This is a genomic window from Sorangiineae bacterium MSr12523 (assembly GCA_037157775.1).
GTDB classification, from domain to species: domain Bacteria; phylum Myxococcota_A; class Polyangia; order Polyangiales; family Polyangiaceae; genus Pendulispora; species Pendulispora brunnea.
The window spans coordinates 6342185-6399855 of record CP089982.1; the positions used below are offsets into that span (position 1 = coordinate 6342185).

General features: G+C 65.9%; 53 protein-coding genes and 1 pseudogene (2 of these 54 running past the window's edge). 22 read left to right on the forward strand and 32 right to left on the reverse strand.

From position 1 onward, the window contains the following. The 4 genes in view from LZC95_24485 to LZC95_24500 are tightly spaced (at most 31 nt apart) and all read left to right on the forward strand, a layout consistent with a single transcriptional unit that may run on beyond the window. On the forward strand, positions 1–884 hold the 3' portion of the coding sequence (locus tag LZC95_24485) for a protein kinase (protein ID WXA99960.1). 664 nt of this gene lie to the left of the window's left edge; only the last 884 of its 1548 coding nucleotides appear in the window; its start codon lies off the left edge, out of view; the stop codon is at positions 882–884. After that, positions 884–1951, forward strand: coding sequence for a PEGA domain-containing protein (locus tag LZC95_24490; GenBank protein WXA99961.1), 1068 nt, complete (start codon positions 884–886; stop codon positions 1949–1951). Before LZC95_24485 ends, LZC95_24490 begins: the two co-directional genes overlap by 1 nt. A 6-nt stretch (positions 1952–1957) precedes the next feature. Next, positions 1958–3535, forward strand: coding sequence for an ABC transporter substrate-binding protein (locus LZC95_24495; protein WXA99962.1), 1578 nt, complete (start codon positions 1958–1960; stop codon positions 3533–3535). Positions 3536–3566: 31 nt separating this feature from the next. After that, positions 3567–5423: a hypothetical protein gene (locus LZC95_24500; protein WXA99963.1), complete on the forward strand. Its 1857-nt coding sequence runs from the start codon at positions 3567–3569 to the stop codon at positions 5421–5423. A gap of 22 nt (positions 5424–5445) precedes the next feature. Here the strand turns inward: LZC95_24500 and LZC95_24505 are convergent, their stop codons facing one another. Continuing rightward, on the reverse strand, positions 5446–5754 hold the full coding sequence (locus LZC95_24505; GenBank protein ID WXA99964.1) for an SEC-C domain-containing protein: 309 nt from the start codon (positions 5752–5754) through the stop codon (positions 5446–5448). A 201-nt stretch (positions 5755–5955) separates the two neighbouring features. Between LZC95_24505 and LZC95_24510 the strand changes: the two genes are divergently transcribed. Next, a complete protein-coding gene (locus LZC95_24510) occupies positions 5956–6423 on the forward strand; it encodes a DoxX family protein (protein WXA99965.1) in 468 nt (155 codons plus the stop codon). Positions 6424–6429: 6 nt separating this feature from the next. Here the strand turns inward: LZC95_24510 and LZC95_24515 are convergent, their stop codons facing one another. Both LZC95_24515 and LZC95_24520 read right to left on the reverse strand, forming a co-directional pair. Further along, a complete protein-coding gene (locus LZC95_24515) occupies positions 6430–9936 on the reverse strand; it encodes a UvrD-helicase domain-containing protein (protein WXA99966.1) in 3507 nt (1168 codons plus the stop codon). Further along, positions 9933–13247, reverse strand: coding sequence for a PD-(D/E)XK nuclease family protein (locus tag LZC95_24520; GenBank protein ID WXA99967.1), 3315 nt, complete (start codon positions 13245–13247; stop codon positions 9933–9935). The genes LZC95_24515 and LZC95_24520 overlap by 4 nt, the downstream gene beginning before the upstream one ends. A gap of 77 nt (positions 13248–13324) precedes the next feature. On the opposite strand from LZC95_24520, the gene LZC95_24525 reads away from it, so the two are divergent. Beyond that, positions 13325–13864, forward strand: a complete 540-nt coding sequence (locus LZC95_24525) for a GNAT family N-acetyltransferase (GenBank protein WXA99968.1) — start codon at positions 13325–13327, stop codon at positions 13862–13864. A gap of 14 nt (positions 13865–13878) precedes the next feature. Here the strand turns inward: LZC95_24525 and LZC95_24530 are convergent, their stop codons facing one another. Both LZC95_24530 and LZC95_24535 read right to left on the reverse strand, forming a co-directional pair. Further along, a complete protein-coding gene (locus LZC95_24530; GenBank protein ID WXA99969.1) occupies positions 13879–15588 on the reverse strand; it encodes a M20/M25/M40 family metallo-hydrolase in 1710 nt (569 codons plus the stop codon). Between the two features lie 51 nt (positions 15589–15639). Then, entirely contained in the window at positions 15640–16266 is a 627-nt protein-coding gene (locus LZC95_24535; GenBank protein ID WXA99970.1) for a hypothetical protein, read from the reverse strand. Positions 16267–16351: 85 nt separating this feature from the next. On the opposite strand from LZC95_24535, the gene LZC95_24540 reads away from it, so the two are divergent. Beyond that, positions 16352–17551, forward strand: a complete 1200-nt coding sequence (locus LZC95_24540; protein WXA99971.1) for an NAD(P)-binding domain-containing protein — start codon at positions 16352–16354, stop codon at positions 17549–17551. Positions 17552–17673: 122 nt separating this feature from the next. Here the strand turns inward: LZC95_24540 and kbl are convergent, their stop codons facing one another. Both kbl and LZC95_24550 read right to left on the reverse strand, forming a co-directional pair. Beyond that, positions 17674–18870 carry a glycine C-acetyltransferase gene (gene kbl / locus LZC95_24545; protein ID WXA99972.1) on the reverse strand — a complete coding sequence of 399 codons (1197 nt, stop codon included), beginning with the start codon at positions 18868–18870 and terminating at the stop codon, positions 17674–17676. A gap of 95 nt (positions 18871–18965) precedes the next feature. Next, positions 18966–19868 (reverse strand): Ku protein, encoded by a 903-nt coding sequence (locus LZC95_24550; GenBank protein ID WXA99973.1) that lies wholly within the window; start codon positions 19866–19868, stop codon positions 18966–18968. A 74-nt stretch (positions 19869–19942) separates the two neighbouring features. On the opposite strand from LZC95_24550, the gene ligD reads away from it, so the two are divergent. Together ligD and LZC95_24560 are read left to right on the forward strand one after the other, a co-directional pair. Then, positions 19943–22600, forward strand: a complete 2658-nt coding sequence (ligD, locus tag LZC95_24555; protein ID WXA99974.1) for a DNA ligase D — start codon at positions 19943–19945, stop codon at positions 22598–22600. A gap of 31 nt (positions 22601–22631) precedes the next feature. Further along, on the forward strand, positions 22632–23249 hold the full coding sequence (locus tag LZC95_24560) for a Uma2 family endonuclease (GenBank protein WXA99975.1): 618 nt from the start codon (positions 22632–22634) through the stop codon (positions 23247–23249). Here LZC95_24560 and LZC95_24565 read toward each other — a convergent pair. The 8 genes and pseudogenes from LZC95_24565 to LZC95_24600 form a co-directional block, all read right to left on the reverse strand. Continuing rightward, positions 23246–23971, reverse strand: a complete 726-nt coding sequence (locus LZC95_24565; protein WXA99976.1) for a DUF72 domain-containing protein — start codon at positions 23969–23971, stop codon at positions 23246–23248. The two genes, LZC95_24560 and LZC95_24565, sit on opposite strands and share 4 nt — an antisense overlap. Positions 23972–23982: 11 nt before the next feature. Further along, positions 23983–24468, reverse strand: a complete 486-nt coding sequence (locus LZC95_24570) for a dihydrofolate reductase (GenBank protein WXA99977.1) — start codon at positions 24466–24468, stop codon at positions 23983–23985. Continuing rightward, positions 24468–25310, reverse strand: coding sequence for a thymidylate synthase (locus tag LZC95_24575; GenBank protein ID WXA99978.1), 843 nt, complete (start codon positions 25308–25310; stop codon positions 24468–24470). Before LZC95_24575 ends, LZC95_24570 begins: the two co-directional genes overlap by 1 nt. A gap of 183 nt (positions 25311–25493) precedes the next feature. Next, positions 25494–26183 (reverse strand): annotated as a pseudogene (locus LZC95_24580) (serine/threonine protein kinase). A 60-nt stretch (positions 26184–26243) separates the two neighbouring features. Continuing rightward, a complete protein-coding gene (locus tag LZC95_24585; GenBank protein WXA99979.1) occupies positions 26244–26573 on the reverse strand; it encodes a BolA family transcriptional regulator in 330 nt (109 codons plus the stop codon). A 22-nt stretch (positions 26574–26595) separates the two neighbouring features. Next, positions 26596–27690 (reverse strand): serine/threonine protein kinase, encoded by a 1095-nt coding sequence (locus LZC95_24590; GenBank protein WXA99980.1) that lies wholly within the window; start codon positions 27688–27690, stop codon positions 26596–26598. A 33-nt stretch (positions 27691–27723) separates the two neighbouring features. Next, positions 27724–28782, reverse strand: a complete 1059-nt coding sequence (locus LZC95_24595; GenBank protein WXA99981.1) for an alpha-ketoacid dehydrogenase subunit beta — start codon at positions 28780–28782, stop codon at positions 27724–27726. Continuing rightward, positions 28783–29871, reverse strand: coding sequence for a thiamine pyrophosphate-dependent dehydrogenase E1 component subunit alpha (locus LZC95_24600; GenBank protein ID WXA99982.1), 1089 nt, complete (start codon positions 29869–29871; stop codon positions 28783–28785). A gap of 216 nt (positions 29872–30087) precedes the next feature. On the opposite strand from LZC95_24600, the gene pheA reads away from it, so the two are divergent. Then, positions 30088–31206 carry a prephenate dehydratase gene (pheA, locus tag LZC95_24605; protein WXA99983.1) on the forward strand — a complete coding sequence of 373 codons (1119 nt, stop codon included), beginning with the start codon at positions 30088–30090 and terminating at the stop codon, positions 31204–31206. A gap of 12 nt (positions 31207–31218) precedes the next feature. Next, the gene (locus LZC95_24610) at positions 31219–31779 is read left to right on the forward strand and encodes a hypothetical protein (protein ID WXA99984.1); all 561 of its coding nucleotides are present in this window, start codon (positions 31219–31221) and stop codon (positions 31777–31779) included. 186 nt (positions 31780–31965) lie between these two features. On the opposite strand, the gene LZC95_24615 is transcribed toward LZC95_24610, so the two are convergent. The 3 genes from LZC95_24615 to LZC95_24625 all read right to left on the reverse strand — a co-directional run bounded on the left by LZC95_24615 (position 31966) and on the right by LZC95_24625 (position 35439). Continuing rightward, a complete protein-coding gene (locus tag LZC95_24615; GenBank protein WXB00219.1) occupies positions 31966–34452 on the reverse strand; it encodes a sodium-translocating pyrophosphatase in 2487 nt (828 codons plus the stop codon). Between the two features lie 380 nt (positions 34453–34832). Next, positions 34833–35099: a GlsB/YeaQ/YmgE family stress response membrane protein gene (locus LZC95_24620; GenBank protein WXA99985.1), complete on the reverse strand. Its 267-nt coding sequence runs from the start codon at positions 35097–35099 to the stop codon at positions 34833–34835. Positions 35100–35145: 46 nt separating this feature from the next. Then, complete coding sequence (locus tag LZC95_24625; protein ID WXA99986.1) at positions 35146–35439, reverse strand: hypothetical protein; 294 nt, start codon at positions 35437–35439, stop codon at positions 35146–35148. Between the two features lie 563 nt (positions 35440–36002). Between LZC95_24625 and obgE the strand changes: the two genes are divergently transcribed. After that, on the forward strand, positions 36003–37013 hold the full coding sequence (gene obgE, locus LZC95_24630; protein WXA99987.1) for a GTPase ObgE: 1011 nt from the start codon (positions 36003–36005) through the stop codon (positions 37011–37013). 7 nt (positions 37014–37020) lie between these two features. Next, positions 37021–38031: an EscU/YscU/HrcU family type III secretion system export apparatus switch protein gene (locus LZC95_24635; protein ID WXA99988.1), complete on the forward strand. Its 1011-nt coding sequence runs from the start codon at positions 37021–37023 to the stop codon at positions 38029–38031. Here the strand turns inward: LZC95_24635 and LZC95_24640 are convergent. Then, positions 38028–39092 carry a hypothetical protein gene (locus LZC95_24640; GenBank protein WXA99989.1) on the reverse strand — a complete coding sequence of 355 codons (1065 nt, stop codon included), beginning with the start codon at positions 39090–39092 and terminating at the stop codon, positions 38028–38030. The two genes, LZC95_24635 and LZC95_24640, sit on opposite strands and share 4 nt — an antisense overlap. After that, positions 39092–39805, reverse strand: a complete 714-nt coding sequence (locus tag LZC95_24645; protein WXA99990.1) for a PspA/IM30 family protein — start codon at positions 39803–39805, stop codon at positions 39092–39094. Before LZC95_24645 ends, LZC95_24640 begins: the two co-directional genes overlap by 1 nt. A 179-nt stretch (positions 39806–39984) precedes the next feature. Here LZC95_24645 and LZC95_24650 point away from each other — a divergent pair, with 179 nt between their 5' ends. Next, complete coding sequence (locus tag LZC95_24650) at positions 39985–40161, forward strand: hypothetical protein (protein ID WXA99991.1); 177 nt, start codon at positions 39985–39987, stop codon at positions 40159–40161. A 112-nt stretch (positions 40162–40273) separates the two neighbouring features. Here LZC95_24650 and lpdA read toward each other — a convergent pair whose 3' ends face one another. Genes lpdA through LZC95_24670 form a run of 4 tightly spaced genes read right to left on the reverse strand, consistent with a single transcriptional unit; the run spans position 40274 to position 44526 of the window. After that, positions 40274–41689, reverse strand: coding sequence for a dihydrolipoyl dehydrogenase (gene lpdA, locus LZC95_24655; protein ID WXA99992.1), 1416 nt, complete (start codon positions 41687–41689; stop codon positions 40274–40276). A 46-nt stretch (positions 41690–41735) separates the two neighbouring features. Further along, positions 41736–42839 (reverse strand): thiamine pyrophosphate-dependent dehydrogenase E1 component subunit alpha, encoded by a 1104-nt coding sequence (locus LZC95_24660; protein ID WXA99993.1) that lies wholly within the window; start codon positions 42837–42839, stop codon positions 41736–41738. 18 nt (positions 42840–42857) lie between these two features. Beyond that, on the reverse strand, positions 42858–43745 hold the full coding sequence (locus LZC95_24665; GenBank protein ID WXA99994.1) for a hypothetical protein: 888 nt from the start codon (positions 43743–43745) through the stop codon (positions 42858–42860). 4 nt (positions 43746–43749) lie between these two features. Next, positions 43750–44526, reverse strand: coding sequence for a hypothetical protein (locus tag LZC95_24670; protein ID WXA99995.1), 777 nt, complete (start codon positions 44524–44526; stop codon positions 43750–43752). A gap of 32 nt (positions 44527–44558) precedes the next feature. Here LZC95_24670 and LZC95_24675 point away from each other — a divergent pair, with 32 nt between their 5' ends. After that, the gene (locus tag LZC95_24675; protein ID WXA99996.1) at positions 44559–46352 is read left to right on the forward strand and encodes a PDZ domain-containing protein; all 1794 of its coding nucleotides are present in this window, start codon (positions 44559–44561) and stop codon (positions 46350–46352) included. 135 nt (positions 46353–46487) lie between these two features. On the opposite strand, the gene LZC95_24680 is transcribed toward LZC95_24675, so the two are convergent. Genes LZC95_24680 through LZC95_24710 form a run of 7 tightly spaced genes read right to left on the reverse strand, consistent with a single transcriptional unit; the run spans position 46488 to position 52154 of the window. Continuing rightward, positions 46488–47210, reverse strand: a complete 723-nt coding sequence (locus LZC95_24680; GenBank protein WXA99997.1) for a hypothetical protein — start codon at positions 47208–47210, stop codon at positions 46488–46490. Between the two features lie 20 nt (positions 47211–47230). After that, a complete protein-coding gene (locus LZC95_24685) occupies positions 47231–47731 on the reverse strand; it encodes a DUF4149 domain-containing protein (protein ID WXA99998.1) in 501 nt (166 codons plus the stop codon). Further along, entirely contained in the window at positions 47728–48714 is a 987-nt protein-coding gene (locus LZC95_24690) for a hypothetical protein (GenBank protein ID WXA99999.1), read from the reverse strand. The genes LZC95_24685 and LZC95_24690 overlap by 4 nt, the downstream gene beginning before the upstream one ends. A gap of 33 nt (positions 48715–48747) precedes the next feature. After that, positions 48748–49827, reverse strand: a complete 1080-nt coding sequence (locus LZC95_24695) for a HEAT repeat domain-containing protein (GenBank protein ID WXB00001.1) — start codon at positions 49825–49827, stop codon at positions 48748–48750. A gap of 26 nt (positions 49828–49853) precedes the next feature. Then, positions 49854–50615: an ABC transporter permease subunit gene (locus LZC95_24700; protein WXB00002.1), complete on the reverse strand. Its 762-nt coding sequence runs from the start codon at positions 50613–50615 to the stop codon at positions 49854–49856. After that, the gene (locus LZC95_24705) at positions 50612–51526 is read right to left on the reverse strand and encodes an ABC transporter permease (protein ID WXB00003.1); all 915 of its coding nucleotides are present in this window, start codon (positions 51524–51526) and stop codon (positions 50612–50614) included. The genes LZC95_24700 and LZC95_24705 overlap by 4 nt, the downstream gene beginning before the upstream one ends. A gap of 46 nt (positions 51527–51572) precedes the next feature. Beyond that, positions 51573–52154, reverse strand: coding sequence for a hypothetical protein (locus tag LZC95_24710; GenBank protein ID WXB00004.1), 582 nt, complete (start codon positions 52152–52154; stop codon positions 51573–51575). Positions 52155–52248: 94 nt separating this feature from the next. Between LZC95_24710 and LZC95_24715 the strand changes: the two genes are divergently transcribed. The 4 genes from LZC95_24715 (at position 52249) to LZC95_24730 (ending at position 54698) form a co-directional block, all read left to right on the forward strand. Further along, on the forward strand, positions 52249–52554 hold the full coding sequence (locus LZC95_24715; GenBank protein WXB00005.1) for a YfhL family 4Fe-4S dicluster ferredoxin: 306 nt from the start codon (positions 52249–52251) through the stop codon (positions 52552–52554). A gap of 143 nt (positions 52555–52697) precedes the next feature. Beyond that, the gene (locus tag LZC95_24720) at positions 52698–53384 is read left to right on the forward strand and encodes a hypothetical protein (protein ID WXB00006.1); all 687 of its coding nucleotides are present in this window, start codon (positions 52698–52700) and stop codon (positions 53382–53384) included. A gap of 71 nt (positions 53385–53455) precedes the next feature. Further along, the gene (locus LZC95_24725) at positions 53456–54127 is read left to right on the forward strand and encodes an L-2-amino-thiazoline-4-carboxylic acid hydrolase (protein ID WXB00007.1); all 672 of its coding nucleotides are present in this window, start codon (positions 53456–53458) and stop codon (positions 54125–54127) included. Further along, positions 54108–54698, forward strand: a complete 591-nt coding sequence (locus LZC95_24730; GenBank protein ID WXB00008.1) for a TetR family transcriptional regulator — start codon at positions 54108–54110, stop codon at positions 54696–54698. The genes LZC95_24725 and LZC95_24730 overlap by 20 nt, the downstream gene beginning before the upstream one ends. Here the strand turns inward: LZC95_24730 and LZC95_24735 are convergent. Next, on the reverse strand, positions 54695–55312 hold the full coding sequence (locus LZC95_24735) for a hypothetical protein (protein ID WXB00009.1): 618 nt from the start codon (positions 55310–55312) through the stop codon (positions 54695–54697). The two genes, LZC95_24730 and LZC95_24735, sit on opposite strands and share 4 nt — an antisense overlap. A 150-nt stretch (positions 55313–55462) precedes the next feature. On the opposite strand from LZC95_24735, the gene LZC95_24740 reads away from it, so the two are divergent. The 3 genes from LZC95_24740 to LZC95_24750 form a co-directional block, all read left to right on the forward strand. Further along, the gene (locus tag LZC95_24740) at positions 55463–56275 is read left to right on the forward strand and encodes a hypothetical protein (GenBank protein ID WXB00010.1); all 813 of its coding nucleotides are present in this window, start codon (positions 55463–55465) and stop codon (positions 56273–56275) included. 65 nt (positions 56276–56340) lie between these two features. Beyond that, a complete protein-coding gene (locus LZC95_24745; GenBank protein ID WXB00011.1) occupies positions 56341–57141 on the forward strand; it encodes a DUF882 domain-containing protein in 801 nt (266 codons plus the stop codon). An 11-nt stretch (positions 57142–57152) separates the two neighbouring features. Next, on the forward strand, positions 57153–57671 hold the 5' end (the start) of the coding sequence (locus tag LZC95_24750) for a protein kinase (GenBank protein ID WXB00012.1). Its footprint extends 1449 nt past the window's final position; the window shows 519 of its 1968 coding nt (coding positions 1–519); the start codon lies at positions 57153–57155; the stop codon falls past the right edge of the window.

A 57671-nucleotide genomic window follows, 5' to 3' on the forward strand; every position in this document is an offset into this window, starting at 1 on the left:
CCGAGCAGATGCAGCAGCTCGAGACCATCGACGGTCGATCGGACATCTGGTCGCTCGGTGTGGTCCTCTACGAGCTGCTCACCGCGCATTACGCCTGGGACGGGGCCACGGTGCGCGAAGTCACGCAGGCCATTCTCAAAGGCAAGGCGCCGCTGCTCGAAGAAGTGCGGCGCGATGCACCTCCCGGGCTCTCGCACGTGATCGAGCGCTGCCTGGAGAAGGATCCCGAGCTGCGCTACGCCAATGTGGCGGAGTTGGCCATTGCGCTTTTGCCCTTTGCACCGCGCCGGGCGCGCATCTCGGCGGAGCGCTCGGTGTCGGTGATCCGCGCCGCCGGGCTCTCGCGGGCCGACTTCAAGGTGCCCACGTCGATTCATCCGCCTTCGTCGCTCGCCTCGACGGGGCCGGCGATTTCGTCGGCATCGTTCCCCGCGGTGATCTCGCGCGAGGCGCCGACGATGCCCGACGTGAGCGCGGAGCTGGCCAAGCGCGCTGCGGTGGAGAAGCGCACGCGCACCCTGCTCACCGTGGCGGCGGGCGCAGGCATCGTGGCCTCGGGCCTGGCGATTGGGCTTTTGACGATGCAGCCGCGCCCGGGACATGACGCGCGCACCCCGGCGCCTTCCAGTGTGGGGGGTGCTGCACTCGCACCGGCCACGCAGCTTTTGAGCGCCGCGGCCGAAGCACCGAAGGCGATGCCCGCCGCGGCCGTAGCCTCCGTCGAGGCTCCCGTGGCATCGGCCGCATCGAGTGCATCGGCCGCATTGGCTGCATCGACGCCGGCCACGTCGGCAAGTGGCAAACGCCGCGTGCGGCCTCGTTTGAACGAACCCCCGGTAGGAGCGGCACCCGCCGATGGAGGCGAGCCCGATCTCGGTTACTGATGCGCACGCACGTCCACTTCGCCTTGGCGCCGCTCGTAGCGTTCTCGTTGGTCGCATCTTCGGCGTGGGCCCAGCAATCTGACGATCCCTCGGCCATCGCCGCCGCGCGCAGCCTCGGCGTCGAGGGCGTGAAGCTCGCCGACGCGGGCAACTGCTCCGAGGCCATTCCCAAGTTGGAACGCGCCGAGGTGCTTCACCATGCGCCCACGACGTTGGGACGCCTCGGCGAGTGCCAGATCGCGCTCGGCAAACTCGTGCTCGGCAGCGAGATTCTGCAAAAGGTCGTGCGCGAGCAGCTCCCGCAAAGCGCCCCCTCGGCGTTCGTCCACGCGAAGCACCGCGCCAAGCGCGCGCTGGAGGAGGTGCTGCCGCGCATCGCAAAGCTGCACCTCCGCGTCGAGGCGCCCCCCAATGTCACGCCCGCCGCGGTGCGCGTCGCGCTGGATGGCGATGCACTCGGTGCGGAGTGGATGGACATCGATCGGCCCATCGATCCGGGTGTGCACACGCTCACGGCCACGTCGGAAGGGCACGCGGACGCGAGCAGCACGGTCACCTTGGCCGACGGCGAGCGCGCCGAGGTGACGCTCACGTTGACGGCGAACCCGGAGCCCGTACCGGAGCCGCCGCCTCCCGTGACCGCCGAACCGCCCCCTGCCCCGCGGCCTGCCGAGGCTTCGCCCAAGCCCACGCCTCACCCCGCCCTCGCGCCCGCGAGCGAGCCGTCCAACGTGCGCCACACGGCGGGGTTGGTCCTGCTGGGCGCATCGGGCGCGGCGTTCGTGTTCGGCGGCGTTTTCGGCCTGATGGCCCTCGACACGAAACGCCAGCTCGACGATGCGTGCGGCCCCACCAAAGCGTGCCCGGCGAACCAGCAGAACGACATCTCGGCGTTGAAGACCCAGAGTACGCTGGCCACCATCGGCTTCGCCACCGCCGGGGTCACCCTCGCGGCGGGCGGCGTCCTTCTCTTGACGGAGCCCTCGTCGTCCACCGCGTCCTCGTCGAACCGCGCGAGCGGGCTCTGTATTGGCCCGACGTCGGTCTCTTGGCAGGGACGCTTCTGAGCGACCATGCGATTCGCGCCCGTCGCGTGTGTCTCGTTTCTCGCCTGCGCCGTCGGGTGCAATGTATTGCTCGACGCCTCGAAGTACCACGTGGGCTCCGAGGACGAAGACAGCAGCCTCGCGTGCACCAAGAACGACGACTGCCGGCGCGCGATGGGCGACGACGGCATCTGCCCCGCGTCCACCTTGCGATGCGCGCGAATTCGATCCGCCGAGTGCACGCGCGTCCTCGGTGATGCCACGAGCGACGACGCCGTCATCATCGGCTCGCTGTTTCCGTTGGAGCAGACCTCGGGTGCGCCCATCGAAAACGGCGTGGAGGTCGCCTTCGAAGACTTTCGCAGCGTAGGCCTTCCTCCGGTTCCGGGAGGCACGCGACGGCGACCGCTGGTGCTCGTCGCATGCAACGACCAGGCAGATGGCCCCACCGCGGTGCGCGCGGCGAAGCACCTCACCGACGACCTTGGCGTCCCCGCGATCATCGGCTCGGGCTTCAGCAACATCACGCTGCAAGTGGCCAATCAGGTCACCATCCCGAAAAACGTGCTGCTCATCTCACCGTCGTCGACGAGCCCCACGCTCACGCACCTTACCGACAATGGCTTGGTCTGGCGCACGTGCCCGTCGGATCTGATCCAAGCCGAGGCGCATCTTGCGCTGATGCCGCACATCGAACACGACGTGAAGCTCGCCACCGGCGCGGAGAAGATCAAGGTCGCCGTCCTCCACAAGGGCGATCCCTACGGGCGCGGGCTCGTGGAGGCCCTGAGCCCGAAGCTCGTGTTCAATGGGGCCAGGGCGCTCGATCAAGTGGACAGCGGCTTTTTCCTGCGCCGCGACTACGGCGATCCGCAGGATCCGAATGCGCAGCCGGACTACCCGGCGACGGTGCGGGACATCGTGGCCGTCGAGCCGCACGTCATTTTTCTGTACGGAACGACGGAGACGGTCACGCAGCTCATCGCCCAGACGGAGGCCACATGGCATACGTCGCTTGGGTACCGCCCCTTCTACGTGATGGCCGATGGCAGCGCCGTTCCCGAGCTGTCGACCTACCTGGCCAGCGTCCCCGATGACACGCGCCGGCGCATGCTCGGGACCAAGCCGGGCACGGTGGGTCCGAATTTCGAGGCCTTCAAGTCGACGTACCTCTCGCGCGTGCACGACGGCACGTCGCCTGCGGCCACGTGGGCGGTGAACGCCTACGACGCGCTCTACACCGTGGCGTTCTCCATCGTCGCCGTGGGGGCCGATCCCCTGCGAGGGCCAAGCCTCGCGCACGGTTTCGAGCGCCTGGTGTCGGGTCCCCGTATTTCACCAGGCTCTTCCAGCGTCAACGGTGCGTTCGACCTTCTCCTGGCCGGCACCTCGATCGACTACGACGGTGCCTCGGGTCCACTCGACTTCGATCGCGCCACCGGTGAAGCTCCGTCCGATATCTTAATTTGGTGTATGCAGCGCGACGAAGGTCCGCAACACAGCGACACGCCCTCGGAACCGCGCATTACGCCGGTGTACTACAGCGCCTCGGACCGCAAGCTGGCGGGAGGCCTGCCCGAGATTCGTGCGTTCTGCGGCTTTTGAAGGACGAAACGTGGTGTAGTCTACCGCCCTCGTGCCGGCTTTGCCTCGTCTTGCCTTTGCGCTCAGCGCGCTCGCCTTCTCGGGCTTCTTCCTTCTCTCCCGCGTTTCGCGGGCGGATACGTACTCGAAGTACGAGCAGCAGACCATCGACGGCGTGCTGGAGGAGATGGCCGCCAAGTCGCCATCGGGCCACGCGTACCAGGTGGATGCGGCGCCCGAGGGAAAGACCATCGAGCGCATCGACATCGCCCGCATCGACGTCTTCGAGAAGCGCGATCCGGTGCCGCTCTTTCTCAATGTCTTCCATACCTTGACCAAGGAGCCTGTCATCGCGCGAGAAGTGCTCGTGCGCGAGGGGCAGCCTTACCGGCAAGATCTCGCGGACGAAACGCAACGCAATCTGCGGCGGCTGCCGCAATTGTCGCTGGTCATCGTCGTCCCGCTGAAGGGCAGCTCGCCCGATCGGGTGCGCCTCTTGGTCATCACCAAGGACGTCTGGTCGCTTCGCATGGGCTTCGACATCGGTCTGAGCTCCTCCGGCCTCGAGTCGCTCTTGCTCGAGCCCACCGAATCGAATCTCGCGGGCACCCAGCAGCTCGTGCTCGGCCGATTCACCTACCGGCCCAACTCCTTTTCGCTCGGCACCGCCTACCGCGTTCCGCGCGTGCAGGGCCTATGGCTGGCGTTGAACACGGATGCGAACGTCATCGTGAACCGTGAACGCGGCAAGCCCGAGGGCTCTTATGGCATCGTTTCCGCCTCGCGCCCGCTGTACTCGAAGTACACCGAGTGGGCGTGGAACTCGCAAATCGCGTGGCGCGACGAGGTGCTACGCCGCTATGTTGGCGTGAAGGTCGCCCGCTTCAATGCGCGCGACACCCCGGAGCAGGACGACATTCCGTTCCAGTACCGCGGGCGCCGCTACACCTCGACGCACTCCATCACGCGATCGTTCGGGCTCGAGATCAAGAACGACTTCACCGTCGGCGCGGAGGTGAACCTTCGCAAGTACGAGACGGCCTTCGACGCCGACCTCCCCGACGGCGCACCGCGCCCCGTCTTTTCGCCGGTGGCCGTGGCCGAGTTCGAGCGGCGCGCCATGCCCCGCAGCGATACGCGCGTGGGGCCGTTTCTACAGTGGCACGGCTACACCAACCGCTTTCATCGGGTGCTCGACTTCGAGTCGCTGTCGCTTCAAGAGGACTACCGACTCGGTCACGATCTTTACCTACGCGTCTACCCGGTCTCCGGTGGCCTGGGCTCGTCGCGCAGCTTCCTCGGCGTGTACGCGGCCGCGCAGTACACCATCCCCTGGGGCGACGGCCTGGTGCGCGGCAGTGTGGAGGCCACCAATGAGTTCGAGTCGGACCGGATCAGCGATGCCTCCGTCGAGGTCGACCTCCGCATCTCGACGCCCCATTTCGGCTTCGGGCGGCTCGTCTTCGACACCGCGGTGCTCGACCGGTACCGCAATTACCTGAATCGAAACACCTTCCTCGGGGGCGATACGCGGCTGCGGGGCTTTCCGAGCTCGTTCTTCATCGGGAAAGACGTCTTCGTCTCCAACGTGGAGTTCCGCACGCGGCCGATTGCCATCTTCTCCGTCCAGCTCGCGGGCGCCCTCTTTTACGACGTCGGCAACACCTTCGACGGATTCGACAACATGGACCTGCACCAATCCGCCGGCGCGGGTTTCCGTGTTCTGTTTCCTCAGGTCGATCGCATCGTCTTCCGAGGCGACTTCGGCTTTCCGCTCGACCGGCCGCTTCCGGCCGGCGTGCAGCCGGTCACCTTCTACTTCACCTTCCAGCAGGCCTTTGGCCTGCCGGGGGTGGGGACGCTGCCCGGTCAGGGCACGGCTTCGACGTGGGGAATGCTTGGCCAGTAGGTTTGGCCAGTAGGTAGAGGGCCTAAACGGCCTTGCGGCGGAACATGGGCGCCGCCGAGTGGCCCTGGGCCGGGCGCTTGGGCGCTCCACCGGCTCGGGGCTGCTGTCCGCGGAAGCCTGATTCGGCCGCTTCCTTGGCGCCCCCTTCGCCTTCGGCTTCCGCCTCGGCCTGAGCTTCGGCGGCGGCGGCAGCGGCTGCGGCCGCAGCGGCGGCGGCTGCGGCAAGCTCCGCCGAGCGCGCTGCCTCGTCCGTGGGGAGGTGGCACTTCTTGTATTTGTTTCCCGAGCCGCAGTGGCACGGGTCGTTTCTTCCGAGCTTGATGGCCGTCACAAGCACTTGTGTACGATTCGGCGCTTCATCGGTCAATGAAAAGACAGGGTCTGCGACGCGCCAAGACGTTGCGCGGTGCGCGAATCGTGGAAAGCTTTGGTCCGTCAAGTCCATTTCGGCGGCGCTCTTGGCTCCGATCGATTGTTGGGTTGGGGCTGGCGAAAGCAGGGCGCTGCACCACGTTTCGAGCGAGGTGGTGCCATGGATCAGATTCTCAGGCTCCGGACATGGATCGAGCAACATCGTGACGTGTGGCTCGACCTGTTGCGCATCTACATGGGCTTTGCGCTGCTCGCAAAAGCCATTTCCTTCATGCAGCACATGTCCGCATTCATCGAGACGATGCCCATCAAGGACGGGGCCGTCGCGCCCGCAATGCTGGCCCACTACATCGTGGTCGCGCACGCCGCGGGTGGAATCATGCTCATGTTTGGCATTCTCACCCGCGTCGCCGCCGCGGTGAACATCCCGGTCCTCCTCGGCGCCGTGTTCTTCGTTCACTGGCACGAGGGTCTGTTCCAGCCGCAGCAAACCCTCGAGCTCGCGTTGCTGGTGCTCTTCATCCTGGCGCTGCTCACCGTGGTCGGTGGCGGGCCGCTGTCGGTGGACGAGCGCCTCAAGAAGAACGAGCACGACATACCGACCGTGCCACGGCACCACCACGTGTAGCGGGAACTACACCGAGAGCAGAACGCCGCGCGCGCGTTCGTGGGTCGATTCGGCAATCGCCTGGGCGTACAGGAGCACCTGCGCCTCGTACTCGCGAACCCGCTCCGCGATCTCGGCGTCCGTCTTGTAGTCGACCACGGTCCAGATGTGGCCGTGCTCGTCCCGCTCGCGGAACGCCAAGTCGAGCACGCCCTCCAGCAGGGCACCATCGGCCATGTGGCAGAGGATCGGCGACTCCCGCCGGCACTCCACGGCCGCGCGCGCCCGGTCGAAGATGGGATGCGCGAGCGCGGCCACCACGGCCACGGTGGCCGCCTCGATCTCCGCGCCGCTCGCCCCCACGAGCCGCGCCTGGATGCGCGCGACCTTCGCCACCGCGTCCGGTCCGGCCGTCAAGTCCACCGCCGCAAAAGTGGCGTGCACCAATACGCCGAATCGCTTTCCGCGGGGCCGGCCTTCCCGGCGGCCTCCCGTGGTGACGAGGAGCTCCACGCGGTCTGCGCTGGGAGCCGTGGGGGTGCCTTCTCCGTGCGAGACCTCCGTCACCGTCCGCACCACCCGCGACGGCGTCTTGCCCTTGGCGATCGCCTCGTCCCTCTCCCTTCGCCAGAGTGCGTGCAGCCTTTCGCCTGCTTCGGCGACCACGCCCGCTTTGTCGGCCTCCAAGATTCGTTGCTGCCGAAGCCCGACGTCGTGGTGCTTGTCGAGCCCCAGCGCATTCGGATCCCACCACACCACGGAGTGCTCTCCGGCCATCGGCCGATGCAACCCCGGCTTCACCGCCTCGTGCACGTCACGGCGTGCGCTGTCCGGCCGCTCGCGCACGCTGTCGGGCCCGAACTCCGGACAACCCGGCGCCGCTTCGGGGTGCCGCCGCGCATCTTCCGGCGGGTAAATCGCGGGATTCAATGCGCTGGTCCAAAAATCCCCGGGCACCTCGTCCCCGAGCACGGGCACCACGAGCATCTCCCGCGCACGCGTTGCCGCAACGTAGAGCAGCCGCATCGCCTCCTCGCCGTCTTGCTCGAGCACCTCGTCGCGGTTCACCAGAAGCTCGTGCGGCGATGCCCCCGCGAGCGGCATGGCCCACAACCGCCGTGACGCATCGACGTAGCGCGATGGCTCGGACAAGGTCGGCTTGGCCGTGGGATCCGCCAGAATGACCACCGGGAACTCGAGGCCCTTCGCGCGGTGCACCGTCATGATGCGCACGCCGTCGGTCCCCTCCTCCACCACGGGCGCCTCCGAAACGCCTCCGCGCTCGGCCTCGTCTTTCATGTATTCGACGAAGGACCGAAAGGACGTCGCCCCGCGCGATTCGAACCGCCGCGCGATGTCGAGCACGCGCAGCACGTTGGCCAGCGCCTGCTCGCCCGTCGGCCAAATGGCAATGCCCGCGTGCGCCCGCGTGGCCTCCAGCACGTGCACGATGGTGTCCGCAATGGGCCGCCGGTTGCGCCGGCGGTGAAGATGCGCCAAGAGCAACATCGCATCGCGCACGGGCCGCGTCAGATCCGTCAGCAGCTCCGGCTCCACGCGCCGGAACGGGTTCAAGTCGCCCCGGATGCGGTGTCGAAAGGCCAGCAGCGCATCATCGCCCAACGAAAAAAACGGGCCGCGCAAGGTCGCGAACACGGATAGCTCGTCGTCCGGCCACTCGATCGCGCAGAGGGCATTCACGATGGCCACGACTTCCTCGCGCGCGTGGTACGAGCGGCCGCCCACGAGGACGTGCGGAATGCGCCGCGCTTCCAGCGCCCGCACGTAGGGCCGCGTCACGTCCGCGCCGAAGTTCTGCAGCCGCTTGAACAAGAGGCACACGTGCCGAGCTTCCAGCGGCACCGCACGCCCGCCTTCTTTCTCGGCGATGGTCCACCCGCTTTCGTTCAACAGATGATCGATGAACGCCGCCACGGCATCGGGGAACGAATCGTCGATTTTGAAATTGACGATCTTTCCGTAGTCGCCCCAAGGCCGCGGCACCGGAAGGGCCACCACCCCGGGCATCGGTGCCTTCTTGCTGTCCTCGCGAAACGGCTCCAGCGCCACGTACGTCGCCTGCGAACCGCGCGCGTTTCCCTGCATCAGCGGGGCGAAGGTCGCATTGATGGCCTTTTGAATCGAGGGCACGCTGCGAAAGCTCGTCGACAAATGCAGCACGTCGGCCCCCGCCTCGGCCAGGCGCCGTTTGATGCTCTCGTACAGCGCCACGTCGGCGCGCCGGAATCGGTAAATCGACTGCTTGGGATCGCCGACCACGAACAACTTGCCCGGCACCGGTTTGATCCGCATCGGATCGCTCTCGGCCGGATCGTCCGCCGCCAGCAGCAACAGGATCTCCGCCTGCAGCGGATCGGTGTCCTGAAATTCGTCCACCAGAAGATGCGAAAACCGCGACTGAAGCTCCTTGCGCACGTCCAGGTGGTCGCGCAAAAGGTTGCGGGTCAGGAGCAGCAAATCCAGAAAATCAAGCTTCCCTGCGCTCCGCTTGCGCGCCTCGTACTCGGCCACGAGCGGCCATAGTTCCTCACGCAGGCCCGCCGCGAGATCGGCATCGGCGCGCTCGAGCACCGCTTTCAACTTCTCGTGCGTGCGCGCCCGATCGTCGAGCACCTGCTGGCGTTCGAGGCCCTTGGTGTACCACCTGCCGCTGCCCTTCCAGCCCCAGAGCTTTTGCCGGCTCAAGGTGCGCAGCTCGGCTTCGAGGCCGTCGTAGTCGCGCTCACCGCGCACGGCCTCGCGGCGATCGGCTTCGCCCACGTACCGTGCGATCTCGGCGAAGCTCTTGGCCAGCCAGGAATCCTTGTAGTCTGCACGCGGTGCGAGATCTCCGAGCGCGCGCAGCTCGACGAGAAGCTCGTCGATGGCCGTGCGGCGGTCGAACGGTACATGCTCCCAGGGTGTGTCGAAGTCGCGTTGCTCGATGAGCGCCGAGACGGCGTTGGAGAGCACGTGGCGCGGGCCGACGGCATCGCGATCGCGGGAGCGCCGGCGCAGGACCCGCTCCACCGACAGCGATGGCGAGGCCAATTGACGCTCGAACCATGGTTCGAAGCAATCGCGCAGGATGCGCTGCTTGCCGTCGTCGTCCGCCACCTCGAACAGAGGGTCGACGCATGCCTCCACGGGGCGCTCGCGCAAAAGGTCCGCGCAGAAGCCGTGGATCGTTCCAATGTGCGCGGCCTCGAGCTCGGCCAGCGACGCATCCAGGTTGGCCCGCTCCGAACCGGTCACCGCTTCGGCCGTCTTGTTCTGCCGCGCGTTCTCGATTTCCGTGCGCAGCCGCAGCTTCATCTCGCCGGCCGCCTTTTCGGTGAACGTGACGGCCACGATGCCCGAGAGCCGTGCGCGCCCTTTTCGCACCAGCGCGAGCACGCGCCCCACGAGCTCCGTGGTCTTCCCCGTTCCCGCGGCCGCCTCCACGACCAACGTCGTGTCGAGGTCCTCGCGGATACGCTGGCGCGCCGTTGCGTCGGTGAGCGGCTTGCGAAGTGTGCCGAAAAGGTCGCTCATGCGCGCCTCCGCAGGGCGACGAGCGGCGCCAGCGGCGCTTGGTCCTTCACCTTGCGCGTGCGCAGCTCCTCGTACGGGCCGCACACGCGCAGGTAGTCGCAGTACTGGCACGCGCCCTCGTCCGGCGCCGCCGGCAGCGCTCCTTTTGCAATGGCGTTGCCGACCACGCTCACCACGGTCTTGGCCTCGACGCGCGCGGCATCGTCCAGCTCGATGGTCACCTCTTTGAACTCGCCCGTGGTGGTGCAGTAATAAAGGCGCCCGCCGTCCACATTTTTCCCTTCGAAGAGCTTCTCCAGCGCGAGCGCGTAGAAAATCGGCTGCAAGGTCTGCCCGCCGCCAATCTTCGTGGTGGCGGTCGCGCGCACCTTGCCGGTCTTGTAGTCCGTCGCGCGAAGCGTCCCGCGCGTGCTCTGCTCCACGCAGTCGATGGAGCCGCGCAGCAGGATGCCCTCGTCGAGCGACAGCGGATCGTCCACGCTGACCGGATCGCGCGCGCCCTTGTCCTGCAAGCCGAACGAGAGCTCGAAGTGGGTCGGCACCCACTCGTCGTCCTCGGCGTCGCGGCGGAGCATCTCGCGCAAGTCCGCGGCGATGGATTCGATGCCGTCCTTCCACACGCGATCGATCGCCGGCGCCAGATCGTCCTCGTAGCGGGCGGCCACCTTGGCCAGCACGCGATCGAGCTCCGCCTCGACCGCGCGCCGGTTCTCGCGCGTGACGGGGAGCATCCCTTTTTCGCGCAGCCCCACGTAAAGCTCGTACTGCACGTCGTGCACGAGCGAGCCGCGCTCCAGCGGGGAAAGCTCCTCGATGGGCGCCGGCTCCTCGCGCGGGCCGAGGCGGTGAATGGCCTGCAGCACGAAGCGGTACGGGCACGCGGAGAAGTGCTGCAGCGCCGTCGGAGAAAACGAGCGCGCCGTCAGGTTGTGCGCATCGAGCGCCTCGCGCGCCTCGCCGGTCACGTGCAGAAGGCCATCGGCGGGCCACCACTTGGGATGCCACCGGCGCGCACGCGTGCGCAGGGCACGGGCCAGGTGCGGGTTGGTCGAGAGCAGGTAGCGCGCCGTTCCGACGGTCTCGCCCTCCGGCTTTTTCAGAATGGACTCGAGCAGGGAAAGATCGTGCTCCGCGGCATCCACGGCATCGCGGGCCTGTGCGGGCGCCGGCCATCCGATGCGCGCATCGCCCACGCGCTCGGCGCGGCGGGCCAGCTCGTCGAACCCGGGCAGCCGTCCTTCCGCCGCGCGCAGCACTTCCAGCCCGTAAAACGACGGGGTGCGCGGGCGCGACTGCTCCACATCGAGCCGCGGGTACGACAGAACGAGCCGCGCGTTGGCCGCCCCCACCGCGACACGAAGCGCGAGGCGCTCTTCCTCGGAGCGCACGCGGTTCGTGATGAGATCCGTGTCCTTCCTGAGGCGGATCCGGTCCGGCAAAATCGGGTCGTCGATGACCTTTTGCGGGAAAATGCGCTCCGCCAGGCCGGGAAGGAACACGACGTCGAAGGCCAGCCCGCGCACTTCGTCGGTGGATGCAATGTACACGCACCCGTAGCGCCGTCCGCGCGGGGGTACGGTGAGCTCCGTGAGGCGGCGCTCGAGCACGAGGCGCACCTCGGACAGCGACACCGGGCCGACCCGGCGCAGCGGCTCGAGCTCGGCCAACACCGAGAGCACGCGCTCGGGGCGGCGCAACGCACGCGTGGCCATGGCGCCAAGGCGATCGATGAACTCGCCCCAGTGTGCCTTTTCGGGAAGCTCGGCCAAGTCGTCGAGCAGGGGTAAGGCGTAGCTCTGCAAGCTCCCGAGGTCCGCGAGCTCGCGCCGGATGGCGATGGCGCGGGCGTGATCGCTCGGGTAGACCGTGAGCTCGCGTTCGAGGCCCTTGGCGCGACCCGAAAGGCGCCGGTCCCAGCGCGCCCGCCCGCCGATGACGGCCGCGTCGACGATGAGCCTCTCCCAGCGGTACGGCGCACGGAGTGAGCCGCCGATGACCGCGGTCGACGTGGGACCGTGCGCGGCCACGTCGGCCTCGTCCTCGGGCTCTTCGAGTTCGGCGGTGCGCTCGAGAACGCCGGGCAAGAAGTCTTCATCGGGGACGACCCAGCGCTCGCTCCCCTCGAGCGCCGCGGGTGGACGCCCCGCGTCGTCGGCATCGGGCACCTCGCTCAGCGAGAGGTACTCGGAAAAGCGCCGCGCGGAGAGCTTCTCCGTCGCGCACCGAAGCAGTGCCAAAAAGGCTCGGCCGGCGGAATCCGGCCGCACCGTTCCGCGGGCGAAATACGCGGGAATCGCGGCACGGCGCAGCGCCTCGACGAGGTGCGCGCGGTAAGCGCCGGGGGCGCGCAGCACGATGGCCATGCGATCGAACGGCACACCGCGCCCGGCCTCGCGCAGAATGCGGCGCGCGATTTCGATGCTTTCGCGGCTCTCGCCCGGGGCCGAGAGCATCTCCACCGCATCGTCGGCGTCGCCCGGCTCCGTGGTCGGCGAAAAGAGACCGCGCTGCAGCCGCGTCAGCGAATCGGGCCTCGCCGCGCGATCCATGAGGTGCACCGCACGCACCCCCAGCGCGGCCTCGAGGTGCTGCTGCGCGCGCTCGTCCCCTTCCGGGTACGTCGCCAGGACGCACTCCGCGCGCGCCGAAAGCGCAGCGAGAAGCTCCGCTTCCCGCGCCGTGCGCAGCGGCACGTCGACCAGGACGAGTGGCACGTCGAGCCATGGATGCTGCGTCGTTCGGTCGCGCGCCGCTGCGACCGCCAGCTCGAACACGAGCGCGCGGTCGGCGATTTGGTCGGCCTCGAGCTCCGTTTCGAAGGCGTCGCAGAGCCGTTGCAAATCGTCCTCGCCGATGCTGCGCGGGGCAATCTTGGCCATGCGCAGCTCGTCGAAGGTGCGCGCCAGCGCGCGCGGAAGACCCGGCCGATCGGCCACCGCCGCAAAGCGCCCGAGCTCGTTTTCCTGGTTTTCGCCCAGGCGATGCACCACGCGCGTCGCAAGTGCTTCCAGGGTGAGACGGCCCGAAGGCACGAGCCCGCGTTCGGCCAGCCCGGGCGCGGCCAGGGTGGCCGCCAGACGGGACAAGGTGGTCCGCTCCCAGCCGAAACTTTGACGAACTTGCGCTCCGGCTTCGCGGCCGATCTCGAGAGCGACCTCCAACGTCGGACCGAGGATGACGAGTCGCGTCGTGTTTCCGCGTGACGCGAGCCACGACACAGCGCGTGCAATGCGAAGCTCCGCCCGCGACGATCCGACAACGATCCGTCGGGGTTCGGTGCTGCGTGCAGAGAGGAGGTCGAGCTGGTTCATTCCGGTTGGTCGAAGTTCGCGTGTTTCCGTCTGTTTCGTTCTGTCTCGCGGCGGCGGGAGAAATTATCATCGATCCCGTGAGTGTGCTCCTCACCGAACGACTCGAACTGGTTCCCCTCACCCTTCCCGTGGTGGAAGCCGTGATGGAGAGCGATCGCAACAAGATCGAGAACTTGGTCAACGCGCCCCTGCCGCGCCGCTGGCATGGCCGCGCCCTCATCGAACGCGCCTTTCCCGCCTCCCTTTGCGACATCCGCAAAGATCCCGAGACGCGCCTCTGGGGCGACCGCCTGATGATCGTGCGCAAGAAGGAGCGACGCATCGTCGGCAGTGTGATTTTCCACGGCCGCCCAGGCCCCGACGGCATTGCCGAAGTCGGCTACGGCGTGGAGGACGAGTGGCAAGGCCAAGGCTTCGCCACCGAGGCCGTGGAGTGCTCCCTCGAGTGGGCGCTCTCCCAGCCCGGCGTCCGCGCCGTGCAGGCCACCACCTTCCAATGGCACCGCGCCTCGTTGCGGGTCATCGAGAAATGCAAAATGGTGCGCATCGGCTCGCGCGAGCACGAGATGCTCGGCGAGCTCACCATTTTCGAGCGCCGCGCGAAAGAGCTACTTTAGAGCTATTTCAGGAGCTACTTCAGGAACGGGTGCGTCTCGAAAAAGTCGCCCTTGTTCCAGCGAGGGCGCTCGGGGTGATCCGCCACCGACAACGCCACGAGGTACTGAAACTTCGCAAAGTCGGCGAGCGGCTGGTAATCGCGCTGCGGCTCCCATTCGTCGGCCGGCGTGTGGTAGCGCGCCTTCTGCCACTCCCGCCGCGTTGCGGCCTCCTGCGGCGTCTGCCCGACGAACCCGATGATGGGAAACACGGCAGGAACTCCGCGCTTGACCAGCGAATAGTGGTCCGATCGCGTGAAGTACGTCTGCGCGGGTTGCGAATCCGGCCATGCCTTGATGCCCAGCGCGCGCTCGGCATCGCGCACGTTCACGGCGATCGAGCTGTGCTCGGGGCCGAGCACCTCCAGGTTGCGCAGCGGCGAAATGGGGTAATCGGTGTCCGTCTGCACGATGGCCGCCATGCGCTCGATGGGCATGGGCGGGTGCATCGCGAAGTACTCGGAGCCGAGCAGCCCGCGCTCCTCCCCGGTGAAAAAGGCCACCAGGATCGAGCGCCGCGGCCGTGCGGGCCCCTGCGCAAAGGCCCGCGCGATCTCCAACACCGCCGCGCAACCGCCCGCATCGTCGGCGGCGCCGTTGTAAATGGCATCCCCGCCCACGGGCTCGCGGATGCCGAGATGGTCCGAGTGGGCAGAGACCACCACGGCTTCGTTGGCCAGCGGCGACGATGGATCCTTCGTGATGCGCGCCACGACATTCTGCGAGGAAAAGCTGCGCACCGTGGACCGAACCGCGATGCGCGCGGTGAGGCCTAGGTCGAACGTGATGGGCTTGCCCGAGTCGGCGGCGGCCACTAGGCCTTCGAGCCGCTCCGTGCGCCCGGCCGCCGCGAGCAGCTCGTCGAAAACCTTGCCCGGCATCGCGAGCCGCGGCCGCTCGACGCCGGGCAACACGCGGTGCGGTTCCCCAGGTTTCGCGTCGGGCGCGTCCAAGCGCAACGTCAGCAACTCGGTGCGACGCTCCTTGATGAAGTCGTCCCAGGAAACCACCTTCTCGACCCGCGGTGGATGCACCGCAACGACCGCCACCGCACCGAGCTCCTGCAGCCGCACGATCTTCTGCCGCAAGTCGCCCAGCACCGCCGAGGGCAAGTCCGGGAAGAAATCGGCCCGTTGTCCGAGCGGGGCTCCGTACATGACCACGGCGATTTTTCCGCGTACGTCGACCCCGTGCAGATCGTCGTAGTGATATTCGGGCGCCTCGATGCCATACCCCACGAACGCGAGCGGCGCTTCGACCTGGAAATCGCCCCGCACGTAGGCCGGCGAGATCCAGAAGTCCTGCTCGAAGACCAGAGGACGCGAGAGTCCATTGGGCTTCGCCACCGAAAGGCTCGCCGAGGCGATCTTCGCGCCGAGAAGCGGCACGTCCTGAAAATAGCTACCCTTGTCACCCATCGGCGTAGCGCCCATGGCCTGGAGCTGGGTCGCGAGGTAGGCGGCCGCAATCGCGTGCCCCCGTTCTCCGGTTCCGCGGCCCTCGAGCAAATCGTGCGCGAGAAAGCGCACGTGCGCCGATACGGCCTCGCGCCGAATGTCCGGCGGCGTGTACGCCCCCACGTTGGCGCCCGTGGTTCCCGTCGGCCGGGTCATCGCAGGTGCACACGCCGAAAGCACGGCCGCCGCCGCGGCCAAGGCCCATCCCCGGAGCAAATTGCGCTTCATGACCCGGGGGTTTAACACGGCCCGCGGTCGCGACGTCGCGACCGCCCGTACTTACGGCTGCAGGCCCGCCCAGCTGATGGCGTCGGCGAGCTCGCGGCTCACCACCGAGCCGCCACAGGAGCTGTTCGGCGCGATGGCAAAACGCAAACCGACTTTCTCACCCTTCCAAACCTGGGCCTGCGCCGACGTCGATTGCGGCGTGCCCAATTCGCGCTCGAGCGACTCCTTCATGCCTTTGCAATCTTTGTTTGCCTTCACGGAAAACACGATGGTGTCGAGCTTTCCCTTGTTGAAGGTGTACGTCACATCCTTCAGCGCAACGCCACCGTAAGAAGGCGTGCCGCGCGTCACCTTGTACGTGATGTGATCGCCGCTTCGCTCCGACTCTTTCAAGAAGCGGAACGACTTGAATGGGGCGCCGAGCTGGACACCCGCGAATCCATTCTTCGCATCCAACTTCGTGGCCGGGGTCGTCGACCCTTCGCTCTTCTCGCTGCTGGCGGTGCTAGGCGGAGGGGTCGCTCCGCCGTCGTCCTTCCCATCGGGCGGGGGCGCTTCGGGTGCAGGACCTTCGACCCGGTACTCCGAAATCGGGACTTCTGCCGGCGGTTTGCGTGCTGGGGCCTGTTCGCACGAGGCCACCCCGAGGAGAAGGACACATGCAATCGAAGTGCGCATTGGCCCCTATGCTACTTGGTCAGGGCGCTTCCTTGCCATCACAAGTTTCGCGCCAGACGCCCGTCGTGCCGATATCATCGCAGCCATGCGCGTCGTCATTGCCGACAAATTTCCAGAAAACTACCTCCTCGAGTTTCGTTCCCTCGGCCTCGAGGTCGAGTACCGCCCGGAGGCTTCGGCCACCGAATTACCGGCTATTGCCGGCGACTGCGAAATCCTCGTCGTGCGCAGCACGAAAGTCACCCGCGAGACCATCGAGGCGGCGAGCCGCCTCCAGCTCGTGATCCGCGCTGGCGCGGGCATCGACACCATCGATGTCGATGCGGCCAGTGCACGCGGCATTTATGTAACCAACTGTCCCGGCAAAAACAGCGTGGCCGTGGCCGAGCTCACGGTGGGGTTGATCCTCGCCCTCGACCGGCGCATCCCGCAGAACACGGCCGACCTTCGCGATGGCCAGTGGAACAAGAAGGAATACAGCAAGGCGGACGGCCTCAAAGGCAAGACGTTGGGCATCGTGGGCCTCGGCGCCATCGGCCAAGCCGTTGCGCAACGGGCCGCGGCCTTCGAGATGAACCTGGTGAGCTATACGCTCGGCCCGCACCTGGACCTCGCGCAGGAGTTGGGCATCGTGCCCTGCGCAACTTTGTTCGAGCTTGCGGAACGCAGCGACATCGTCACGGTGCACATCCCCGGCACGGCCGACAACCGCGGCCTTTTCGGCGACGCGTTTTTCGCGCGCATGAAGCACGGCGCGAGCTTCGTCAACACGAGCCGCGGCAGCCTGCACGATACCGCTGCCCTGGAAAAAGCCATGCGCGAGCGAAATCTGCGCGTGGGGCTCGACGTCTACAACCCCGAGCCCGAGGGCGGCACGGCGACCTTCGACCATCCCTTGTGCAAGCTGCCCGGCTTCGTGGGCACGCACCACATCGGCGCGAGCACCGAGCAAGCGCAGAACGCCATCGCCGCGGAGGCGGTGCGCATCTGCCGCGAGTTCATCAAGCTAGGGCAGCCGCAGAGCGCGGTGAACATCGAGCGCGCATCCCCCGCCAAGGTGCAGCTCATCGTGCGCCACTACGACCGGGTCGGCGTGCTCGCGTCGGTGCTGGCCATCGTCCGCAAATACGGCCTCAACGTCGAGGAGATGACCAACACGATCTTCGCCGGCGCCAAGGCCGCCGTCGCCACCATCCGCCTCGCCTCGGCGCCCCCCCTGGCGATGACCACGGAAATCGAGGACCTGAAAGATCAAATCATCCAGGTCACCGTCAAGCCGTTCTGAGCCGCGATTTGATTGAACAGGGAGGCGGGGAGGCGGGGAGTTTTTAGGGTTCCCAGTTTCGCCCCATGGGCGAATTGGAAACCTCAAAACCTCCCCGTCTCCCCGCCTCCCTGTGAATTTCTTCAGGCTTTGATCACGCCGAGCTTTTTGCCCACGCGGGCAAAGGCGGCGACGGCGCGGTCGACTTGTTCGGGGGTGTGGCCCGCGGAGAGCTGCACGCGGATGCGGGCTTCACCCTTGGGGACGACCGGGTACGAGAAGCCAATGACGTAGATGCCCTCGTCCAGCATGGCCGCGGCCATGTCCTGGGCGAGGCGGGCGTCGCCCAACATGATGGGAACGATGGGGTGCACGCCCTCTTTCGTCTGGAAGCCCGCGGCGGCGATCTTCGAGCGGAAGGCGGCGGTGTTTTCCGTCAGCCGATCGCGAAGCTCCGTCGTGGACGACAGAAGATCGAGCACCGCAATGGATGCGCCCACGATGGCGGGAGCCAACGTGTTCGAGAACAGGTACGGGCGCGAACGCTGCCGGAGAAGGTCGACGATCTCCTGGCGCGCGGCGGTGAAGCCACCGGCGGCCCCGCCCAGGGCTTTGCCCAGGGTCGAGGTGATGATGTCCACCTTGCCCATCACGCCGCAATGCTCCGCCGTGCCGCGGCCGGTCTTGCCGATGAAGCCCGTGGCGTGGCTGTCGTCGACCATGACCATGGCCTGGTACTTCTCGGCGAGCTCCACGATCCGATCGAGCTTCGCGAGGTAGCCGTCCATCGAGAAGGCGCCGTCGGTCGCGATGAGGCGCAGGCGCTTCGTCTGGGTCGCGCGCAGCGCTTTTTCCAGGGCCTCCATGTCGCCGTTCGGGTAGCGATGGCGCTCGGCCTTGCAGAGGCGGATGCCGTCGATGATCGAGGCGTGGTTCAGCGCATCGCTGATGATCGCGTCGTCGTCGCCGAGCAACGTCTCGAACAAGCCGCCGTTCGCGTCGAAGCACGACGAGTAGAGGATCGCGTCCTCGGTGCCGACGAAGTCCGAGATCTTCTTTTCCAGCGTCTTGTGCGCATCCTGCGTGCCGCAGATGAAGCGCACCGACGACAGACCGAAGCCGTGCGTGTCGATCGCCGCGTGCGCCGCCTCGATGACCTTGGGGTGGGACGAGAGCCCCAGGTAGTTGTTCGCGCAAAAGTTGAGGACCGGCTCCTTCTTCTCGCCGACGCGGATCTCCGCGGACTGCGGCGAAAGGATGTGCCGCTCCCTCTTCTCCAACCCTGCCTCGCGAATCTCCTTCAGCGTTGCGCCATAGATCTCTTTGGCCTTGCCGTACATGGCAGCTCCCGTCTCGGTTTGGTTGAGTACGTCACGAGATGCCGCGATCGCTCGGGCACCGCGCGCGGGAGCCTAGTTCAAGGCAGCCTTGGCGACTACCCGCGTTTGCCGGCGGCCTTCTTCTTGGGCTTCTTCTCTTCCTTCTCGACCTCTTGTTCCTTCTGGTCTTGCGGCTCGGTCTTCTTCAGCGGCTTGGCCGGTGCGTTGGCCGGCGCCACCCGAAGCGACCGCGCCAAAAGGTCGGCCAGGTCGATGACCTTGCCGCCCACCCCTGCGGCCGCGCGCTCTTCGGCCTCCCCGCCATCGCGGGCGACCTCGTCCCGCTCCACTTTTTCCGCGGCCGCCGCTTCCACCGCCGCGCGGTATTCGTCGGGGTGCTTCGTCACGTCGAAGTCACCGTTCAACTGCTCGACCAGGTTCAGCGCCAGCTGGAGCTCGCGATCGCTGGGCTCCTTGGTGTCCGGCAGGACGATCTCGTCGCCGGGGACAATTTCGTCGGCGAACCGGAGCATATCCAGCGCAAACAGCTTTCCGCGGGGGCGAAGCATGGCCAGCTGCGTGCGCGTGCGGATGCGGACCTTGCATAACGCAGCGCGTTTGGTCGAGACCAAGGCTTCGCGCAACAAGGAGAAGCCGCGGGCACTCTTGCCGCCGGGACCGACCCAATAGCTCTTACTGAAGTAGACGTTGTCGACGTCTTCCGGGTCGATGAACTCGACGATATCGATGCCGCCGGGGCTCTCGTCCCCTTCCATTTTCGCGAGCTCTTCTTTCGAAAAGAGCGCATATTCGCCCTTCGAAACCTCGTACCCTTTTCCGATTTCCCCCCATTCGACGTCGCGGTTGCATTTGTTGCACCGCCGCACCATCGAAATACGGGAGCCGCACTCGGTATGGAGCTGATGAAAACTCGGCGTCAAATCCTTCGTCGCCGAATAGAGCTTGGCGGGAATCGTAACGAGACCGAAGGCAATTTCACCCGACCACATCGCACGCATGGGTTCGTCTCTCCAATGAGGCCGGCGCCGCCTCGGTTGAAGCGGCCCGGCAGCTTAAAAGGAATATAAAGGCTGTGGGTGATAAGTCGTTCGATAAGCTCGAAAAGTACCGCAACAAGCGAAATTTCGAGGTAACGCCCGAGCCAGATGGCACCGAGAAGACATCGTCCCATCGGTCGCGGTCTCCCGTAAAGAAAACAACCTCATCTCGAACCAAGGACGTTCCGGCTGACGCGATTCCGACAAGTCCGACAGCTGTCGCGACGGGGGCAGGCGTTTTTGTCATTCAGAAGCACGACGCGCGGCGTCTTCATTACGATCTGCGCATCGAGCTGGGGGGTACGATGATGAGCTGGGCCGTCCCCAAGGGCCCGTCGTACGATCCCAACGTGAAGCGGCTGGCCGTCGAGGTGGAGGACCACCCGATGGACTACAACGACTTCGAAGGGCGCATTCCGGACGGCGAATACGGCGCCGGCGACGTTCTCATCTGGGACCGTGGCACCTACGAGCCCGCGCCGATGAACGGCGTTCCGACGGCCATCAAGGGCAATCAGGCCGAGCTTCTGGCGTGGATGCGCGAGAAGGGGCACTTTCACCTGCGCTTTTCCGGGGAAAAGCTGCATGGCGGGTGGCACCTGGTGCGCACGAAACGCCGCGGGGAAACGAAGGAGAGCAAACCACAGTGGCTCTTTTTCAAGGCCCACGACGAGATGGCCAATCCGGAATTGGACATCGTGACCAGCCGGCCCGAATCCGTGGTGAGCGGTCTTCGCGCCACGCGCGGGCCGCTGCGCGCGTCGGCGTCCCCGATAGCGCAAAGTGCGCGAGAGCTTTTGCTCGCAATCGGCGAGGTGTCGAAGGCGACGAACGGGCCACTGGTCGGCGACGGGTCGCTCTACCTCTTCGAGGTGAAGTTCGATGGGTATCGGCTGCTGGCGGGAAAAGCCGGAAATGACGTGCGCCTGTTCTCGCGCAAATCGAATGACTGGACCGACCGATTTGCGCTGATCGCGTCGTCCATCGCGCGTCTCCCTGCACGCGAGGTGGTCATCGATGGGGAAGCCTGCGCGGTGGACGACGAGGGGCGCCCGTCTTTCGAGGCGCTGCAGCGGTGGCTGGGGGGCGATACGAAGAGCGCGCAAATTGCATTTGCGGCGTTCGATCTGCTGTGGCTCGACGGACGCGATCTGCGAAAGAGTCCGATCGAGGAGCGTCGAGAGCTGCTGAAGGCGCTGCTTCAGGGGGCGAAACCGCCGCTGTCGTTTTCATCGGCCATGGAGGGCAAGGCGTCGGATCTTTTGGCGGCGGCGAAACGCGCGGGCCTCGAGGGGCTCATCGCGAAGCGTAAGGGGTCGCTGTACACGCCAGGGAACAATGCCAATTGGGTGAAGCTGAAGTTCGAGCAGCGGCAGGACGCGGTGGTCTGTGGGTACCTTCCGCTGAAGGGCGCCGAGGTGGTGGGGGCGCTTTTGGTGGCGGTTCATGATTCGAGGGGCGGCGATTTGGTCTACGCGGGCCGCGTCGGCACGGGCTTCGACGATCGGCTGCGTGCGCGTTTGGCCGAGCAGCTCGATGCGATGCGCGTGGCGACACCGAAAATGCTCAATGTGCCGAAGCTGCCGAAGCCGCGCTTCTGCGAGCCACGCCTCGTGTGCGAGGTGGGGCTGGGCGAGTGGACGAGTGAGCGCATCATGCGCTTTCCGCGCTTCATCGCCATGCGCGAAGACAAGTCGCCCGAGGAGTGCATTCGGGAGGATGCGGTTGGGCATGCGTCCCCTCGCCCGCCGCCCGTCCGTGAAGTCAAAGAGACGAGCGTGAAGCTCGCGAACCCGACGAAGATCCTTTACCCGCGCGATGGCATCACCAAGCAGGACGTCTTCGATTACTACACGGATATCGCCCCGGTGATGCTTCCGCACCTGCAGGGCCGGCCGATTCACATGCAGCGCTGGCCGCACGGCATCGACGACGAAGAATGGTTCCAGCACCGGCTGCCGCCGAAAGCACCGGATTTCGTCCGGCGCATCGCGTTCCTTCGCGACAAGGCGCCTTGGTACAAACTGAACGAAAAGGGTCCCATCAAAGAGCGCATCGTCGTCGACAATCTGGAGACGCTGCAATGGCTCGCCAATCTGGCCGCGCTCACCCTGCATCAATGGGCAAGCCACGCCCCGCCGGAGGCGACGAGCACGACCCAAGTGCACAATGCGCTCGCCCAAGCCGATTACGTGGTCATCGATCTCGATCCGGGCGAGGCCACCCGCTGGGAAGAGATCATCCAGGTGGCCCATGCCGTGCGCACGTTGCTCGAGGCGCTCTCGCTGACCAGCGTGGTAAAAACCAGCGGCAAACGCGGTCTGCACATCGTCATTCCCCTCGCCCGCGGCCCTTCGCACGAGGATGCCGTGCACTTCGCCGAGCAAGTCGCCCGCGCCGTCGCCAAGGTGATGCCGTCCATCTCGACGGTGGAGCGCATCAAGGAAAAGCGCCGCGGCCGTCTCTACGTCGACTACGGCCAAAACGGCGGCGGCCGCACCATCGTGTGCCCGTATACGTTGCGCGCGGCCGATCGCGCACCGGTTTCGGCGCCGCTGCGCTGGGAAGAAGTCACCAACGCGCTGGACCCTCGCGCTTTCAACCTGCGGACCATGCGCGCGCGCATCGAGCAATACGGCGACCTCTACGCCCCTTGCCTCGAGCCCACGCAAACGCTTCCGGCGGTCAGTTAGCCCTGCCCCTTGCTTCTGATAAACTAGCGCCATGCAGTCCTCTTGGGAGCTACTCTGGACCCCCCCTCCTCCCCCCGCCGGGCGTGCCCTCACGCTGGAAGAATGGGCAAATCTCGACGAGGACGAACAGGGCGAGTTGGTCGACGGCTACTTGGTGGAGGAAGAGATGCCCGATCCGGTGCACGAGCTTGCCGTCGCATGGTTGATCATGCTCTTTGGAGTATGGCTTCGCGGCCGCGGCGGATTCGTCATGGCTTCCGAGGTCAAACTCCGCGTCGGCCCGAAGCGCGGCCGAAAGGCTGACGTGGTAGTCTACCTACCCGGAAGTCCCGCCCCACCACGCCATGGTGTGCTTACGAAAGCGCCGGACATTCTCGTCGAGATTGTCACGCCAACGCCACGGGATGTGCGCCGCGACCGCGTCGACAAGATGCGCGAATACGAGAGCATCGGTGTCCGTTACTACTGGCTTCTCGATCCGGCCATCGGAACTCTCGAAATCTTCGAACTTGGGCCGCAAGGTAAATATGTTCGCGCCGTCGCGCAAACCGAAGGATCGATCGATCCCGTTCCCGGGTGCCCCGGACTCACGCTGAACATCGACGAACTTTGGAGCGAATTGGAGCGGCTGGCGCCCGAGCCGGGCTAACCCGCGAGCAACTCTTTCAACTTCACCGCGAGCAGCGGCGATTGCACCGCCTCGTGCTTGATGAACACGTGCACCTGCTCCCAGGCTTGCGACCGCACCCGCTCGCCCCATGCTTTCAATTCGGCCTCGCCGTAGTCCGAGCGCCGCAAACGCAAGTATCCCCAGTTGGCCGTCGCCACCAGCGGTGCGGACAAATCGTCTTTGTCGGCGCCCGCGGCTTCCAATTCGTCCGATTCGGCAATGCACAAGGCTACGCCGAACTCTTTCAACGTGGCGTACACCTCGTCGTCGAACCACGAGGGGTGGCGAAACTCCATCACCGTCTTCGCATCGGGCGGAACCGCCGCCAAAAAATCGCGAAGCCTCGGCATGTCTTTTTTGAAGTTGGGCGGAAGTTGGAAATCCACGGGCCCCAATTTGCTGCCCATCGTGCGCAAATTCACGAAGAGATCGCGCACCAGCTCCCCGACTCCCTTGAGCCTCTTCTGATGCGTAATCTGCCCCGGCGCCTTCACCGCAAAGGTAAAATCCGCGGGCACCTGCGCCGCCCATCCTTCCAGCAACTTGGTCGACGGAAAGCGATAGAACGTATTGTTGATCTCCACCGTCGGCAGGCGTGATGCGTAATACGCCAAATACCCATCGGGCTGCGTATTCTCGGGGTAGAAGTCCCCGCGCCATTCTTTGTAACTGTAGCCGCTGGTCCCGACGGAAATGCGCATAGCCCCAAAGGCTAGCGCGGGATGCGTTCCAGGGTCACGAACGTAATATCCGGGGTCTCCCCGACGCGTCGCTCCAGCTCGCGAAAATCGTTCGCATCGTAATCCGGGAACCGTACGTCGCCCTCGGCGTCGCGGTCGATGTATGTAAGGTACATGCGCGTGATCCGCGGCAACGCTTGCCGGTAAATCTCGCCCCCGCCAATGACCATCGGCTCGGGATCGGTGGTTCGCGCCAACGCCACGGCATCCTCCAGCGACCCCACCACCTCGCACCCTGAAATCACCAAATCGCGCTGACGCGTCACCACGATGTTGCGTCGGTCCACCAGTGGCTTACCGAAGCTCTCGTAGGTCTTGCGGCCCACGATGACGGCATGCCCCAAGGTCGTGCGCTTGAAATGGCGCATGTCCTCGGGAATGCGCCAGGGCAGCCCGCCATCTTGGATGCCGATAACGCCGCCGCGGGCGACGGCTGCAATCAATGCCAGCGCCTCCATCAAACGGAGACCTCGGCCTTGATGTGCGGATGCGGATCGTAGCCCTCGAGCTGGAAATCCTCGTAGCGGAACGCGAAGAGATCCTTCACCTCGGGGTTGAGCACCATGCGCGGCAGGGGCCGCGGCGCGCGTGTGAGCTGCTCGCGCGCTTGCTCCAGGTGATTCTTGTACAGGTGCGCATCGCCCAAGGTGTGGACGAAGTCGCCCGGGCGCAGACCGGTGACATGCGCGATCATCATGGTGAGCAGCGCGTAGCTCGCGATGTTGAAGGGCACGCCGAGAAAGATGTCCCCGCTGCGCTGGTACAACTGACACGAGAGCGCGCCATTCGCGACGTGAAACTGAAACATCGTGTGGCACGGCGGAAGGGCCACCTCGTCGGCCTCCTTCGGATTCCAACCCGTCACGATGAGGCGCCGGCTCGTCGGATTGTGAACGATGCCATCGAGCACACGGCGGATCTGATCGACGCCATCGTTGGCATATGTCCCGTCCGGAAGCCTCGTCGCCCCGAAGTTGCGCCACTGGTGTCCGTAAATCGGTCCCAGGTCGCCTTCTTGGCGACCGAACTTGGCGCACGCTTCCGCGGTGGCCCACTCGTTCCAGATGCGAACCCCTTGCGCCTGCAAGGGCTCGGCGTGCGTCTCGCCACTGAGGAACCAGAGAAGCTCGTGGATGATCGACTTGAGGTGCAGCTTCTTCGTCGTCAAAAGCGGAAAGCCGTCCTGCAGCCGAAAGCGCATTTGATGCCCGAACACGCCGAGCGTCCCCGTCCCAGTCCGGTCACCGCGCTCGTCGCCTTGATCCAGCGCCCTTCGCAGGAGGTCCAAATACGCCTTCATGGCTCCCTTCTACTTCGCCCACGCACAGACTTGACCCATCATTTTCGAAATCGTCGCGGTCGTCACCGGCTCACCAAGCTGCGGGACCACCGCATCGAGCTCCTGCGCCAGCTCCGCCGCGGTCGCATGCCTGTTTGCCGGATCCCGCGCCAGCGCCCTCCCCACCACCCTCCACAGCGCCTCGGGATACCCCTCGACCAAGGTCCGCGGATCCGGCACATCGCACTTGGCAATGGCCCGCACGGTATCGAGATCGTTTTCGCGTTTGAACAATCGCCGATCGACGGTGATCTCCCATAGCGTCGTGCCCAGCGCGAAAATGTCCGCGCGGCGATCGGGTGGGTGCCCCTCGATCTGCTCGGGTGACAGGTAGGCCAGCTTGCCCTTCACGACGCCCGCGGCCGTCTTCGAGGCGCGCGACTCGGAGCGCGCCAACCCGAAATCGAGCACCTTGATGCGCCCGTCGAAGGTCACCTGGATGTTGCTCGGGTTCACGTCGCGGTGCACCACGTTCTCGAGCTTGCCCGACTCGTCGCGCAGCTCGTGGGCATGGTGCAACCCGTCCGCCACCCGCGCCGCCATCCATGCCGCCACCCCATAGGGCATGCGCATCCCGTGGTCCTGAAATGCGTCCCACACCCGCTGCAGCGAATCGCCGATGAGCAGCTCCATCGCGAGGAAGTACCGCCCCGCGTGCTCGCCCGACTCGTACACCTGCACCATGTTCGGGTGCGCCAACTTGGCGAGCAGGTTCGCTTCGTCGATGAACATCGTCACGTACGTCGGATCGTCCGAAAGGCTCTCGCGCAGCACCTTGAGCGCCACCATGCGGTTGCCACCGAGCGGCAGCCGCGCAAGGTACACTTCCGCCATACCGCCCGTGGCGATGCGCTCACCCAATTCGTACTTGCCGATGCGCACCGGGCGCCGCCTTTAGTTGCCCCCGCTCTTCGACCCGCCCAGACAAGGCGGCGACGCGGGCACGGCGGCTTCCTTTTCCCACTCCGCGGGGCTCTTCGAAATGATGGAGAGCGCGTGCACGCCCTGCGCGAGCTCGTCCTTCAAGATGCGGTACACGGTCTGGTGCCGTTCCACGCGGCCCAAGCCGTCGAAGGCCTGCGAGACGATCACCACCTTGAAGTGGGTCTCGGCGTCCTTCGGAACGCTATGCATGCGGCTCTCGTCGATGACGTCGAGCACACTGGGCGCCAAGTTGTCGCGCAGCTTTTCGCGGATGCGGTCCGCCATTCGCCCCATTGCCATACCCGCCATTTTAGCACGAGACTCAGGGATGCTGCGCCACGTGCCGCCGACCCCAGGGCCCGAAGTGATACCCCAGCACGGCCACCGAAAGCACGAGCACGCCCGCAATCGCCCACGCCCACCTGCCCCGACGCCGGCGCGGCTTTCCCGCGTCCATCGCGTCCATGATCGGCATGGGCTGCCACATCGCCGGCGCCGGCTCGGTTTCCCCCGCCTGCTCCGCGGCATCCATGGCCTCGCCGATGGCCTCCAACGCCGCCGCGATCTCGCCCATGCTGTCGAATCGGTCGCCCGGCAGCTTCGAAAGCGCCTTCATCACGATGTCCGAGACACCGTCGGGCAACTCCGACGCCACCTGGGATAGCGGCTTCGGCCCCACCCCCGGCTGAAAAAACGGAAGCGCGATGGGCACGCCGCGCGGGTTCTTCCCCATCACGGGATGCACACCGCCGCTGAGCAGCTCGTACGCCACGGTGGCCCATGCAAATTGATCGCTTCGCCCGTCCACGGCCTCGCCGAGCGCTTGCTCCGGCGCCATGTAGAGCGGCGTACCCATGACCACGCCCACGCGCGTGGCCACCGGCTCCGAATTCGGCTCCGTGTCGTCCGCCACCTGCGGGGCCGTGGCCAGCCGCTTCACCACACCGAAGTCGAACAGCTTGACCTCGCCGTTGTCGCAGACCATCACATTTTCCGGCTTCACGTCGCGGTGGACGAGCCCCTGCTCGTGCGCCGCATCGAGCCCGCACGCGATCTGCGCGAGCCACCCGATGCGAAGCCGCATCGGCACGTCCTCGTCCCCCACGTAGGTGCTGAGCAACTTGCCCGGCGCGAGCTCCATCGCGATGTACGGCGTGCCGTTGATCTCGCCGACATCGAAAATGCCCACCGCGTTGGGATGGTTCAACGACGCGACCGCGCGGCCCTCGCGCATCAAGCGAAGGGCCGCCTCGGAAAGCTCTCCCAAGGGCGTACGCGCCACCTCCGGGCGCACGATCTTCAGCGCGATTTCGCGATGAAGAATCGGATCGTACGCGCGGTACACGACCCCCAAGCCGCCCTCACCGATTTTGTCCTCGATGCGATAACGGTGGAACGTGTCGCCGGCCAGAAACATCGTGGGATCCCCACCCTGTCCAACTTTCGCTGGTTACGGCTGGTGCCGCGCAAGCTCGCGCAGCACGCTCGAAATCTCGGTCTTCTGCGGCACGCTCGCCGTGTCCAGAGCATCCGCCAGGCCCACGCCCGGAACGAACGCACCGGCGAGAAGACGCGGCGGCGCGAGCAGCTGGTAAAAGAGCTCCTCCACCGTGCGGCGGAGCAGGTGCTCGCCGAAGTTCGTCACCTCGGTGTCCTCGTTCACGAAGAGCACGCGCCCGGTGCGGGAAATGCTCTCGCGCAGATGCTCCCAGTCGTACGGAATCAACGTGCGCAGGTCGATCACCTCGACGTCGATCCCGTCGCTCGCCAATTCGTCGGCGGCCTTCTTGCACAGCGGCACCATGCGTCCATACGCGACGCACGTCACGTCGCGCCCCGGACGAACGGTGGAGGCTTTGCCAATCGGAATGAACAAATCCGGCGTCGCCGGCCAGCTCGGCGTCCACTTGCTGCGATCGCCCAGCGGCGCGTCGATCATCTTGCTCAGGGCACGCTCGTCGGGCTCCCCGGGGATTTCCTCGCCCGGCAGCGCCTTCGCGCGAAGCAATGCTTTGGGCGCGAGGAACATCACTGGATTCGGATCGGCGATGGCGCTGAGCATCAACCCGTAGGCATCGCGCGGGTTCGACGGCATCACGATCTTCCAGCCCGGAATGTGCGTCGCCGTCGCATCGAACGAGTGCGAGTGGTAGATGCTGCCGTGAATGCCCGATCCGACGGGCGTCATCATCACCAGCGGGAGATTCCACTGCCCGTTGGACGACCAGTACATGCCGCCACCGAGCTTGAGCAGGTCGATGATGTTGTACGCGTAGTCGCAGAACTGAATCTCGCACACCGGCCGCGCGCCCGCGAGGGCGAGACCGATCGCGCAGCCAATGATGCCGCGCTCGTCGAGCGGCGAGTTCCACGAGCACTTGATGCCTTGCGACTGCGTGAACACGCCGCCGAGCGGCGGGCCGAGATCCTGTCCGAAGACGTCCGTCACCCCGAGGCGCTCTTCACCGACGTGGAGCGCCATGCGGATGGCTTGCACCATGGTGGCCATTTACGATTGTTCCTTATTGTTGATCGCTGCCGGATTGGCTACGGCGCACATGGCATCTTGGCGGGCTTTGGCCTCGCCGCCGACCTCGGTCGGAGCGAAGACGTGATCGTAGATGGTCGGACCTTTGGGCTGCGGCTCGGTGCGGACACGCTTCGACATTTCGAGAAGGGCCTGCGTCTCCTGAACACGTAGCTCGTCCATCTTCTGACGGCTCAAGATGCCCCGTTCTTCGAGTCGTTTTTCGAACTTGGCCAGGCAGTCCGACTCGCCCGTGACGAAGTTGGCGCCGGACGAGGAGGAGTGGCCGTAAAGCCGGGAGACCTTGGCCTCGAGCAAGAACGGCCTGCGCTCGCTGCGCACGTAGTCCATCGCCTGCTTGATGCCCAGGTATGCCGTCTCGGGATCGTTGCCGTCGACCACCGCGGTCTGCATGCCGAAGGCCTTGCCTCGGTCCGCGATGCGCTTTTCGCCGTGCTGCTCGGCGGCGGGCGTGGAGATGCCGAACTCGTTGTTGGTCACGATCATGAGGACGGGCAGCTCCATCCCCGGGCGGGTCGCCCAAATGAGGCAGCTCGCAAAGTCACCCTCGGCGGTGCCGGCGTCGCCGCCTTGTACGATGGTGATGCCCCGCCCACCGAAGCGCTTTTGAACGAGCGCGGTGCCTGGGGCCATGGAGAATTGCACCTCGATGGGCGACGAGACGGGGACCACGTTCCACTCGGGGATCGAGTAGTGGTTCACGAAGTTGCGGCCGCCCGAGTACGGGTCCGTGGCCGTGTTCTTCATCTGCCGCATTGCGTCGGCCGGGTCGATGCCCATGGCCACCATCGTGGCGCTGGATCGGTAATGCAGGTGCAGGTAGTCGTGCGCCGGGCCGCGGCCCTTATCGACCAGAAGGCCGAGGGCCACGTTGAAGGCCTCTTCGCCGGGACCACCGATCCAAAAATAGCCGTCGCCCTGCTTTTGCATGCGGATCAACCGCTCTTCGAGCAGGCGCGAACGCAACATCAGCTCGTGCAAGCGGATGAGCACGTCGGGAGACAGCTTGGTATCGGGATAGAAGTGTTCTTGGATTGGCGTCGTGCTCACATTTCACTCCGGTCCTTCGGGGAGGCGCTGCGACACTAGTATGTAGTAACCCTGGTCGTAAACCGCGAGAAGGCAATGATGGCGCCGATCGAAATTAACCGAACGCGGCGTCGCGTTTCTGTGCTGCATCGCTTCTTGTTTTCTGAATCCGTGAAAATAATGACGCGAAGTGGCATCCCGCGGGGCCCGCATTGCGGCTAACGTTTGAGTCCCATCATGTCGATCGAATCGCTGCGCGCCCAGATAGATGCCACGGATGAACGGATCCTCGAACTGTTGAACGAACGTGCCAGCTTGGCCGTCGCCATCGGGCATGCCAAGCGGGCGGCTCACACGGCCGCCAACAAGGAAGGCGCGGAAAAGCTATTGCGCGATCCGGAGCGCGAGCGGGCGGTGCTCGATCGCCTCTCGGCGCTGGCGAAGGGGCAGTTTCCGCAGCATGCCGTGCGCGCGGTGTTTCGTGAGGTCATGAGCGGTTGCCTGTCGCTCGAGCAGCCACTGCATGTTGCCTTCCTCGGGCCCGAGGGAACCTTCACGCAGATGGCAGCGCGTTATCTGTTCGGCCTTTCGGCGCAGTACCGCGAGGCGGCCACCATCGAGGGCGTGTTCGACGCAGTGCGCACGGGCGATGCTGCGCTCGGGGTGGTTGCCATCGAGAACTCGACGGAGGGCAGTGTCACCCTAACGGCGGACTTGCTCATCGAGGGAAACGTGGTCGTGCGCGAAGAGCTGGTGCTGCTCATCGAGCATGCCCTTCTCGCACGCGACAGCGTCCCCTTCTCCTCGGTGCAGCGCGTGTATTCGCATCCGCAGGCGCTGGCGCAGTGCCGTGGGTGGCTCACGAAGAACCTGCCGGGCGCGCAGCTCGTGCAAACGGCATCGACGACGGCGGCCGCTCGGCAAGCGCTGCTCGACACCGCCGGCGCCGCCGTGGCGAGTCCCCTCGCCGCCGAGCTTCACGGGCTCACCATTTTGCGCGAGCGCATTCAGGACCGCACCGAGAACGCCACGCGCTTCGTGGTGCTCGGCAAGGAGGATGCACCGCGCACGGGCCGCGACCGCACGTCGCTCGCGTTCTCGGTGAAGGACGAGCGGGGCGCGCTTCGCCGGGTGCTCTCGGCGTTCGAGGAGGAAGGCGTCAATCTGAGCCGCCTCGAGTCGCGTCCGAGCCAGCAGAAACCGTGGGACTACGTCTTTCTCGTGGACCTCGAAGGCCATCGCACCGACGACAACGTGCAGCGCGCGCTGGAGAATCTCCGCAGCGCCTGCGACATGGTCAAGGTGCTGGGCAGCTACGCGCGGCGAGATCCGATCCGCCTCACGTCCATCCCGTGACAGAATAGGCGGATGCTTGACCAACGCCGGCTCGCCAGGTTTGCCGCTCTCTGGGCCCTCACGCTTTGCATGCCCCTCGCGGGCTGCAAAAAGCTGAAGCAATCCATCGAGGAAAAGGCCATGGAGAAGGCCGGCCTGGAGAAGGCCGAGGGCGACGAGCAGGGCAAGAGCTTCACCTTCAAGGGCAGCAAGCCCGGCGAAGAGGTCACCTTCGGCACGACGCAGAAGATGCCGGAAAATTTCCCCGCCGACGTCCCCGTCTACCCCGGCGCCAAGGTGATGGCCGCCGCAGCCTCCGGCCAAGACGCCTTCTCCGTCACCCTGACGACCAACGATCCCGTCGCCAAAGTCGTCGAGTTCTACAACTCGAAAATCCCCGCCGACGGCGACCGCATGGCCATCGCCAACATGCTCAGCTACACGACGGACAAACACCGCGTCACGGTCATGACCAACGAGAACGAAGGCGCCGCCGCCGACACCGTGGGCAAGACCATCCTCGTCCTCACCGTCGGCCCCGCCACCGAGCCCCCCTCCAAAAGCGCCGCGGGCTCCGCAAAGCCGAAGAAATAAGAAGAAGAAGGAACAGGGAGGCGGGGAGGCGGGGAGTTTTTTGGGTTTCCAATCAGCGAGTGAGCCAACTGGAAACCCCAAAAGCTCCCCGCCTCCCCGCCTCCCTGTGAATCTTCTCTTCTGGACAAAACGCGAACCCCCCGTTCCATGGAGGAACAGGGGGTTCGAGTCGTTACGGAGGGATGACTATTCCGCGGGCGCCGGGGCGTCCTTTGCGGTCGCCGCCGGCCTGGCGGGTGCGTTGATGCGCATGCCGTAGAAGGAGCGGTGCACGAAGAACATCGACACCAGGAAGAAGACGCCCGCGATGGCGAGACGCGTCGACTGCGAACCGATTTGCTCCGCGAGCTCCACGGCGAGAAGACCGAAGAGCGTGGTGAACTTGATGACCGGGTTCATGGCCACCGAGCTCGTATCCTTGAAGGGATCGCCGACGGTGTCACCCACGACGGTGGCATCGTGCAGGGCGGAGCCCTTCTCCTTCAACTCGACCTCGACGACCTTCTTGGCATTGTCCCAGGCGCCGCCGGCATTGGCCATGAAGAGCGCTTGGAACAACCCGAACAGAGCAATCGAGATCAGATACCCGATGAAGAAGAACGACTCGGCGCAAGCAAACGCCAGGGTGCCGAAGAACACGGTCAAGAAGATGTTGAACATGCCCTTCTGCGCGTACACCGTGCAAATCTCGACGACCTTCTTGCTGTCCGTAATCGAGGCCTTCTCGACGCCTTCCAGCTTGATGTTCGCCTTGATGAACTCCACCGCGCGGTACGCGCCCGTGGTCACCGCTTGCGTGGACGCGCCGGTGAACCAGTAGATCATCGCGCCGCCGGCAATGAGCCCGAGCAAGAACGGCGGGTGCAGCAGCGAAAGCTTGTCCAGATTCGCCGACAGCGGCACGCCCGTGGTGACATTCGTCGTGAGAACCACGACGACGGAGAAGATCATCGTCGTGGCACCGACCACGGCGGTGCCGATGAGCACCGGCTTGGCCGTCGCCTTGAAGGTGTTGCCGGCGCCGTCGTTCTCCTCGAGGAAGTGCTTCGCCTTCTCGAATTGAACGTCGAACCCGAACTTCTTCTTCACCTCGTCTTTGACGTCGGGAATCTGCTCGATGACCGACAGCTCGTAGACCGACTGCGCGTTGTCCGTCACCGGACCGTACGAGTCGACCGCGATGGTGACCGGCCCCATGCCCAAGAACCCGAAGGCCACGAGCCCGAACGCGAAGACCGCCGACGCATCCACCGCGCCGATGGTCATGAGCGCGCCGAGGCCCTGCATGCTGACCCACCAGGCCGTGCCCATCAGTGCGACCAACACGAAGCCGAGCCAGTACGCGCTGTAATTGCCCGCCGTCAGGCCCGATAGAATGTTCAGCGAGGGCCCGCCTTCACGCGACGACGTGACGACCTCACGCACGTGCCCCGATTCCGTCGACGTGAAGACCTTCACGAACTCCGGAATGATGGCGCCCGCGAGCGTGCCGCACGTGATGATGATCGAAAGCTTCCACCAGAGGGTGCCGTCGCCCAGATTCGGAATGAGCGCGTTCGACACGATGAAAGTGAGAATCACGCTCACGATCGACGTGATCCACACGAGCATCGTCAGCGGGTGCTCGAAGTTCATCTTGTCGGCGTTGGCGTAGCGACCTTTGGCGATCGCGTCGTTGATGAAGTACGACACCACGCTGGCCACCACCATGACGATGCGCATGGCGAAGATCCACACCAGGAGCTGAACCTGAACGGGGATGTTCGCATGCTGGCCGGTCGGGTCTTTGACGGCCAGTAGGATGAACGAGATGAGCGCGACGCCGGTGACGCCGTACGTCTCGAAGCCGTCGGCGCTGGGGCCGACCGAGTCGCCGGCGTTGTCGCCCGTGCAGTCGGCAATGACGCCCGGATTTCGCGCGTCGTCTTCCTTGATCTTGAAGACGATCTTCATCAAGTCCGAACCGATGTCGGCAATTTTGGTGAAGATGCCGCCGGCGATGCGCAACGCCGAGGCGCCGAGCGATTCACCGATGGCGAAACCAATGAAACATGGGCCGGCGTAGTCGCCCGGGATCACCAGGAGGATGCCGAGCATGATCAAGAGCTCGACACTGATGAGCAACATGCCGATGCTCATGCCGGCCTTGAGGGGAATGGCGTAGCAGGGGAACGGCTTTCCGCGCAGCGCGGCAAACGCAGTGCGCGAATTGGCAAACGTGTTCACCCGTATGCCGAACCAAGCAACGGCCGAGCTGCCGGCGATGCCAACGATGGAAAACAGCAGAATGATGATGACTTGCAGCGTCTTTCCCTCGGCGAAGTAGTTCTGCATGACGCCGAAGTACACGACGATGATCGCGCCAATGAAGGCCTCGAGGATGAGGATGAACTTCATCTGCGTGACGAGGTACGTCTTGCACGTCTCGTAGATGAGCTCCGAGATGTCCTTCATCGACACATGGACATCTGCATTCTTGAGCTGTGTGAAAACAATGAGTCCAAAGACCAGGCCAAGGATGGCCACCCCCACACCGACAGCGAGCAGACTCGCCCCGGATAATCCGAAAAAGGAAGCGATGTGAACATCGTCCAATCGAGGAACGATGAGGTTCGCTTCACCACCGCCATGATGAGACTGCGGAGCTGAACCTTCTTGCGTCGCAGCTGCCAGCGCAAGCGGTGAACTGCAAAGTAATGCGATAAACGTGACTACGGCACTAATCGTGGATAGCGCCTTCGTCAGCGCATCCTTCGAGAACCATGCGGATTTCATGCAGAACCTCCGAGGGAAGGCCGCTTGACCCGGCACGAGCCGATGGGCGCGAGCAAAGTCGAAGACATGCCTCGTTCTCGAGGGGTTGGCCGTCTGACCTGTCTTTCAGACGCTTCAGCACGCCTCGTCTGCCTCGCTCTGGTCCGAGGTGCCCCGGCAGACCGAGGTAGCCCTTGGACAGTACCAGTAAGCTACCTCGAAGTAAATGCGGCAGAATTTCGTACACCAGCACGCTTCAGCCGCACGCGCACGCTTGAGACGCCTTATTTTCCGCCGTTTCAGTGTGCGAGCCGCCGCCGGCCGATGTAGCCGAGGAGCGCAAGAATCAACAGCGCGCCAATCACGCTGCCGATGATTCCCGACGTCCGCAATTGGAACATATCGCCCCCACCGTGGAGCAGGCTTCCGACGAAGCCTCCGATGAACGAGCCCACCACGCCAACGAGCGTGGTCATCAGAATGCTCAATTTCTGCTCACCCGGCATGATGGCTCGGGCGAGCAGTCCGACGATAAAACCGAAAATCAGAAATAGGAGAATGCTCATGGACCGACTCCTTTTTCGAACGAGCCGGTCGAGCAAGTTCAATGCCTCAAGTATCCGCAGTCAGCGGGTGTGCCTTCCACCAGTTCAGCGCACGCCGCATCCGCCACTCCGCTTTGGGGTCCGGTCCACAATGGCCACGCGTGTAGCCGGATAGCCGTTGGACTTGAGGCAGCTTCTTACAAGCTTCGAACGAATCGTGCATTCGATGCAGTCCCGCCCGCAGGCAACGCGTGCGATCCTCCACCAAGTCTTTGCCCGTCCATTGTTCGGCGGTGCGACCAAAGACCTGCACCTGCAAAATGCACCAACTTCGACCGTTGTCGCCGCGGATGGTTCCCAAGTCCACCTCTCGACGAAATCCGGATTCGTACGAGGCGACCGCGGCAAGCAAGAGCGCTGTCTGGGCCCTCCCCTGAGGGCCTTCGAATAGCGGCTGTTCATTTGAATCGAGAACCACCTCGGCTACGTCGTGCGCGATACTGGCGTAGCGTTCGGTAGCGGCCTGTTCCCCCTCACGATGTTCCGCGGGAGGATTCCACGCGGTCATCGCCGTTACGAGCCAAGCGGCTAAGGCGTCGATTGTCATAGGGGCGCATTAATAAGCCCCTCCTTCTCGAGCAAAAGAGGGCTGTGCGAGCAGTTCAATCCATTCAGGCTGTACAAAGTGCCACTGACCGGAGCTCGTCCTCCGATCGGTCGGGGATGGTTTGATAGGGATCCTCCCGCGTTGGGGGCGAGACCACCCATAAGCTCCGGAGTCCACAGCCAGAGTAGTCTCATGTATGTATTTATGCTTCAAAACTGCATCGAGCGACCGGTCGGCTTCGATAGGAAGAGCCGTGTTTTTGACGCTAGAGCCGTTGGCACGGGGCTTTTGCCCTCGCATGGACTAGGAATACGCGCGTGAAGTTCGTCGACAGTTGCGAAGTCAAAGTGGTGGCCGGCCGTGGGGGAAATGGCTGCGTCGCGTTTCGTCGTGAAAAGTTCGTCCCGTTTGGCGGTCCGTCGGGCGGTGATGGGGGCAAAGGCGGGGACGTGGTGTTCGTCACGGACGAAGGCCTGTCGACCCTGCTCGACTTGATTTATGCCCGCACATTGAAGGCCGACGACGGCGAGCACGGTCAGGGAAAGGACTGCTACGGCCGGGGGGGAGAAGACCTCATCGTCCGAGTCCCCGTGGGCACCGAAGTCTACGACAAGGTCACCGGCGAGCGGCTTTTCGATTTGGATACACCGCAATCGCGCACCGTCGTTGCCAAGGGCGGCCGCGGCGGGCGCGGGAATATCCATTTTGCGACCCCGCAGGATCGTGCGCCGCGGCGCGCCGAACCGGGTGGCGAGGGCGAGGAACGCGAGCTGCGTTTGGAGCTCAAAGTGCTCGCAGATGCTGGGCTTTTGGGCTTTCCCAACGTTGGAAAATCCACGTTCATCCGTGCCTGCTCACGGGCTCGGCCCAAGGTGTCGGACTATCCGTTTACGACGTTGGTGCCCCATTTGGGGGTCGTGTCCGTCGGCGAAGATGCCAATTTCGTCATTGCCGACATTCCCGGTTTGATACCGGGCGCTGCCCAGGGTGCCGGGCTCGGGGTGCGCTTTTTGAAGCATGTGGAGCGCACGCGCGCCCTGCTGCACCTCATTAGCGTCGACCCCGGTGAGGGGCGCGACCCTATTTCGGATTACGATGCATTGCTCCATGAATTGCGTCAATTCGATCCGGAATTGGCCGATCGACCCACCGTGGTGGCCATGAGCAAAGTGGATTTGCCCCACGTCCAGGAGGCATTCGGTCCGGCCAAAGAGCATTTCCGCGCGCGGAACATCGATTTGCTCCCTGTCTCGGCCGCCACCGGCGAGGGCGTGCGCGAGGTGCTCATTGCGCTGCACCGGCTGATCAAAGACATGAAACCGGAGTGACGCGGGCATGAAGACCGAGGAGCCCACCCCGAGACGCCTGCGCAAAGCCCGCGCGGAAGGCGACAGCGGGGCGAGCTCCTATGCCGCGGGATCGCTCGGCTTTTTGGCGGCGGTGATGACGGCTCCCGCGGCCGCGTACGCGTTGAAAGATTGGGCCGTGGAGGCGCTGCGCCGGGCCATTGGCCGAGCGGGCGAAATCGATCCGCAGGTGTCGCTCGATGCATGGGCGGTCGGTCGGCCCGTGCTCCTCTATGCGGTACCGTTGCTCGTCGTGGCGGCGGCGACGGCGGTCACGGCCACGGTCGTGCAGACCGGGGGCGTCATGACCGCGAAGCGGCTGGCACCCGAGCTGCGACGCATCAATGTGCTCGAGGGCGCGCGGCATCTTTTCTCGCGCGAGCATGCCTTCACGGTGGGACGCGCCTTTTTCTCGGCGGCGCTCATCGGGTCGTTCGCGTACGCGGGCCTGCGCGCGCACGCCGCAGACATGGCCGCCTTGGCGGGGCGCGTCCCGTACATTGCACCGGCGGGCGCCACCATCGCGCTTCGCCTCGCGCGTAGTGCCGCGGTCTTGGGACTCGCCGTGGGCGCGCTCGATTTGGTGGTGCGCCGGCGCTTCTGGCTCACGCGCCTTCGCATGACGAAGTCGGAGGTCGAGCGCGAACGCAAGGAAAGCGAGGGCGATCCCGAGTGGAAAGCCGCGCGCGCCCGCGCCCATCGCGAACGCATGATGCAAGCCACACGCGCCGAGCTGCGCGAGGCCGCAGTCCTCGTCGTGGGACGCGCCCTCGCCGTGGCGTTGCGCTACCGCGAAGGGGACCGCGCCCCCATCGTCATCGCGCGCGACGAAGGAGCCCGCGCCGAAGCCGTCGCTCAAACCGCGCGCGCGCTCGACATTGCCATCGTGGAGGAACCGACACTCGCCGCCGCCCTGGCCGGCATCACCGTCGGCGACGAGATCCCGTCATCGCTCTACGAAGCCGCCGCAGAAGCAATTCACCAGGCGCGCTCACGCTAAGAGCGCGAGACGTTGACCGAGTCGCGGAACAAGGCCGCTTCGTTGCCGCGGTTCACGCGGGCGAACAGCTTGGCCAAGAACGCGAGGCATGCGCGCACGGCTTCGTTGTCCTCGCTTTCGCGGGCGCGGGCCAATGCGTCGAGCCCCTCGAGCAGCGCATCGTCGTAGCGGCCCGCGAAGGAGAGCCCCACGCCCAGGGCAAGCGCCGCCTGGCATCGCTTCTGCGGCGGCGCACCGTCGGCATCGCGGCGCGCTTGCTTGAGCGTGCGCAGGGCATCGCCCACCTTGCCGCGCGAAAGGCGCGCCATGGCGTGCATGCGGTTCGCCAGCGAATCGCGTTCGCCGGTGGCCTTGAGCCCTGCGCTCCACCGCTCGAGCGACTGCGCATCCCCGCCGAGCAGCGCTTCCTTCGCCAGCTGCGTCAGGCGCGCCGCCAGCGATTCGGCGTCGCCGGTCTCGATTTCCTCGGGTTCGGCCTCGCGGACCGAACGCGGAAGCGGCGTGGTCACGGGCGGGATCACCAGCGGCAGCACCGCGCGCATGCTGCGCGACGGCGGCACCTGCCCGCCCTTGCCGCGCTTCCATGGGTTGTCCATGTCGAGCGGCACGCCGAGCACCTCGACCCCCGCTTCCGACGTGAGCCTCGGCTCCTGCGTGTTCAAAAGGCCCTCGAGCGCAGCGCGCACGCTCGCATGCAAGAGCACCTCCCCTCCCCGCGCCACCCGCGAAAGCGCCAGGGCAATCACGAGAGGCTCACCCCACGCGAGATCCGCGCGGCGGGCGCCCGACGACGAGGTGGCGAGCGGCTCCATCTCGCCTTGCGCGATGCCGCAGGCCCACGTTTCCTCCTCGGGCGGCGTGTCCTCGTCGGCCGTGATGGCGAGATGAATCGCCTCCTCGATCGCATCCGAATCCCACGCAAAGGCAAGGCTCAGCGCCGCCCAGGAGACCAACGTTGCCCCGAGGGCCTCGGCGCGCTGCATCAACTCCCGCGCCCGCGGAAGATAGACGCGGGCCCCCGCCGCGGACATGCGGTAGCAAATGACGATTTTTTCCGCCATCAAACCCGGATGCGCTTTTTCAGCGCGGCCAGCTCGTCGTCGATGTCGGACTTACCTGCGCCGTCGCTGTTACCGCCACCACCCCCGGTCCCCCGCTCCAAGTCTCGGAACCGCGCCTCGAGATCGCGCGTCTTCTCCGTGTTGCCAAGGGCTTCTTCCACCTCGGCCATGGCGCTGTTTTGCGCCTCGCGCCCCTCGATCTTCTCCTCCATGCGGCGGAAGTTCTCGAAGGCGTTCGACCCGCCGCGGGCGCCCAGCCCCTCGGTCCCCGAGCGCGCCTGCTCGGCGCGGGTGGCGATGGTCGACTTGCGCATCTTGATCTCTTCGAGCTTCTGCTCCATCCGCTCGAGCTCGGCCTTCATGTCCAGCGCGTGATTGTGCTGCTCCTGGCGCTGTCGCTCGGCATTCTCCGCCTCACCGCTCACGCGCTTCTTCTGCTTCAAGGCCTCACGGGCCAGGGCTTCGTCCCCGGTTTTGAGAGCGAGCTCGGCGCGGCGCTCCCATTTCGCTGCCTCGGCGACCAAGTCCTCGTGCTTCTTTTTGAGCTGCTTGGCGTTGGCCACCGCGGAGATGACCTCATTCCGGCCGCGTTTGAGCTGCTCCCCCATTTCCTCGACCGTGAGATCGAGGAGCTTCCGGTCATCCTCCGCTTTGTCGAGCAAACTGTTCACATTGCTCGAGATGACCTTACCCATCCGGTCGAAGATTCCCATGAGCTCACCTTATGTCTTCGCCGCCCGACTGCAACCACGTGCCCCGCGCGTTTTTGAGCGGTTCGAGCCTCGCACGCCGGGATAATATTAGCACCCAGCGGCCCCCGCGTGGGGGCATCGCGCAGGGGCTCCGTTAGCGGGGGCAAGCGGGACTCGGCGCAGGCGAAGCGGAGGTTTCCATGCCGACGTGCAAAGTATGCGAGAACGAAGTCGACCAGCTGGTGAGCGTCAAGGTCGCGGGAAAAAGCAAGAAGATGTGTGAAGACTGCGCGGACCGCGCCCGCGAGGAGGCCGAAGTCGCCGAGGCCAGCGAGTCCGTCGTGCAAAACATGATGGGCTTCAAAGGCAGGCGTTAAATCTCTCTTCCCGTCCACGTACACGTTCCCGTCCCCGTTCCCGAGCTCTTCTTCGGGATCGTGTACGGGAACGGGCACGGGAACGTGTACGGGAAGAGAAGATCGGATCCTATTACTGATTCTTGTTCATCACGTGGATGGCGTGGCCGAGCGCGTGCTGCGCCGCCTCCATCATGGCCTCGCCCAAGGTCGGGTGCGGGTGCACCGTCAGGCCGAGATCCTCGAGGAAGGAGTGCATCTCCAGGGCGAGCATGCCCTCGCTAATCAGGTTGCTCGCCTCCGGCCCGACGATGTGAACGCCGAGCAGCTCGTGGCTCTTCTTGTCGGCGACGACCTTGATGAAGCCCTCGGTCTCGTTGATGGCCATGGCCTTGCCGAGCGCGGTGAAGGGGAATTTGCCCACGCGCACGTCGATGCCGCGCTCCTTGGCCTGGGCCTCGGAGAGACCGCCGGTGGCGATTTCCGGATCGGTGAAGATGACACCCGGAATGGAGACCCAGTCCTTCGCCGCCTTGTGGCCGGCGATGATCTCGGCGACGACCTCGCCCTCCTTCGTGGCCTTGTGCGCGAGCATCGGCTGCCCGGACACGTCGCCCACGGAGTAGATCGACGGGATGTTCGTGCGGCCGTTCAAGTCCGACGGGACGAAGCCCTTGTCGGTCTTGACGCCCAGCTCCTCGAGGCCGAAGCCTGCGCTGTTCGGGCGCATGCCCACGGCCACGAGCACCGTGTCGACGACCAAGGTGTCGTGCTTGCCGTCGCCCAGGTCCACCTTCACGGCGAGTGAGCCGTCTTTGTTCTTCTCGTAACCGAGCGCCTTGGCGTTCTTGAAGATCTTCGCGCCGTGCTTCACGAGCTTGCGTTCGACCACCGCGGTGAGCTCCGGATCCGTGCCCGGGAGCAGGGTCGGCGTGGCCTCCACGACGGTGAGCTCCGAGCCCAGTTTCTGGTACACGGTGCCCAGCTCCAGGCCGATGACGCCGCCGCCGATGACCAGGAGGCGCTTGGGCACTTCCCTGAGGCTCACGGCTTCCTTGGCGCCGATGATCTGCTTGCCGTCGAACTTGAACGAGGGAAGCTCGATGGTCGTGGAGCCGGTGGCCACGACGATGGCGCGCGCATCGATGGTCTCTTTCTGACCTTCGCGCGTGGTGATTTCCACCGTGTTCGGTCCGGTGATGCGGGCGGTGCCGACGATGAGCTCGGCCCCGTTCGTCTTGAGCAGGGTGCGGACGCCGCCGGTGAGCTTCTTGACGATGCCGCCCTTCCAGTCCTGCATCTTCGGCACGTCGACGCGGACGTTGTCGGCCAAAAGGCCCATCACGGCGCCGTTCTTGGCCTTTTCGTACGTGTGGCTCGCGGAGATGAGGGCCTTCGACGGGATGCACCCCCAATTGAGGCACACGCCTCCCACTTCGTCTTTTTCGACGATGATGACCTTTTGTTTGAGCTGTCCCAAGCGGATCGCGCAGGGGTAACCGCCCGTTCCCGCCCCAATTACGACCGCATCAACCGTCCTCGTCGCCATCGATTTCTCCTTCTGTTCTTCGTGAGCCTTCTACGAGCTTTCGAGCTTACGAGATAGCGTCCCGACGCTGCTCGGCCAGATGCCAGGGCAGAACGGCGTACACGTCCTCGAACAAACTCTCGCGGGGAGGTGCCGGCATCGCCTCGACTTCGTTCACGGCTTCGCCGATCTCGAGGGCGAACTCCGCATCGAGCTTCGCGTCGACCCCTTCGTCGACGATACCGAGCACGACGAGGTGGCGCCGCAATCGGTCGAGCGGATCCTTTTTCTTCCACGCCTCGACCTCCGCCTCGGAGCGGTAACGCGTCGGGTCGTCGCTGGTGGAGTGCGCGCCGATGCGGTACGTGAGCGCTTCGATGAACGTGGGTCCCCCGCCCTCCCGCGCGCGCTTCGCGGCCGCCTCGATGACTGTGTAGACGGCAAGCAAATCGTTGCCATCGACGCGAACGCTGGGAATACCGTACGCACGGCCTTTGATGGCGATGGTGCGCGATGCGGTCTGGCGCTCGGTGGGAACGCTGATCGACCAGTGGTTGTTCTGACAAACGAGAACTGCCGGCACTTGGTAGCGTGAGGCAAAGACCATCGCGGCATGGAAGTCCGCCTCGCTGGTGGCGCCGTCGCCCATGAAGCCCACGGCGACGTGGGGCTCCTTCTTCATTTTCATCGCCCACGCGGTGCCCACGGCCTGGGGGATCTGGGTGCCGATGTTCGAGGACCAGCTGACCTGATTGACGCTGCGGCCCGAGTGGTGGCTGGGCATCTGCCGGCCCTTGAGCACGTCGCCGGAATTGCCGAACACTTGCGCGACGAAGGACACCAGCGGGAAGCCGCGCACGAGCATGATGCTCTGCTCGCGCAACGCAGGGAACACCCAGTCCGACGCCTCGAGCGCCAAGCCGGTGGCGATGGGCACGGCCTCTTGCCCCGTGCATGCGCCATAGAAGCCGACGCGCCCCTGACGCTGGAGCACGATCATGCGCGCATCGATGGCGCGGAGACGGCGCATTTCGCGGTAGGCTCGAAGGAGAAGCGCAGGATCGACTGGCTTGATGGCCGAGCGTCCGGCACCATAGTCCGCCGTGTCGTCGTCGCGCAGGACGCGGTGCAGCGCTAGGTCCGGATCGGAGGCTTGCGTGGCATCGGACATTTGCCCGCGGACTCTACATCACAGGCAATACCCGAGGTAACCCGGAAAGCCCGTGACGGTGCCCTTGCATGCGCTCCCAGCTTGGCAGCCGCCGTAGCCGGGTTCGTCTCGAACGGCGGACGCATCGAAAGGCGGCGGCTCGCCGCCCCTGAGATAGCAGAGGGTGCGGCAGATGCCGGCGTCGGGCGGCCCCAGGCAAGCCAGGCCGTCCGCGCAATGGTTCGCGAACGAGCACGGTTGCCCCACCGCTTTGCCGGGCGGCTGGACGATGTCGTTGCAGCGGTAACTGGTGCCATCGCGCTGCAGCAAGCACGTTTGTCCGGCGCCGCACGACTGGATGTGGAACGGCTTGCACGCTGGTTTGTACGAACACGCGTGGTAGAGGGGCGTTCGGCCGACGCCGCTGTCCTCGTTGGGGTAAACCAGGATTTCGCATACGCCCGGAAATCCTTCGGGAACGCTGGCTCCGCAAACGCCGTCGTCGTCCTGGCAGCAGTGCGGTGTGCATCGGGCCGTCGCGGCGTCGCCCGAGCACGCTGCACCGATGCACTCGAGGCCCGCGGCGCACTGGTTTGCACGGCCGGGGCAGCACGATGCGCCCGCGGGGCGGTTGCCGGTGCTGGCGCCGACGCACGCCGTGACGTAGCCCGCGTCGGTGCCTTGGACGATGCACTCCTGGCCTTCGGGGCAGTCCTGAAGGACGAGGTCGCACGCGGGTCCTTGCACCGCGCTGCAGTGGCCACGGGGACCGGAATCACGGCCGCCGTCGAGGGCTCCGTCCACGGTGGCGTCGCTGCCCGCGTCGCTCGGCCCATCCGAGTCGGAGCTCGAACAGGCCGCGAGCCACGCGCCGGCGGACCACACCGACAAGGTCGCGAGAAGGACGATGCAGCGATTCGCGTGCATGGGCTTACCCTCCGTCGTTGAGTCGTTGGCCGCACAAAATTTCGACGATCTGAAACTCCGACTTGTTGTCGATGCAGATGCGAAACGAGGGTCCCGCGTCCGCCGCGATGCAAGGGGCTACCTTTTCTTGGTACGCTTTGCACGGCCCACCGGCGGCGCGCAGGGTGCAGGCGCGGAAGTCGTCATCCCCCAGGGGTGAGAGCGGGCAGTTCGCAGTGCAGGCCTTGATCTCGCACTGCACCAGCGCCTGGTACTTGGCCGCGCATCCCGAGGCCGTAAAGTCGTTCGTCGCGTTCGCGATGCACGCGGCCACGTTGGGCAGCCGATGCTCGAGGCTCGTCTCGAGCAGCGCGGCTTGTTCTTTCGGTGTCGGCGTCTCGAAGATGCATGTGCTGCACTTCGCGTGCTCCGCCGAATTGCGAAACTCCTCGCACGCCTTCGAATAGTATTTGGCCGCGGTGTTGACCTCGCAGACCGAGTTGAAGGTATTCAGCTCGTCCCTGGTGCACGCGCCGCGGTACCACGCCGGAGGGCGCTCCCAATTCGGCTCGAAGTCGTTGACGCTGGCCGGAGCGCACGCGCTGCTGGCGTCGGAGCTGCCCCCGCCGCCGTCCAACGCGACACCACTGTCGGGCTTCGGTCCCAGCGGACCGGCATCGTCGCTGGACGACGAGCAGCCCGCCACCGTGCCGAAGACGCCGAAGACGCCACCGGCAACGAACGCGAGAGGGACGAGAACGAGACGTGAACCCCGTAGGGTCGAGAAGACAAAGCGAAGCACAGCGCCGGTTAGTTTAGTAAATCCGCGAGAACATGCACACTACGCAGGTGTTCCAGGTAGTCCAGGCGTACCGCATCGTCGTGGATCCGTCCCGACGGCAATTCGAAGGAGAAGTCCAGTTCGAGGTGCCGGCTCCCGGCTCTCCGGTAGACGTCGCGGTACCGACGTGGGTGCCTGGAGCTTATGGCTTCATGCGTTATGGGCGCGACGTGTTCGATGTCCACGCGGTCGAAACCCAGACCGGGACGCCCCTTCGCATCGAGCGGCGTGGGTTCGGCGGCTACCGCATCGAGGGAGCGGCCCGCTCGATCACCGTGCGTTGGCGGGCGAGCTCGTGCGATACGGCCTGGGGAGAGCTCGCCGGCTTCATCGAGGGGACGTGGGCCGTGCTGCTCGCCACCCGCTACCTCTTCGTCCCGGCGCATGTCGACGCGCCGTGCCGCGTCACCTACGAGTTTCCGCCCGGCTACGAAGTGCACCTTCCGCGCTCCGAGTACCCGAGCTTTCGCGCGCTGCTCGATGCGCCGGTCGTCGCCTGGAAAAGCGGCAAAGCTAGGGAGGGCGCCGTGACCCGCATCACGCGGCGATCCAAGGGCAAGGATCTGCACTTCGTCTTCCTCGGCAGCGCGCTCGGCTTCGAGACGGAAGCCCCGCGCTTCATCGACGACGTGTGCGCCCTCGCCGAGAGGTGCCACGACGTGTTCGGCTCGTACCCGTTCGACGCGTACACCTTCATTTTCGGCTTCGATCCGCGCTTTCACTGGGGGCTGGAGCACGCGGATGCGACGATGATCGGCCTCGGGCAGGACGTGTTCATCGACGAAGAGGCCCGCTACGCGGCGCTCCGGGTGAGCGCGCACGAGCTGGTGCACGCCTGGAACGTGTGCCGGCTGCGGCCAAGCGGCCTTGGAGAGGGCGAGCTCGACCTGGTTGCCGGGAGCTTCACCGATGGCCTGTGGGTCTCCGAAGGCTTCACGCGGTACTACGAGTTTTTGCTCCTGGCGCGTGCCGGCAAGCTCACGGCGTCGCGCTTTTTCAGCAACATCGCGCGCTACCACCGCGCCCTGACGGATCGTCCGGCGTACGCGCATACGGTGGTGCGCGATTCGTCGCGGGGGACGTTCATCAACCACAACGCCTACCCCGGCGCGCACGATTCGACGCTCGATTACTACGATCAGGGCATGCTCATCGCCTTCGATCTGGACGCGGCCCTTCGCCGGGCGGCACCGGGTGAGCGCTCGCTCGATACCGAGTTTCGCGCGCTCTACGATGCGTTCGCAGCGCGTCCCGCCGGCTTCACCAGCGAGGAGGCCATCGCGTTCTGGACTTCGCGCACGCCGGCCATCGAGGGCTTTTTCGCCCGCGAGGTCAACGCCGCCGCCGGTCTGTCCACACTGGAACGGCTGCGCGAGCTCGGTTTCGAAACGCGGACGACGACGACGTTCCGCATCGGGGCCATCTTGAAAGAGGGCGGCAATGTCTACGACGTCATCGACCGAGGCCCCGCCGCCCAAGCTGGCATCGCCGCGGGCGACGAGCTTCTGAGCGTGGACGGCTTCTCCTTCTCGACGAAGGCCCTCACCTGGGCCATCGCCCGTGGCACCGAAATGACCCTCGGCCTACGCCGCGGCCACGTGCAACGCCAGGCCATCGTGCGCCCGCGCTCCGAGGAGCGCCTGACCGCCCTCGTCTGGCACGGCGACGCCGCCGCCCTCGAGCGCCTTCGCAACTGGCTCGGCCAGCCAGATCTCACCTACGCCGACGGCGAGGTGATCCCGCTCGCGCACTACGACAATTTCCACGGCACCTTGGAAGCGATTTAGGGCGCTCCGTCGGCGCCAGCATCCCGCGGAAGGCCCACCGACCTGGGTCCCAGCGAGGGTCGGTTGTCTTCGCGCTCGCAGGAGCTGCAACCCGCGAGCGCGATCGAAAATCCGAGGACGACTGCCAGGAAGCGTTCAACCATCCGCGGGCGCATCGATGGATGCGTCGCCCGCATCCGTCGTACTGGCATCCCCGCCGCCATCGCCCGCGTCCGTCCCGCCGTCGCCTGCAATGGGCTTACCGCAGAAGGTTCTCGCAAACTCGACCAGATTACTGATTGGCTTGTTCTGGGCTTGCGTTACCGCAACTTTGTCAGAATCCGACCCACACGCGGTCGTATAGATGGCGTTCTCGCTGGCGCAGACGCCCCCTGCCCCGAGCACCTTGGCGTTGCATGCCGCGAGCTCGGCGCTGCTCCCGCACGTCTGGCACGCCCAAATGCTGCACGCGATGACGTTGTGGTACGCAACCACGCAGGTCTGGGAAGCTTCCCCCCGATAGGCCAGATAACCCGGCGTATTCGGGAAGTTGAGCATGTAGGCGCCCAAGGTCGAATCCCCCTGCTTGAGGCCGAACAAGCAATTCGCGCAAGCCGGGACGCTATCGAGGTACGAGTTGCACGCCGACTGAGTCGCCGTATTCGAGATGCAGTTGGTAAAAAACGAGGATAGGTTCTGTTCCGAACAGTCGCCCGTATCCTTGAACGATGGCCCGTACCCGGGGTAGCCGGTGGAGGGCCCGGCGCAGGCATCCAACGGGGCGTAGCTATTGCCAGTTCCATTGCACCCCACCCCGTATCCGCCCACGGCGATGAGCAAACACCCGCCGAGGACCAAACCACCTGCTTTCTTCCACATGACCACCTCCACCAATCTAACTAAGGATCCCTCACTATACGTGGGGACGCCGAAAAGACGAAGAGCACGACGTAGACCACCAGAAATAGGAGCTCCGCCTTCGACACGGATTCGGCGCGTGCGTGGAAGGCTTCCAGCTTCATCCCGAGATCGCCCATGTTGCGCACTGCGCCGGCGCGGTGAAGTTCCTCGATCACGGGTGAGATCCACACGCCTTCTAGCACGGCGAGGGCGCCCGCAAGCAGCGCTGCGCCCATGCGGGCGGAATCGAGGCGCTGGATTTTCGGCGTCATGAGCACCGAGGCCAGCTCGCGCGCCACCACGATGGCCGCACACGCCATGGCAAAGACGTCGAACCTTCGGAACACGAGGGTCATCGCGTTCGCGCTGTAGGGCGCGGGCACGTTGCGAAAGACCAGCGGGGCGCTGATGGCACCGAGCGCGACCAGACCACCCAGCCAAATCGCCCAGGCCAGCAACGCCACCGTACTGGCGCTCTTCTCCAGCGTGTGGTCCCTCATAGGTACATCCGGATCCCGTGGTCGGGATCGTGCGTACCGATCTCGAGCGCAGCTTGGGTGGAGGCCAGGATCATGGGCGGGCGCTTTTGAATCGAGACCTCCAGCCGGGCGTGGGCGATCTTCGTGTTGAGGCAATAGGTCATGGGCGTATCGGGATTCGGGTAGTGCAGGCCGACGAAGTCGTCGTCCTCGGCCCAGAGCTCGCCCTCGATGCGCGCGAGCTCGCCGTGGCCGCGAAAGCTCCAGCGGCGCATGCCGATGGTGCCGCGGTTTTTCATCATCTGCATGACGCCGTTCAAGTCGTAGCGCACACCGCGATGGCGCAGGCACAAGATGGTGCTCACGGGCGTGAGCACGGGACCGATTTTCACGCGGGCGCTGGTCCCCTCGAACATGACGTCTTCGCCCCCCGTCCACGAGTTGCAGTGGCCCCAGGCGTACGTGTGCGCGTTGCGCTTGCCCCAGTTGTGCCCGAGCAGGGCCGGCCAGCCCTCGACGTTCACCGATTCGCCGCCCACGTCGATGGTGCCGTAAACGCGCGCATCGGGAAGCAGCGAGACGAGCTTGGAGCTGGGAAACGGCCCCTCGTACATGAACGTGCGCGGGAAGTGCAAAAGCGGCGGCCCGTTCGAGGCGAGCGTGAGATCCCAGCCCACGGAGCGATTGCCGCCCTCGAGGCGCCCCCGGGCGATGCGCGCGTCGAGGGTGACGCCGTCGATGCAGATATCGAGCTCGCTGCGCGAAAAGCGGGCGCGCTGCAAAGGCACCTGCTGCTTGACGGCGACGTGGCCGCGATCGCGGTCGAAAAAGATGGCCCACGCCTCGGCGACGGCCCGCGAAGCATCGTGGCGCCCGGCGTAGATCGTGTGGCGAACCCACAGGGCGCGCCGGCCGCTGGGCTCGTTGGCCTTGAGGAAATAGCTTTCGACGTGCGGGCGAGGCAACGCAGGATCGAAGCGCGCGCCGGAGTAGTCCTTCTGCATGGGGGCGGATTTAGGCATCGGTGCGCCGCTCAGTCACTCCGTCACTCGATGGGGGCCGCGCTGCAAGCGCTGGAGGGCATCGGCTCGCAGCTCGGGATCGACCGCGTCGTCGGGCAGCGCGGCGATGGTTTCGCGCAAGTCGACCAGGCGGGCGCGCCCGGCGGCCACCACCGCGGCCGAACGCGTTTCGCGCTTTCCGGCGCCGAGATCGCGCGTGATCTCGGCCTGCGCGCGCGGGTGGCTCATGCGGGCCAGCGCGATCTTCGCGTGGAAGGCGCAGGTGTCGCGCAGCCATTTTCCCGCGCCCCACGCGCGGCGTTCGAGGTGCGGAACGAGCTCGCGCAGCTCGAGTTCTCCCGCGATTTCGACGGCCTCGCGCTCGTCTTCCTTGTCCGCGCGGAGCTGCCCGCGCACCACGCGCTCGATGATCTCGTGCCCCGTGTCGTCGCCCGTCTTGGCGAGGAAGATGGCCGCCACCACACGGACTTGGCGCGCCGGATCGTGCAGCATCTCACGGGCGCGCGGACCGAGCTTCGTCCACGACGCCGCCCGCGCCGAGCGGGTGCCGTTGCACGACGGCGGCGGCAAGTGCTTCGCCGTCGTGTCGATGCGCTCTTCGGCGATGCGCAGCGCGATGTAGCGAACCGCCGCGTCCTCGTCCGACGTCGCCTTCTCCAGGGCCTCGAGCGTGTCGTCTTCTTCCTGCGAAACGCGGCAGAACGCGATGATGCCTTGGTAGCGCACCTCGGGCCGGCCGTCGCCGAGCGCACGTCGCAAGCGGGGCAATGCGCGCACGTCGCCGATTTCGCCCAGGGCGTTCAGAGCCATCTGCCGCACGTGGAGATCGGCATCTTCCACCGCGACGAGCAACGCGCTCAACGCCTCGTTTGCACCGAGATCGCCCAGCGCCACGGCGGCGGCCGAGCGCACCTCCGGCGCCGCATCCGAGGCAAGCGCTTTCTCGAGCAGCGGAATCGCCCGGGTGCGCACGGCCGCATCGCCCTGGGCATGGCGCACCAGATCGGCAATCGAGGATGCACGCGTGGAGGGCCGTGTCGATTCGAGATCGCGCACGGAGGCTTCGAGGTTTCTGGCGAGCGGCGGCGTCAGCATCTCGGTCTTTCTCGTCTTGCTCCCTTTTACGTCCGTTCGGCCCCTGCCGCCAACAGCATGGATGCGCTCGTGACGAAGACCGCGAGCGCCCCCACCGTGAGCACGTGCGGCGCGCGAAGCATGGCGGCAACCCCTTGATCGAGAACGTTGCCCAGGGAAACGCCATCGTGCGGTCCGAAACCGACGAACGCGAGGGCGGCCTCGCTCACGACGATGGCCGAAGCCGTTGACCCCAGCTGGACTTTGACCACACCGAGCAGATTCGGCAGGACGTGGTGCCAAAACACCCGCGGCGGCGTCTGGCCGAGCGCCACCGAAGCATCGACGAACGCCGCCGCCCGAAGCACGCGCGCTTGCGCCAGCGCGAGCCGTGCGAACGGCGCCCATGCGGTCAGCGAGAAGACGAGCCCCAGGTGCCATCGCGTGGGGCTGCGCACCGCCGAGAGCACCACCAGCGCGAGCAGAAATGTGGGGAAAGCCTGCAAGAGATCGCACGTGCGCGCCACACCGCTTTCGAACCTGCCGCGCGCAAACGCCGCCGCCGCACCGAGCGGCGTCCCCAGAACGAAGCCACCGAGTGCCACCAGCACCGCGAGCACGATGCCCCGAAGCTCCGCATGGGCCGTGAGCGACAGCAAATCGATGCCCCCCTCCCCCGATCCAAACGGCCGCGCCACGCTGGGCGCCATCCAGGCCAACGTGGGATCGAGCCGGGTCGGTGAGCCATGGCCAAAAAGCACCACCCCCGCCGAAAGGAGGAAAATCAGGAGCAGCGGAAGCGCCTTCACGACCGCACCCGCGGGTCGATGGCCGCATGCACGGCGCCGGCAATCGCTTGCGTCGCCACGAAAAGCGAGCCCGCGGCCACGACGGAGGCCTCGAGCACCGGCAGATCGCGCGAGGCGTACGACTCGAGGATCAAGGTACCGAGCCCCGGCCGCTCGAAGAGCCGCTCCAGCACCACGGCACCGCCGAGGAGCGCACCGAGCTGCGTCCCAATGGTGGTCACGATGGGCCCCGAGGTCGCGGGCAGCCCGTGCAGGAACCACGCGCGCGCGAAGCTTCCCCCTTTGGCCCGCACCACCGTCAGAAACGGCGCGCCGCTCACGTCCTGAAGGGCCGCACGCCCGATGCGCGCCACGTGCGCGGAGAGCGGCACGGCCAGCAGCGCGCTGGCAAAGACGAGCCCGAGAAAGCCCGCATCGGGATCCCCCGGCAGCGGAAGTACGCGCCAGCGCACGGCGAACACGTAGGTCAGGAGCGGCGCAAACGCGAGCAGCGGGGTCGATGCCACGACGACGAACGCGCGCTCTACGTGACGCCGCCCCGCACCGAGCCAGGGCCCTACGGCGAGCACCGCGGAGGTGATTCCCACGACCGATCCCATGGCCACGGCCAGCCCGGCCAGCTCGCCGGTGGGCCCCAGGGCCTCGAAGACGCGGGCCGCCGCACGCACGCCGGGCCGGCGAAGGGAGTCGCCGAAATCGAGCGTCAGCAGGCCGCGCAAATAATGTGCATACTGCACATAGAGCGGCCGATCGAAGCCCAGACGCGCACGCAGCGCAGAAAGCTCCGCGGCGCTCGCCTGGTCACCGAGGATCAGCGCTGCGGGATCGCCCGGCAAGGTGCGCAGGGCCAAGAAGACCAGCGACGCGAGGACCACGAGCAGCGCCACGGCTTCGGCGCCGCGCCAAGCCATCGCGACGAGGCTGCGCGTAAATGAAAAGGAAGCGCGGGACGCCGACTTACCCGCCGCCATCGGCGGAGGCGTCTCCCGCGTCGGTCCCGGCATCCGTCACACCGGCGTCGCCCGCGTCCACACCTGCATCGGGCTTCGGTGACGAGGCATCGATGTCGGGCGGCTCCACCACCGATCCGGGCTGGCACACCAGCGGATTGTTCGGCAAGGGCCCGGCGTCCAGCGTTCCGCCGACGATGGGAACGCAGACCTTGCGAGACTGATTGCGGTCGAGAATCTGCGCGAAGTACGGAGCCTCGCCCGGAGCGGCGCACCGGTACTCGGCGCGGCAGTCCGAATCGGAATCGCAGTGCTTCACGCAGAAGCTCTTTGCAGAGCGCTGGCTTCGGTCACTGTAGGGGCAACCGTCCACGGCCGCGTGGAACTGCACGCAGGCGGCCTCGTCAGGACACCTGTCCGGTTGGCAGTTGAACACGGTGCAGTACCCACCAGGCTGCGAATTGTCGCAGAGCCGGTCGCCCGAGGACGAGCAGTTGGTGGAGACCGTGCAGCTGTCACCGATGGAGGGGGTGCACCCGGCCGTTGCAATGAGCGCGGAAAACAAGATGCTAAGGCGGCGAAAAAGCATGAGCCGCGCCGACCGTAGTCGCGTCCCGGAAAAGCAGCAACAGGTCTTGTTTGACACAACGGGAATCGACCCGTAGGTTGCGCAGCAAACGATCATGTCGACGTACATCACGGCGGACTGCATTAATTGTGGAGCATGCGAACCGGAGTGCCCGAACGAGGCCATTAGCGAGGGCGACGAGATCTACGTCATCGATCCGGAGCTCTGCACCGAGTGCGTTGGGTTTCACGACCACGAGGCCTGCCAGGCCGTTTGCCCCGTCGAGTGCTGCCTTCCCGATCCGAACCACACCGAGGACGAGAAGGTGCTTCTCGAGCGGGCGCTTCGCCTGCACCCGGAAGATGAAGAGCTGAAGAAGGCGGCCTCGGCGAACGAGTTCGCGTCTCGCTTCCGCAAGTGAGGCGGTTTCCGGGGGCCAGAGCACATCTCGGGTTTCTTGGCTTGGGTGCAACCGCCGTTTGCCTCGGCGGCTGCGCGGGCGGAGCCCCTTTGTTGCACCCCGCACGGGCTTTGGGTCCCGGAGAGGTCCGCGCTGCGGGAGGCTTGAGCGGCCAGATCGCGGTGGGCTCCGCAGCGGACGATCTACGCGTCGCACGCGACCTATCCGCCGCCGGTCCCGAGCCGCAAGGCCAGCCGGGCACCAACCCGGCCTACGCGAAAGGTGCCCTCGTCGCCGCGGCGATGGGCCCCGGCTTGGCACCGTATGTCTCGGCGCGCGTCGGCGTCGGATCCGGCGCAGAAGGCGGCATCACGTACACCGGACGGGCCGCGCGCATCGACATCCGTAAGGCCTTCGACTCCGGTGCGTGGTCGTACTCCGCCGGCGTGGGCGTCTCCGTCCCGTTCTACGGGCAACAGCAAGGCAGCACGCTCACGAACGTGGACCTCGAAAGCCTGCGCGGCTACGGCGCCGACGTCCCCCTTCTCGTGGGCTGGGAAAGCTCGGGCGGGATTTACAAGCTATGGGCCGGTCCCCGCGGCGGCTGGGAGCACGTCTCCATCGGGGCCCTGACCACGGAGCAGAAACCCTCGGCCCCTGGACCGGATCTCTCCGCCGATCGCTTCTACGTCGGCGCCGTCGCCGGCCTCGCGGTGGGCTTTCGCCATGTGCACGTGGCCCTGGAATTTGCCGGCTCGTACACGCACATCAACGGCGAGTACAACTCCAACAAGGTCACCGTCACCGGCTTCGCCCTCACCCCGGCGAGCTCGCTCTGGTGGACCTTCTAGAAAGAGGCCCCTGGGACCTTCTACACTTGGGCTTGCTTGAATACATACATTCATGAATGTATGTAATATCCATGAATGAAAAACTGCTGCTTTCGCCCCTCGCCGCACTCGGGCTCATCGAGAAAAGCTTCTTCGAGCACCTGGGAAAGCTTTCCCTCGGCGGCGAGGAGTCGTCGATTCGGGACCGCATCCGGGGTCTTGCGCCGAAGACGCGGCACCTGATCCACAACGAGCTCGATGAGGGCAACGTCGGCTTCACCTTGCTGGCCGTGGCGGCGTACGACGTGCTCCTGCCGCAGCTTGGCTCCGAAAAAGCGCTGCACATCGTCGACGCTTGCCTCAACGAACCGCTGCGCGCGTGGGTTCTCGAGGGCACGGCGGGCATGCTCGACGCGTCCGCCGACCCTTTCGAGGCCATCACCCAGAGCTCGCGCGAACGCGAAGAGCATTATTTCGGCCCCTCCTTCGCGTTCGAGCGGCCCGTCGACGACGGCTTCGGCTACGTGCTCAACGTGCGGCGCTGCCTCTTTCACGAGACGCTGCGCGCGCTCGAACGAACCGAGGTGCAGCCCGTGCTATGTCGCTTCGATCTCAACTGGATCGATGGCATCGACCCCGCGCGCCATCGTATGCGCTTCGCACGCCCCAGCACCTTCGCCACGGCGGACCTTTGCCGCATGTGGTTCATGCGCCTCGAGGGGCCGATGCTCCTGAAAAAAGCCCATGCCAAGACGAACCCCTGAAGACGCTGCCAAGACCCGCGAGACCATCCTCGATGCGGGCCTTCGTGTCTTCGCGGAGCTGGGCTTCGCGGCCGCCCAGCTCGAAGAAATCGCGAAGCGGGCCGGCGTAACGCGGGGAGCGTTCTACCACCACTTCACGAACAAGGCCGATTTGTACGGCGCCATCTTGCGCGAACGATGGACCAGCGTGATGGCCCCGGTGCTCGACGTTCTTTGCACCGAAGGAGAGCCCGCGGCGAAAATCCATGGCTTCGTGGCCAGCTTTCTTCGCGCGGTGCAGACGGATCCGCAGATGCAGGCGCTGATGCAAATGAGCCTCTCGGGTGACCTTTCGCTTCCCGATTTTCGCGACGACGCGGGCATCGCGCACAAGCAGGGCGCCCTCGAGGAGCTGACGATCTCTCTGGCCAAGGTCCTGGAAGCTGCAGGCCACTCCGCCGACGCACTCGATCGGGCGCGCACCATCGTCATCTTTCTGAACGGCGCCGCGGTGTCGGCGACCTTGCATCCTGCGTCGGTATCGGCCGCGCCCGAGCGCCTCGCCGCGTTGTTCCTCGACGGGGTGCTTTAGCCGAGCACGCGCTCGACGATTTCGACGACGCGGGCGGCGACGGTGCGGTGGTTGTCGCGCCATTGGATGCGGCCTTGGCTGCCGACGACGTTGGTCACGCCCAGTACGGCAACGCAGGGTACGGATACGGCGGCGCAGGCGGCGGCCACCGCGAAGGCCTCCAGGTTTTCAACGTCCGCCCCGCTGCGCTCGGCCAAGGCGTGGGCGAGCCGATCGTCGGTCGCGATGCCCAATGTGCCGGCGACGATGGCGGGGAGGCATCCGCCGGCGACGAAACGTTCCACCCAGGCCGGGTCGGTTGGCGCATGCGTCGCCATCGGCGGCGGAAGCGCCGCTTGATCCTGCGCCACCCCGGCGTCCGCCAGCACCGTGCGGGTGGCAACCACGACCGCACCCGCCGCGGGCGCGCGGCCCGGATACACGCCGCAGCTTCCCACCAGAAGAACCGCCGCCGGCTTGGCCGAGGCCAACAAGGCACCGGTGGCGTGCGCGGCCGTGACGAGGCCTACGCCAATGGCGCGGGCATCCTTGCGATAGCGTTCCGAAAATGGCTCGAGCTCCGGAGGGAACGCAGCAAGGATGAGCATGTGATCTTGGATTGCGTGAGGGGGCATACCCGTCTACCCTTAATCGTCGTGTCGGCTCGGACTCGAATTTTATCGATCGCGGGACCCCTTTTTGGGGTGCTCAGCGTTGGCTGCTCGGCCAATATAGCGGCCTCCTCGGAATCAACCGACGCGGAAGCGAGCGCGGTCACCGGCATCGTGACGGTCGAACGCACGACGGGAGCCAGCGGCACCGAGGCCCCGAAGAGCGACATCATCGCCCGGTTCGTTCGCTCGCGCGCGGGCGTCGTGGATGGCGATTCGCTCCGGCTCGTAGGCGCCGCCATCGAGTTACCGCCCGTGGGTTCGTGCAGCCGCCTTTCGGGGGCGAGCTCCGCCACCAAGCTGGCGCGCAGCCTCGAGCTGCTCAATGTCGGAGCGCTCTCGTTCGAGCTTTCAGGCGGGTCCGCGGCCGAGGGAAAGCCGGAGACCAAGCTCGTCGCCCGGCAAGTGCCCGACGTGGTCGATCTCGTGAGCGGCGTCGTCTACACGGCGCGCGGCGAGGGCGACGCGTTTCCGGCCAAGGGCCGCTACGTGTTTCGCGCGGCGGGTTCGCCGGAGCAGGAAATCGCCCCCTTCACGGTGGAAGCCACCGCCAAGGGCGAGCCGGGCGACATCCGCATCGCCGATCAGGCGCTTTCGCACCGGGTCGATGGGTCTCCCGTGTTCATCCCGGCCGTGGATCCAACGGAAATCGCTTGGACCACGGAGGGCTCGGCGGATGACGACGTCGTCTACATCGACGTGTCCGCCAAGGCAGCTTCGGTGGGTGGGGCAGGCACACGCGATACGGGCGTCCGCTGTTCTTTTGCGGACACCGGACGCGCCACGCTCGCCGCGACGGCGTTCGTCGCGGACGAGGGCACCATCGCCATTCACCGCGTGCACCGCGAGTCCTTCCGCGCCAAGGGAATCGACTCGGGTGTTCTGCGTTTCGATTTCGCGCGGGTCGCCACGTTCCGGCGCCGTTAGAGGATCCACGAGGGCGCTTGAGAGGTTGGTTCGGATCTACGACGCGATGGTGCGTGCTCGGTTGCATGCTTGTGTCGACGGTGGCCTTGGCCGCTGCGCCCACCGTGCAGAAACCCAAGAAGACGAGTGCCAAGGCCGCGCAACAGAGCGCGCGCATGCGCAGCTGGCATACGCCCACGCCGAACAAGGCGCCCCCGGTCGATGAGGAAGGGCGCCCGAAACTCGCGCTCTATTCGCTGAACACGAACGACCGCGTCGAAATGGCCGCACGCAGCGACCACGGCGGGTTCTCGGCGCGCGATCTGGATCGCGCGGCCCACGTGCTTCGCGATTCGCGAAACGGGTGCGAGCATCCGATGGATCCGCGGCTGCTCGACCTCGCTTACCGCATTCAAACCTACTTCCACGCGCAGGAGCTGCGCATCGTGTCGGCGTACCGCGCGCCGCGGCGGCATCGCAAATCGAACCACGGCTTGGGGCGGGCGCTGGACATGATCGTGCCGGGCGCCAGCGACGAAGAGGTGGCGAAGTTCGCGCGCGAGCTCGGCTTCGTCGGCATCGGCGTCTACCCTGCGAGCGGGTTCGTGCACGTCGACGTGCGCTCGCGCAGCTATTTCTGGGTCGATCGCAGCGGCCCTGGCCGGCGAAACCGCGAACGCGGCATCCTCGGCGATCTCGCGGCCCGCAGCGATTCGCAGGCCGTCACGCGCGGCGAGCGCCCTTCCCCGCCCTTCGCGCCGTTCGGCGACGTCGATGCATGGCTTCGCACGCGCCCCTCGCAGGCGGCGCCGGCGACGCCCGACGAGGACGACGACGAAGAGACGATGGAGAACGGCAACGGCTCGCCCGACGGCGCGGAGTTCTGAGGCGGTGCGCGATGGATGACGACATCGCGAGGTTGATCCGAGAACAACGCATCGCCGACGCCGCCGCCCTGGCGAGTGCACGCGGAGATGCCACCACGGCGAGTGCCCTGTTCGAGCGCGCCTGTGAGTGGCACCTCGCCGCGACCGAGGCTCTGCGCACGTCGGATGCCGGACGGGCCATGCGGCTTTCGGTCCTGTCGCGCGACGATGCGCTCATCGAGCGGGCGCTCGCGAACTTGGTGGCTTCGCCGCAGATCGCAGAGCACGTGGCCGTGTCGCTGGAGGCCCACGGCGATCATGCGTGGGCCGCGCGCATCTTCGAGAGCGTGGGCCGATCCGCCGAGGCCGCGCGTGCATGGGATCGCGCCGGCAATGCGGTGCGCGCCGCCGAGCTGCTCGAGGCAGCACACGACGTGGTGGGCGCCGCGCGCGTGCTGGAGACGGCGGCGCGGCGGGCGCCGTTGCATTGGCCGAACCACCTTGCGCTGGGCGGGCTTCTCGTTCGATACGGCAAGGCCCAGGCCGCCGCG

Coding starts and splice junctions, on each gene's coding strand:
- LZC95_24490 (WXA99961.1), top strand. CDS start 884: ATGCGCACGCACGTCCACTTCGCCTTGGCGCCGCTCGTAGCGTTCTCG.
- LZC95_24495 (WXA99962.1), top strand. CDS start 1,958: ATGCGATTCGCGCCCGTCGCGTGTGTCTCGTTTCTCGCCTGCGCCGTC.
- LZC95_24510 (WXA99965.1), top strand. CDS start 5,956: ATGGATCAGATTCTCAGGCTCCGGACATGGATCGAGCAACATCGTGAC.
- LZC95_24515 (WXA99966.1), bottom strand. CDS start 9,936: ATGAGCGACCTTTTCGGCACACTTCGCAAGCCGCTCACCGACGCAACG.
- LZC95_24520 (WXA99967.1), bottom strand. CDS start 13,247: ATGAACCAGCTCGACCTCCTCTCTGCACGCAGCACCGAACCCCGACGG.
- LZC95_24530 (WXA99969.1), bottom strand. CDS start 15,588: ATGAAGCGCAATTTGCTCCGGGGATGGGCCTTGGCCGCGGCGGCGGCC.
- LZC95_24535 (WXA99970.1), bottom strand. CDS start 16,266: ATGCGCACTTCGATTGCATGTGTCCTTCTCCTCGGGGTGGCCTCGTGC.
- LZC95_24540 (WXA99971.1), top strand. CDS start 16,352: ATGCGCGTCGTCATTGCCGACAAATTTCCAGAAAACTACCTCCTCGAG.
- kbl (WXA99972.1), bottom strand. CDS start 18,870: ATGTACGGCAAGGCCAAAGAGATCTATGGCGCAACGCTGAAGGAGATT.
- LZC95_24550 (WXA99973.1), bottom strand. CDS start 19,868: ATGCGTGCGATGTGGTCGGGTGAAATTGCCTTCGGTCTCGTTACGATT.
- LZC95_24560 (WXA99975.1), top strand. CDS start 22,632: ATGCAGTCCTCTTGGGAGCTACTCTGGACCCCCCCTCCTCCCCCCGCC.
- LZC95_24565 (WXA99976.1), bottom strand. CDS start 23,971: ATGCGCATTTCCGTCGGGACCAGCGGCTACAGTTACAAAGAATGGCGC.
- LZC95_24570 (WXA99977.1), bottom strand. CDS start 24,468: ATGGAGGCGCTGGCATTGATTGCAGCCGTCGCCCGCGGCGGCGTTATC.
- LZC95_24575 (WXA99978.1), bottom strand. CDS start 25,310: ATGAAGGCGTATTTGGACCTCCTGCGAAGGGCGCTGGATCAAGGCGAC.
- LZC95_24585 (WXA99979.1), bottom strand. CDS start 26,573: ATGGCAATGGGGCGAATGGCGGACCGCATCCGCGAAAAGCTGCGCGAC.
- LZC95_24590 (WXA99980.1), bottom strand. CDS start 27,690: ATGTTTCTGGCCGGCGACACGTTCCACCGTTATCGCATCGAGGACAAA.
- LZC95_24595 (WXA99981.1), bottom strand. CDS start 28,782: ATGGCCACCATGGTGCAAGCCATCCGCATGGCGCTCCACGTCGGTGAA.
- pheA (WXA99983.1), top strand. CDS start 30,088: ATGTCGATCGAATCGCTGCGCGCCCAGATAGATGCCACGGATGAACGG.
- LZC95_24610 (WXA99984.1), top strand. CDS start 31,219: ATGCTTGACCAACGCCGGCTCGCCAGGTTTGCCGCTCTCTGGGCCCTC.
- LZC95_24620 (WXA99985.1), bottom strand. CDS start 35,099: ATGAGCATTCTCCTATTTCTGATTTTCGGTTTTATCGTCGGACTGCTC.
- LZC95_24635 (WXA99988.1), top strand. CDS start 37,021: ATGAAGACCGAGGAGCCCACCCCGAGACGCCTGCGCAAAGCCCGCGCG.
- LZC95_24640 (WXA99989.1), bottom strand. CDS start 39,092: ATGGCGGAAAAAATCGTCATTTGCTACCGCATGTCCGCGGCGGGGGCC.
- LZC95_24645 (WXA99990.1), bottom strand. CDS start 39,805: ATGGGAATCTTCGACCGGATGGGTAAGGTCATCTCGAGCAATGTGAAC.
- LZC95_24650 (WXA99991.1), top strand. CDS start 39,985: ATGCCGACGTGCAAAGTATGCGAGAACGAAGTCGACCAGCTGGTGAGC.
- lpdA (WXA99992.1), bottom strand. CDS start 41,689: ATGGCGACGAGGACGGTTGATGCGGTCGTAATTGGGGCGGGAACGGGC.
- LZC95_24660 (WXA99993.1), bottom strand. CDS start 42,839: ATGTCCGATGCCACGCAAGCCTCCGATCCGGACCTAGCGCTGCACCGC.
- LZC95_24665 (WXA99994.1), bottom strand. CDS start 43,745: ATGCACGCGAATCGCTGCATCGTCCTTCTCGCGACCTTGTCGGTGTGG.
- LZC95_24675 (WXA99996.1), top strand. CDS start 44,559: ATGCACACTACGCAGGTGTTCCAGGTAGTCCAGGCGTACCGCATCGTC.
- LZC95_24680 (WXA99997.1), bottom strand. CDS start 47,210: ATGTGGAAGAAAGCAGGTGGTTTGGTCCTCGGCGGGTGTTTGCTCATC.
- LZC95_24685 (WXA99998.1), bottom strand. CDS start 47,731: ATGAGGGACCACACGCTGGAGAAGAGCGCCAGTACGGTGGCGTTGCTG.
- LZC95_24690 (WXA99999.1), bottom strand. CDS start 48,714: ATGCAGAAGGACTACTCCGGCGCGCGCTTCGATCCTGCGTTGCCTCGC.
- LZC95_24695 (WXB00001.1), bottom strand. CDS start 49,827: ATGCTGACGCCGCCGCTCGCCAGAAACCTCGAAGCCTCCGTGCGCGAT.
- LZC95_24705 (WXB00003.1), bottom strand. CDS start 51,526: ATGGCTTGGCGCGGCGCCGAAGCCGTGGCGCTGCTCGTGGTCCTCGCG.
- LZC95_24710 (WXB00004.1), bottom strand. CDS start 52,154: ATGCTTTTTCGCCGCCTTAGCATCTTGTTTTCCGCGCTCATTGCAACG.
- LZC95_24715 (WXB00005.1), top strand. CDS start 52,249: ATGTCGACGTACATCACGGCGGACTGCATTAATTGTGGAGCATGCGAA.
- LZC95_24725 (WXB00007.1), top strand. CDS start 53,456: ATGAATGAAAAACTGCTGCTTTCGCCCCTCGCCGCACTCGGGCTCATC.
- LZC95_24730 (WXB00008.1), top strand. CDS start 54,108: ATGCCAAGACGAACCCCTGAAGACGCTGCCAAGACCCGCGAGACCATC.
- LZC95_24735 (WXB00009.1), bottom strand. CDS start 55,312: ATGCCCCCTCACGCAATCCAAGATCACATGCTCATCCTTGCTGCGTTC.
- LZC95_24745 (WXB00011.1), top strand. CDS start 56,341: ATGCTTGTGTCGACGGTGGCCTTGGCCGCTGCGCCCACCGTGCAGAAA.